General features: G+C 62.2%; 52 protein-coding genes, 1 tRNA gene and 1 pseudogene (2 of these 54 only partly in view). 25 read left to right on the top strand and 29 right to left on the bottom strand.

The annotated features are described in order from the left end of the window. From C482_RS08215 to C482_RS08195, 5 genes are all read right to left on the bottom strand, one after another. Positions 1-72: the beginning of an Lrp/AsnC family transcriptional regulator gene (locus C482_RS08215; protein WP_006167072.1), read on the bottom strand. It extends 723 nt beyond the left edge of the window; only the first 72 of its 795 coding nucleotides appear in the window; it begins with the start codon at positions 70-72; its stop codon lies off the left edge, out of view. A gap of 233 nt (positions 73-305) precedes the next feature. Then, the gene (locus tag C482_RS08210) at positions 306-737 is read right to left on the bottom strand and encodes a universal stress protein (RefSeq protein ID WP_006167071.1); all 432 of its coding nucleotides are present in this window, start codon (positions 735-737) and stop codon (positions 306-308) included. 213 nt (positions 738-950) lie between these two features. After that, positions 951-2,492: a TrkH family potassium uptake protein gene (locus tag C482_RS08205; RefSeq protein WP_006167070.1), complete on the bottom strand. Its 1,542-nt coding sequence runs from the start codon at positions 2,490-2,492 to the stop codon at positions 951-953. A gap of 5 nt (positions 2,493-2,497) precedes the next feature. Then, the gene (locus C482_RS08200) at positions 2,498-3,166 is read right to left on the bottom strand and encodes a potassium channel family protein (RefSeq protein WP_006167069.1); all 669 of its coding nucleotides are present in this window, start codon (positions 3,164-3,166) and stop codon (positions 2,498-2,500) included. 3 nt (positions 3,167-3,169) lie between these two features. After that, on the bottom strand, positions 3,170-3,637 hold the full coding sequence (locus C482_RS08195) for a universal stress protein (protein WP_006167068.1): 468 nt from the start codon (positions 3,635-3,637) through the stop codon (positions 3,170-3,172). Positions 3,638-4,063: 426 nt separating this feature from the next. Here C482_RS08195 and C482_RS08190 point away from each other — a divergent pair, with 426 nt between their 5' ends. The 3 genes and pseudogenes from C482_RS08190 (at position 4,064) to C482_RS08180 (ending at position 9,382) form a co-directional block, all read left to right on the top strand. Further along, positions 4,064-6,466: an amino acid permease gene (locus C482_RS08190; RefSeq protein ID WP_006167067.1), complete on the top strand. Its 2,403-nt coding sequence runs from the start codon at positions 4,064-4,066 to the stop codon at positions 6,464-6,466. 63 nt (positions 6,467-6,529) lie between these two features. After that, positions 6,530-7,864, top strand: coding sequence for a Trk system potassium transporter TrkA (gene trkA / locus C482_RS08185; RefSeq protein ID WP_006167066.1), 1,335 nt, complete (start codon positions 6,530-6,532; stop codon positions 7,862-7,864). Continuing rightward, positions 7,864-9,382 (top strand): annotated as a pseudogene (locus tag C482_RS08180) (TrkH family potassium uptake protein). Before trkA ends, C482_RS08180 begins: the two are co-directional and overlap by 1 nt. A gap of 61 nt (positions 9,383-9,443) precedes the next feature. On the opposite strand, the gene C482_RS08175 reads toward C482_RS08180, so the two are convergent. The 6 genes from C482_RS08175 to C482_RS08150 form a co-directional block, all read right to left on the bottom strand. Further along, a complete protein-coding gene (locus C482_RS08175) occupies positions 9,444-10,739 on the bottom strand; it encodes an outer membrane protein assembly factor BamB family protein (RefSeq protein ID WP_006167065.1) in 1,296 nt (431 codons plus the stop codon). A 130-nt stretch (positions 10,740-10,869) separates the two neighbouring features. After that, positions 10,870-11,517: a fibrillarin-like rRNA/tRNA 2'-O-methyltransferase gene (locus C482_RS08170; RefSeq protein ID WP_006167064.1), complete on the bottom strand. Its 648-nt coding sequence runs from the start codon at positions 11,515-11,517 to the stop codon at positions 10,870-10,872. Further along, positions 11,510-12,469: an NOP5/NOP56 family protein gene (locus tag C482_RS08165; RefSeq protein WP_006167063.1), complete on the bottom strand. Its 960-nt coding sequence runs from the start codon at positions 12,467-12,469 to the stop codon at positions 11,510-11,512. The genes C482_RS08170 and C482_RS08165 overlap by 8 nt, the downstream gene beginning before the upstream one ends. A 115-nt stretch (positions 12,470-12,584) precedes the next feature. Next, positions 12,585-14,996 (bottom strand): amino acid permease, encoded by a 2,412-nt coding sequence (locus C482_RS08160; RefSeq protein ID WP_006167062.1) that lies wholly within the window; start codon positions 14,994-14,996, stop codon positions 12,585-12,587. A gap of 301 nt (positions 14,997-15,297) precedes the next feature. Continuing rightward, positions 15,298-17,712, bottom strand: a complete 2,415-nt coding sequence (locus tag C482_RS08155) for an efflux RND transporter permease subunit (RefSeq protein WP_006167061.1) — start codon at positions 17,710-17,712, stop codon at positions 15,298-15,300. Positions 17,713-17,716: 4 nt separating this feature from the next. After that, entirely contained in the window at positions 17,717-19,606 is a 1,890-nt protein-coding gene (locus C482_RS08150) for a COG1361 S-layer family protein (protein WP_006167060.1), read from the bottom strand. A gap of 84 nt (positions 19,607-19,690) precedes the next feature. Between C482_RS08150 and C482_RS08145 the strand changes: the two genes are divergently transcribed. Further along, positions 19,691-20,512, top strand: coding sequence for a TrmB family transcriptional regulator (locus C482_RS08145; RefSeq protein ID WP_006167059.1), 822 nt, complete (start codon positions 19,691-19,693; stop codon positions 20,510-20,512). Positions 20,513-20,578: 66 nt separating this feature from the next. Here the strand turns inward: C482_RS08145 and C482_RS08140 are convergent, their stop codons facing one another. The 3 genes from C482_RS08140 to C482_RS08130 form a co-directional block, all read right to left on the bottom strand. Continuing rightward, a complete protein-coding gene (locus C482_RS08140) occupies positions 20,579-21,706 on the bottom strand; it encodes a DUF63 family protein (RefSeq protein ID WP_006167058.1) in 1,128 nt (375 codons plus the stop codon). 80 nt (positions 21,707-21,786) lie between these two features. Continuing rightward, positions 21,787-22,632, bottom strand: coding sequence for an inositol monophosphatase family protein (locus tag C482_RS08135; protein ID WP_006167057.1), 846 nt, complete (start codon positions 22,630-22,632; stop codon positions 21,787-21,789). 291 nt (positions 22,633-22,923) lie between these two features. Continuing rightward, positions 22,924-23,006: transfer RNA gene (locus C482_RS08130), tRNA-Leu, on the bottom strand. Positions 23,007-23,218: 212 nt separating this feature from the next. On the opposite strand from C482_RS08130, the gene C482_RS08125 reads away from it, so the two are divergent. Further along, positions 23,219-23,542 (top strand): peptidase associated/transthyretin-like domain-containing protein, encoded by a 324-nt coding sequence (locus C482_RS08125; RefSeq protein WP_006167056.1) that lies wholly within the window; start codon positions 23,219-23,221, stop codon positions 23,540-23,542. Positions 23,543-23,668: 126 nt separating this feature from the next. Here C482_RS08125 and C482_RS22320 read toward each other — a convergent pair whose 3' ends face one another. After that, positions 23,669-23,797, bottom strand: a complete 129-nt coding sequence (locus tag C482_RS22320; RefSeq protein ID WP_241431902.1) for a transposase — start codon at positions 23,795-23,797, stop codon at positions 23,669-23,671. Positions 23,798-24,028: 231 nt separating this feature from the next. On the opposite strand from C482_RS22320, the gene C482_RS08120 reads away from it, so the two are divergent. The 6 genes from C482_RS08120 (at position 24,029) to C482_RS08095 (ending at position 27,931) form a co-directional block, all read left to right on the top strand. Further along, positions 24,029-24,604 (top strand): DUF309 domain-containing protein, encoded by a 576-nt coding sequence (locus tag C482_RS08120; protein ID WP_006167055.1) that lies wholly within the window; start codon positions 24,029-24,031, stop codon positions 24,602-24,604. A 160-nt stretch (positions 24,605-24,764) separates the two neighbouring features. Then, entirely contained in the window at positions 24,765-25,562 is a 798-nt protein-coding gene (locus C482_RS08115) for a M14 family metallopeptidase (RefSeq protein ID WP_006167054.1), read from the top strand. 147 nt (positions 25,563-25,709) lie between these two features. Further along, positions 25,710-26,264 carry a YeeE/YedE family protein gene (locus C482_RS08110; protein WP_006167053.1) on the top strand — a complete coding sequence of 185 codons (555 nt, stop codon included), beginning with the start codon at positions 25,710-25,712 and terminating at the stop codon, positions 26,262-26,264. Next, the gene (locus tag C482_RS08105) at positions 26,264-26,731 is read left to right on the top strand and encodes a DUF6691 family protein (protein WP_006167052.1); all 468 of its coding nucleotides are present in this window, start codon (positions 26,264-26,266) and stop codon (positions 26,729-26,731) included. The genes C482_RS08110 and C482_RS08105 overlap by 1 nt, the downstream gene beginning before the upstream one ends. Before the next feature lie 122 nt (positions 26,732-26,853). Continuing rightward, positions 26,854-27,198: a glutaredoxin family protein gene (locus C482_RS08100; RefSeq protein WP_006167051.1), complete on the top strand. Its 345-nt coding sequence runs from the start codon at positions 26,854-26,856 to the stop codon at positions 27,196-27,198. 148 nt (positions 27,199-27,346) lie between these two features. Next, positions 27,347-27,931, top strand: a complete 585-nt coding sequence (locus C482_RS08095; protein WP_006167050.1) for a DUF7110 family protein — start codon at positions 27,347-27,349, stop codon at positions 27,929-27,931. Positions 27,932-28,034: 103 nt separating this feature from the next. On the opposite strand, the gene C482_RS08090 is transcribed toward C482_RS08095, so the two are convergent. Continuing rightward, positions 28,035-29,504, bottom strand: a complete 1,470-nt coding sequence (locus C482_RS08090; protein ID WP_006167049.1) for a hypothetical protein — start codon at positions 29,502-29,504, stop codon at positions 28,035-28,037. Between the two features lie 640 nt (positions 29,505-30,144). Between C482_RS08090 and C482_RS08085 the strand changes: the two genes are divergently transcribed. The 4 genes from C482_RS08085 (at position 30,145) to C482_RS22020 (ending at position 33,935) form a co-directional block, all read left to right on the top strand. Beyond that, positions 30,145-31,227, top strand: coding sequence for a DUF354 domain-containing protein (locus C482_RS08085; RefSeq protein ID WP_006167048.1), 1,083 nt, complete (start codon positions 30,145-30,147; stop codon positions 31,225-31,227). Next, positions 31,227-32,342: a non-hydrolyzing UDP-N-acetylglucosamine 2-epimerase gene (gene wecB / locus C482_RS08080; RefSeq protein ID WP_006167047.1), complete on the top strand. Its 1,116-nt coding sequence runs from the start codon at positions 31,227-31,229 to the stop codon at positions 32,340-32,342. The genes C482_RS08085 and wecB overlap by 1 nt, the downstream gene beginning before the upstream one ends. Before the next feature lie 74 nt (positions 32,343-32,416). Next, positions 32,417-33,388 carry a phosphoadenosine phosphosulfate reductase family protein gene (locus tag C482_RS08075; protein ID WP_006167046.1) on the top strand — a complete coding sequence of 324 codons (972 nt, stop codon included), beginning with the start codon at positions 32,417-32,419 and terminating at the stop codon, positions 33,386-33,388. Positions 33,389-33,485: 97 nt separating this feature from the next. Next, complete coding sequence (locus C482_RS22020) at positions 33,486-33,935, top strand: DUF5680 domain-containing protein (protein ID WP_006167045.1); 450 nt, start codon at positions 33,486-33,488, stop codon at positions 33,933-33,935. A 41-nt stretch (positions 33,936-33,976) separates the two neighbouring features. Here the strand turns inward: C482_RS22020 and C482_RS08065 are convergent, their stop codons facing one another. From C482_RS08065 to C482_RS08045, 5 genes are all read right to left on the bottom strand, one after another. Beyond that, positions 33,977-34,171: a DUF7333 family protein gene (locus tag C482_RS08065; RefSeq protein WP_006167044.1), complete on the bottom strand. Its 195-nt coding sequence runs from the start codon at positions 34,169-34,171 to the stop codon at positions 33,977-33,979. Positions 34,172-34,256: 85 nt separating this feature from the next. After that, complete coding sequence (locus C482_RS08060; RefSeq protein ID WP_006167043.1) at positions 34,257-35,006, bottom strand: hypothetical protein; 750 nt, start codon at positions 35,004-35,006, stop codon at positions 34,257-34,259. A 114-nt stretch (positions 35,007-35,120) separates the two neighbouring features. Beyond that, complete coding sequence (locus tag C482_RS08055) at positions 35,121-35,963, bottom strand: aldo/keto reductase (protein ID WP_006167042.1); 843 nt, start codon at positions 35,961-35,963, stop codon at positions 35,121-35,123. Positions 35,964-36,074: 111 nt separating this feature from the next. Further along, complete coding sequence (locus C482_RS08050) at positions 36,075-37,562, bottom strand: amidase (RefSeq protein WP_006167041.1); 1,488 nt, start codon at positions 37,560-37,562, stop codon at positions 36,075-36,077. 74 nt (positions 37,563-37,636) lie between these two features. Beyond that, positions 37,637-39,166, bottom strand: coding sequence for an amidase (locus C482_RS08045; RefSeq protein WP_006167040.1), 1,530 nt, complete (start codon positions 39,164-39,166; stop codon positions 37,637-37,639). A 222-nt stretch (positions 39,167-39,388) separates the two neighbouring features. Between C482_RS08045 and C482_RS08040 the strand changes: the two genes are divergently transcribed. Further along, entirely contained in the window at positions 39,389-39,589 is a 201-nt protein-coding gene (locus C482_RS08040; RefSeq protein WP_006167039.1) for a hypothetical protein, read from the top strand. 42 nt (positions 39,590-39,631) lie between these two features. Here C482_RS08040 and C482_RS08035 read toward each other — a convergent pair whose 3' ends face one another. Continuing rightward, on the bottom strand, positions 39,632-41,008 hold the full coding sequence (locus tag C482_RS08035) for a geranylgeranyl reductase family protein (protein ID WP_006167038.1): 1,377 nt from the start codon (positions 41,006-41,008) through the stop codon (positions 39,632-39,634). A gap of 111 nt (positions 41,009-41,119) precedes the next feature. Further along, a complete protein-coding gene (locus C482_RS08030; RefSeq protein WP_049896564.1) occupies positions 41,120-41,866 on the bottom strand; it encodes a proteasome assembly chaperone family protein in 747 nt (248 codons plus the stop codon). Between the two features lie 206 nt (positions 41,867-42,072). Between C482_RS08030 and C482_RS08025 the strand changes: the two genes are divergently transcribed. Together C482_RS08025 and C482_RS08020 are read left to right on the top strand one after the other, a co-directional pair. Beyond that, positions 42,073-42,981: an RsmB/NOP family class I SAM-dependent RNA methyltransferase gene (locus C482_RS08025; RefSeq protein ID WP_006167035.1), complete on the top strand. Its 909-nt coding sequence runs from the start codon at positions 42,073-42,075 to the stop codon at positions 42,979-42,981. Next, entirely contained in the window at positions 42,981-43,508 is a 528-nt protein-coding gene (locus C482_RS08020) for a DUF7122 family protein (RefSeq protein WP_006167034.1), read from the top strand. Before C482_RS08025 ends, C482_RS08020 begins: the two co-directional genes overlap by 1 nt. Before the next feature lie 108 nt (positions 43,509-43,616). Here C482_RS08020 and C482_RS08015 read toward each other — a convergent pair whose 3' ends face one another. The 3 genes from C482_RS08015 to C482_RS08005 all read right to left on the bottom strand — a co-directional run bounded on the left by C482_RS08015 (position 43,617) and on the right by C482_RS08005 (position 46,262). Next, the gene (locus C482_RS08015) at positions 43,617-43,796 is read right to left on the bottom strand and encodes a hypothetical protein (protein WP_006167031.1); all 180 of its coding nucleotides are present in this window, start codon (positions 43,794-43,796) and stop codon (positions 43,617-43,619) included. Positions 43,797-43,949: 153 nt separating this feature from the next. Beyond that, positions 43,950-44,657, bottom strand: a complete 708-nt coding sequence (locus C482_RS08010; protein WP_006167030.1) for a hypothetical protein — start codon at positions 44,655-44,657, stop codon at positions 43,950-43,952. A gap of 72 nt (positions 44,658-44,729) precedes the next feature. Beyond that, positions 44,730-46,262: a DUF790 family protein gene (locus tag C482_RS08005; RefSeq protein WP_006167029.1), complete on the bottom strand. Its 1,533-nt coding sequence runs from the start codon at positions 46,260-46,262 to the stop codon at positions 44,730-44,732. A gap of 108 nt (positions 46,263-46,370) precedes the next feature. Here C482_RS08005 and C482_RS08000 point away from each other — a divergent pair, with 108 nt between their 5' ends. Then, a complete protein-coding gene (locus C482_RS08000; RefSeq protein WP_049896563.1) occupies positions 46,371-47,258 on the top strand; it encodes a mechanosensitive ion channel family protein in 888 nt (295 codons plus the stop codon). 267 nt (positions 47,259-47,525) lie between these two features. Then, a complete protein-coding gene (locus C482_RS07995) occupies positions 47,526-47,798 on the top strand; it encodes a HalOD1 output domain-containing protein (RefSeq protein ID WP_006167027.1) in 273 nt (90 codons plus the stop codon). Positions 47,799-47,809: 11 nt separating this feature from the next. Here the strand turns inward: C482_RS07995 and C482_RS07990 are convergent, their stop codons facing one another. Next, positions 47,810-49,426, bottom strand: a complete 1,617-nt coding sequence (locus C482_RS07990) for a DEAD/DEAH box helicase family protein (RefSeq protein ID WP_006167026.1) — start codon at positions 49,424-49,426, stop codon at positions 47,810-47,812. Positions 49,427-49,587: 161 nt separating this feature from the next. On the opposite strand from C482_RS07990, the gene grpE reads away from it, so the two are divergent. The 3 genes from grpE (at position 49,588) to C482_RS07975 (ending at position 54,148) form a co-directional block, all read left to right on the top strand. Next, positions 49,588-50,814, top strand: coding sequence for a nucleotide exchange factor GrpE (gene grpE, locus C482_RS07985; RefSeq protein ID WP_006167025.1), 1,227 nt, complete (start codon positions 49,588-49,590; stop codon positions 50,812-50,814). 258 nt (positions 50,815-51,072) lie between these two features. Next, positions 51,073-52,233 carry an SPFH domain-containing protein gene (locus tag C482_RS07980; RefSeq protein ID WP_006167024.1) on the top strand — a complete coding sequence of 387 codons (1,161 nt, stop codon included), beginning with the start codon at positions 51,073-51,075 and terminating at the stop codon, positions 52,231-52,233. 70 nt (positions 52,234-52,303) lie between these two features. Then, a complete protein-coding gene (locus C482_RS07975) occupies positions 52,304-54,148 on the top strand; it encodes a YcaO-like family protein (protein WP_006167023.1) in 1,845 nt (614 codons plus the stop codon). Positions 54,149-54,277: 129 nt separating this feature from the next. On the opposite strand, the gene C482_RS07970 is transcribed toward C482_RS07975, so the two are convergent. Then, positions 54,278-54,805, bottom strand: coding sequence for a hypothetical protein (locus C482_RS07970; protein ID WP_006167022.1), 528 nt, complete (start codon positions 54,803-54,805; stop codon positions 54,278-54,280). 104 nt (positions 54,806-54,909) lie between these two features. Between C482_RS07970 and C482_RS07965 the strand changes: the two genes are divergently transcribed. Continuing rightward, positions 54,910-55,383 (top strand): cupin domain-containing protein, encoded by a 474-nt coding sequence (locus tag C482_RS07965; RefSeq protein ID WP_049896562.1) that lies wholly within the window; start codon positions 54,910-54,912, stop codon positions 55,381-55,383. Positions 55,384-55,475: 92 nt separating this feature from the next. Here the strand turns inward: C482_RS07965 and guaB are convergent, their stop codons facing one another. After that, positions 55,476-56,978: an IMP dehydrogenase gene (guaB, locus tag C482_RS07960; protein ID WP_006167020.1), complete on the bottom strand. Its 1,503-nt coding sequence runs from the start codon at positions 56,976-56,978 to the stop codon at positions 55,476-55,478. Between the two features lie 520 nt (positions 56,979-57,498). Between guaB and C482_RS07955 the strand changes: the two genes are divergently transcribed. After that, a protein-coding gene (locus C482_RS07955) for a DUF5794 domain-containing protein (RefSeq protein ID WP_006167019.1) crosses the window boundary here: on the top strand, positions 57,499-57,671 show its 5' portion. Its footprint extends 1,048 nt past the window's final position; 173 of the gene's 1,221 nt are visible here — the first part of the coding sequence; its start codon is at positions 57,499-57,501; its stop codon lies beyond the right edge, outside the window.

Here is a 57,671-nt window from a genome sequence, read left to right as displayed (position 1 = left end):
GGACATCAACGCGTAAATGATTCGCCGATCGATTTCGTCAAGGCGATAGCTGCCTCCGGACCCATCTCCCATGTCCCTTTCTGCGTGACGACAGAATATATATCTACGGTACTTTCTATCGCCTAATTTGAAGTCGGTTGGTTTACGCATCGAAAATGGTCAATGTAGTGACTGACGGATCGTGAACACCGCTATATCTGTCAGTTTTTCTCGAGGCAGGTGGGTTACTTCGAGAGGACGGTTCACCGGACACAGAGCGTGGAGACGACGGTCACCCACCGGCTCCGGCGAACTGCTGTCGCCCGTCACGATGTGTCCTCCGGGAGGACGAGTACTGGAACATCCCCCACTGTCGCGAGTCGTCGCGTCTTGTCGCCGGTGAGTACTCGGTGAAGACGGCTGCTCTCCCGAGGCACGAACGCGATGACGGCACCATCGTGTTCATCGACGACAGTCCGGATTTCGTCAATTATGTCCCGCCCGTACCTGAGTTCGGTTTCAACTTTGTATCCAATCGGCTCGAGTGTCTCGAGCGCTTGCTCGAAAACCGTTTCCGCCTGGCGCTGACGCGCACCGAGTGGCGCTTTGTCAGGTGCACCACCCGCTTTCTCGATCACGTGAACGACGTGGATCAACACGTCTGGTGCGACGTGCTGTCGTATCGATTCGTACGTTTGTCGTGCATCCGTCTCGTTTGCGACCGGGACGACTACACGACGGAGTTGTTGTACTGTCATCAATCCATCCGCTCAGCGCGGTTCTCCCCCTGGTGTTGCGATGGCAGATTGAGACGACTTCACTACGTGAGTGGCTATCATCTATCGCTTACTGTTCTCAGTCGATGCTGACGATACGAAGATATATTAGTTTCTAGGTTACGGTTCCGAATTCTCCACTCGATATTTTATTGTTTCAAAATATACGACAGCAGTGTGAATTCACTACCGCTCTCACTCATAGAGTCCAGCGGTCCGGAAGAGCGCACCGAACAACACCGCAATCGGAATGATTTCGAGTCGGCCAATCCACATGTTGAAGAACAACATCGCTTTGGCCGTCTCGGGCATCTCTGGACCGGTGATTCCTGCATCGAGACCGACGTTGCTCTGTGCACTCATCACGTCGAAGATGACGTACTCGACCGGGTGGTCCGGCGAGAGTGTCCAGAGGAGGACGGCGACGCCGACGATGAGGAACACGATCCAGAGAAGGAAGACGACGGCGGCTTCGGTGTACTCCCGCTGGGCCTGTGCTTCCGAGAGCGTCCGTTTGCCGAGGCGGAGCTTTCTGATCGCCGTGTCCGGTGAGAAAACGCTCCGAATCTGCCAGAGCGTGCCTTTGAGCAGCGTGGCGACGCGGATGAGCTTGAGACCGCCGACGGTCGAGCCAGCGGCGGCACCGGTGAGCATGCCGAGACAGACGAGCAACGTTGCACCGGCTGTCCAGGCCTGTTCTGTGCCGTTGCCGATCGTCGCAGTACCGAAGCCAGTGTTCGAGGTGGCGGAGACGAACTGGAAGAGCGCGATGCGGAAGGTCTCTTCGACGGTTTCGTACTGATCGGTCAGCAACAGGACGGCAGTCAGTGTGATCGAGCCGATGCTGAACCAGATGAAGACCCATCTGGTCTGAATATCGGCGTAGATGTTTCGAAGTTCGCCTTTGAGGATGAGATAGTGGATCGGGAACGCAATGCTGCCGGCGACCATCACCGGGATGACGGCGTACTCGATCAGCGGACTCCCATAGTGACCGATCGAGTCGGCGTGAATCGAGAAACCGCCGGTGGCGATGGCGGTCATCGCATGGTTGATCGCGCCCCAGAGTGGCATCCCGACGGCGAGAAACAGCGCGATGGCTGCAGCCGTAAAGCCGAGGTAGAGCTTCCAGATTTCCCGAACCGTCGAGACAATGCTGGGGTGAATCTTTTCCGATCGAGCTTCGCTCTGGTAGAGCGTCAACGAACCACTCCCGGGTCGTGCGAGAATGGCGACGGTGAGGACAATGACACCAACGCCGCCGACCCACTCTGTGAACGAGCGCCACCAGTGCAGCGACCGTGGGAGGTCGTCCTCGACGGGTGCCATTGTCAGCCCAGTGCTGGTGAAACCGCTCATACTTTCGAACATCGCGTTGAGCGGCGCTTGAAAGACAGCCGTCGTTTCGTTGATCGCTGGCGTGTTCATCCACGCTGGAAGTGGGTCTACAGTGATCGTCCATGCGATCAGGAGGAACGGTACGCCGCCGAGGACACCGACGACACCCCACGCGCTCGCCGCGATGAGCATCCCGTGAAGCGTTCCGGGGTCCGGCGCGTTCGCGAAGCCACGTGCGAGGGCCGTCCCGATAGCGAGCATGAACACACCCGAGACGACGAACGCCGGCACCGCGAAGTACTCGCCGTTGAGCACAGCGACTGGAACGGAGAGAAATGTCATGAGCGAGACGACCTGTACGATACGGCCGACGCCTCGCCCGACGGTACTGAACTGCATCGGAATCAGTGCTCACCGGTGAACGCCGCGACCGCATCTACAAGCGAGACATCGTCCGTGAACACTGTCACCTGGTCTCCCGCCCGAATCGACGTATCGCCTTTTGGTGGTCGGATCTCCGAACCGCGCTTGAGCGCAACGACAAGACAGCCGTCCGGGAGCTGCCCTGACTCGGTGGCCGCTCGGAGTCGCTTCCCACTCATCGGTGCGTCTTCAGTAACGGTCAACTCGACCAGTTCCGTGTCGTCCTCGAGGTCGATAAAGTCACTGACGCCGGGGTACCGAACCGAGTGATAGAGATAATCGGCGATCAGCCGCTGTGGATTCTCGATGAGTGTAACGCCGATCTTCTCGAACACCGGTAGATTTTCAGGGTCGTGAACCACGCTGACGAGGTTCGCGACATCGTGTTCCTGTGCGAGCAACATGACCATGATGTTGACCGCGTCGACGTTCGTCGTCGTAATGACGGCATCAGCACGGCCGATTTCGGCATCCTTGAGCGTGCTATTCGTCGTCGCGTCCGCGTTGAGGACGAGACAGTCGTGCTCGCTCGCGATCTCGTTTGCACGTTCCTCATCGTCTTCGATGACGACAACATCGTTGCCGTCCGCAACTGCGAGGTCGATCAGATTCGAGCCAATACTTCCTGCGCCAACAATAACGATATACATCTCTTATACCTCCGAATCAGTCTGCGTTTCGTCCGAATCGGCCGATTCGACTCGTGAAAACACGAGGACGGGCTGTTCACTCTCGGTGATCAGGCGATACGACTCCGTGTTCGACAGCAGTCGCTTCAGCCGGCTCTCCGGCTGATGCGCAAATCCGATAGCAGATGCGTCGACCGCTTCCGCTGTCGCGATAATTTCGTCGACAACATCGATCCCGTACCGCAGTTCACGGTGTATCTCCGGCCCGTCCTGAAACCACGTCTCGACGGTCTCGAAGATCGACTTGGCCGCTGTTGCTCGCGCCTCGACCGGCGCTTTGTCGGGATAACCGCTGGTCTGTTCGAGTACATGGACCACGGTAAGCGTCTCAACCCCGTCGTCGATGACCGAGTCGAGTGCCACACACGTCGCGCGTGCATCCCGTTCGTTTGCGATCGGGACCACGAGCTGTGCGATCAGGGAGTTAGTCATCGTCTCCCCCTGGTGTGCCGGTCGTGTACTCGTTGCCGCTATCGTCTGTCGTCAGTGGCCTCATATTCGACACTGATGACACCATTTTCGATTCAAGAATATAACTCTACCTAGTTTCGGAATCAAAAATGAGTCCCAACCAAAGTGGCCATCACGAAATAGGCTGTCGGTTGTAGCGGAGAGATCACCAAAACGTAGTCCAGTTTTTCAGCATGTGAGCGAAAGTAGGTGAGCGTCTCACCACCGTCATCGAGCAAAACCGCTGATAGCAGTCCAAACCCTTTGATTCGAATCGGTCGGCCTGCTCAGTCAATACACTTAACAAAGAGTGGGGTCCAGTACCCCAGTATATGAGTCGACTTTCGATCCACAAATATCTGGGGTGTCTTTTCTCCCCACTCGGTATCCGCGGGGGTGTCAGTGTCTATGTCTGACCAGGAACTCGCACGCGACCTCGGCTTCCTCGAAGCCTACACGCTCGGCCTCGGTACCATGATCGGTGCCGGTATTTTCGTCCTGCCGGGCATCGTCGCCGAAAGCGCCGGTCCCGCGAGCATGATCTCGTTCGCGGTCGGCGGACTCGTCGCACTGTTTGCGGCACTTTCACTTTCAGAACTGGCAACTGGTATGCCGAAAGCCGGCGGTAGCTACTACTACGTCAACCACGCGCTTGGCAGTTTCTTCGGTACGATCGTCGGCTGGGGCATGTGGGCCGGGCTGATGTTCGCGACCGCATTCTACATGCTCGGCTTCGGCCAGTATCTACTCCAACAGTCCGCAGGTGCACCTGCTGTCGTCATCGCGGCACTCGGCATGGCCGCACTCCTGATCGCGGTCAACTACCGCGGCGTCAAGGAAACCGGCTCGCTCCAGAACGTCATCGTCATCTTGCTCGTCCTCCTGATCCTCGTCTTCATCACCGTCGGACTCGCGCGTATCGATACGACGCTGCTCGATCCGTTCGCACCGGATGGCTGGAGTGCCGTCGGAGCCACCGTCGGCACGGTGTTCGTCGCGTTTATCGGCTTCGAGGTGGTCGCCACCAGCGCCGAGGAGATCAAAGATCCGGGACGGAACCTCCCACTGTCGATGATCGCGGCCGTCCTCACACCAACGGCGCTGTACGTCCTCGTCATGCTCGTCAGCACCGGTCTCCTCCCGGTTCCAGATCTCGAAGCCTCCGACATCCCCGTCGCAGATGTCGCCGGGACCGCCGCAGGCATGTTCGGCTCGCTCACCGTCGGCGGCTACACGCTGGGACCCATGGCGCTCGGCGAGTACACACTCGAGTTCGCCACCGTTGGTTCGGTCATGATGATCGCCGGTGCGGTCCTGGCGACGATCTCCTCGGCGAACGCGTCGGTCCTCTCAGCTGCGCGGGTCAACTACGCGATGGGGCGAGATCAGATTCTGACGAATTGGCTCAACGACATTCACAACCAGTATCGGACGCCGTACCGCGCCATTCTTGCGACGGGTGTGATCATCCTTGCACTGATCGCAAGCCCGCTCCCGATCGACACGCTCGCGGACGTGGCGAGTTTCATGTTCCTCATCACGTACGCGCTCGTTCACATCGCGGTCGTCGTCCTGCGGCGTGCGGAGCCGAATGAGTACGATCCGGACTTCCGGATTCCATCGTGGCTGTATCCGCTCGTTCCAGTGCTTGGCTTCATCGCGTGTCTCGCCGTACTGGTCCAGATGTCGCTCACTGTCCAGTTGATCGGCGTTGGCATCGTTGTCGTCAGTATCGGCTGGTACGTCTTCTACGCGCAAGAACAGGCGATTTCAACGACGCTAATCGGTGAGGCCGTCGCGCCGGCAGACGAGGAGCGCCCGGAGAACGACATCTATCGCGTCGTCGTCCCTGTTTCGAACCCCGAAACGCAGCGGCCATTGATCAGATATGCTGCTGCGAGCGCTGCGAGTCAGGACAAGGATGCCGAACTCGTTGCCGTCAACGTCATCGAGGTCCCGCCACAGACCTCGCCGTCACAGATCGAGTTCGAAGAAGAGCGCGTCGAGAACCAGCACAAACTCCTCGAACGAACCATCGAGGCCGCCGACGATCTGGACGTGCATATCAGAACTCGCGCGATCGTCGGCCGAAACGCAGGCGAAACGCTGCTCTCGGTACTTGAGGAAGAGGAGGCGGCTCACATCGTCCTCGGCTGGGCCGGTGAGCGCCGTCGCCGGGACGTGCTCTTTGGCTCGACGATCGATCCGATACTCGAGCGGGCCCCGTGTGATGTGACGCTCGTCCGAGATCCCACGGAGGAACCGGGAGACATTGTTGCGCTGGCCGGGAACGGACCCCAGGCACCCGTTGCTGCGCGCCGGGCGGGCGAGCTTCGGCGAGCATTCCCCGAGAGTTCGCTGACGCTGTTGAACGTGCAGCCGCCGGTGGAACAGGACGGTGGGATCGGGGTAATAGAAGCAGACGATACTGCGGCGGAAGGTACAGCTGAGGGCGAAGACGACGATTCGGATGCGGATGCAGACGCAACAGACGACACCGCGCTCGACCCGACTGCGATTGGCCGCGAAACGATCACGGATGTCGCAGCATCGGCCGATTTCACGGCTGACGAGTACGACCCCCGCGTTGTCGTCGGCGAGGATGTTCGGGACACACTCCTCGAATCGGTACTCACCTACGACACGATCTGCGTCGGTGCGACGGGGACGAGCACGGTCGCACAGGCACTGTACGGGTCGATCCCGCAGCAACTCGAAGAGGAACACGACGGAACAGTCCTCATGGCCCGAGGGGAGACCAGAACGCCCCGAACGTTCCGGCAAGCACTGATCCAGCGACTCGAACGCTAATTAATCGATGGGTACACTATTATCCATGAGAGACAATGTTGGCATGGTAGAGGTGAGTGCGGGATGCGCGTAATCGTCGTGGGTGCTGGTGAGGTCGGCCGATCGATCGCCGCCAATCTTGAGTCCTCACACGATGTCGTCGTGGTTGACCGCGATGGCGAGACTGTCGAGGAGCTCACGTACGCTCTCGACGTGCTCGCGATTCAGGGGGATGGAACCAAACTCGAGACGCTTCGTCAGGCCGGTCTCGACGACGCTGGGTTGATGATCGCCTGCACCGACGACGACGAGTCAAACGTCGTCATCTGCGGTGCTGCGAAGGCGAACGGTGACACTTTCACGATCGCTCGGGTGAGACGACGGACCCTTCTCGAGACGTGGACCGGTTCGGAAGGGGCCTTCGGCGTCGACTTCATGGTCTGTACGGACCTGCTGACCGCCCAGACGATTTTCCGGATTTCGGGCTTACCGGCCGCACACGACGTCAACATGTTCGCCGGCGGGCTCGTCCGGATGGCCGAGTTCGAGATCGGACCGAACAGCCCCGTCGCCGGTTCGACGGTCAGGGAGGCAGACCAGTACGATTCGCTGACGTTCGCCGCTATCTTCCGCGGCGAGGAGATGATCGTCGCAACCGGTGAGACGAGCATTCAGGCGGGCGATCGAATCGTCGTCATCGGCAGTCCCGAGTCCGTGACCGGGTTCGCCGACGACATCGTCTGTACCCACGACACCGACGCTGACGAGGTCGTTATCGTCGGTGCGAGCGAGATTGGTTTCCAGACCGCTCGCGAGTTCGAAGAGCACGGTTTCAGTCCGCGTCTGATCGAACAGGACCATGACCGCGCACGCGAGTGCGCAGAGGCCCTGCCGAACACGATGGTGATGGAAAACGACGCCACGGACGCCGAGTTCCTCGCGCGCGAACACGTTGACGAGGCGGATATCGTCGTTGCGGCGCTCGATGGCGACGAGAAGAATTTACTCGTCTCCTTGCTTGCGCGCCGACTCGGCGTCGACCGGACCGTCGCAGTGATCGAGAATCTTGAGTACGCGGAACTCTTCGAGACGGTCGGCATCGATGTCGCGATCAACCCGCGCGAGGAAACCGCCGAAGAGATCGTTCGGTTCACCCGGACGGATCATACGGAAAAGATCGCGATGCTCGAACACGACCGGGCAGAGGTGATCGAGATCGAAGCCGGCCAGAACAGCGTTCTGACGGGTCGAGAGATTGCCGACGCGACCGCGGATCTCCCTGACGGCGTCGTGATCGGTGCGATCTCGAGAGGCGGTCGTCTCGTCACACCCCGCGGGACGACGGTCGTTCAACCCGGCGACCACGTCGTCGTTTTCGTTGATTCCGCGGTGTTAGATGAGGTTTCGCAGGTGATCTGATGCGGCGGCGTCTCCACGTCGATTTGCGGCAGGGCTAGCGCTCGTTGGAACGCTACTCGCCTTACTCTCGATTACGTTCGTCGTGCCGATCGTCACCGCCCTGCTGTATGGCGGTGAGGATCTGTGGGTATTCATCGTCTCGATGGTGGTCACCGCCGGATTCGGCCTCCTCCTGCGCCGACTCGATCCGGACCCGACACCCGGTGCGCGGGAAGCGTTCTTCGTCGTGGCGTTCACCTGGCTGTTCGCGTCGATATTTGGCGCGTTACCGTACATCCTCGCGGGAACTGGGGCAATTGCCCACCCGATCAACGCGCTCTTCGAGAGCATGAGCGGCTTCACGACGACCGGTGCGACAGTGATGGAGACAATCTCCGTCGAGGAACATTCCCACGCGATCATGCTGTGCGACAGCTCACACAGTGGCTCGGCGGGATGGGAATCATTGTCCTCGCCGTCGCAATCCTCTCACAGCTTGCCGTCGGTGGCGCGCAACTGATGGAAGCCGAGACGCCGGGTCCCGGCGTCTCGAAGCTCACGCCACACATCGCCGAGACGGCTCGCGTGCTCTGGCTCGCGTACATTGGCTTTACACTGCTGTACATCGCGCTACTGTACGGTCTCCACCAGACGGGCTACGCGCCGGAGATGGACGCGTACAACGCCATCGCACACGGCTTTACGACGCTACCGACCGGCGGCTTCTCCCCCGAGGCCGATAGCGTGGCTGCCTTCTCGCCGGCCGTGCAGTGGCTCGTGATCCTGTTCATGTTCATCGCAGGCGTCAACTTCGTCCTCTGGTGGCACATGCTCGCAGGAGACCGCACGGCACTCATCAACGATACCGAGTTCCGATTCTACCTCGGCGTTGTCACCGGCATGACGCTGCTGCTGACCGCCGTGCTCGCAGTCACGGCCAGTGACGTCGGCCCTGATCCAGGACTCGAGTCCAGCCTGCGCCATGCGGCGTTCCAGATCGTGTCGTTGACGAACTCGACGGGGTACGCGAGCATCGATTTCGACGCGTGGAGCGGCCCGGCAAAGGCGCTCTTGCTGTTCGTGATGTTTCTGGGCGGCAGTACAGGGTCGACGGGTGGCGGGATCAAGATGCTTCGCTGGCTGGTGATTCTCAAATCACTTCGTCGGGAGGTGTTCACGTCGATCCACCCGGAGGCGGTGCGTCCAGTTCGCATGAACGGGCAGGTGCTCGATGAGGAAGCGATTCGCGGAATCTACGCGTTTACGCTGCTGTAGGTCGCGATATTTTTGGTCGGCATCGTGCTCCTCGCGGTCGACACCGCACGCATCGGCTACGATATCGAAACGCTCGACCTCGTCAGTGCGTCTATTGCGACGCTCGGAAATATCGGTCCCGGGTTCGGTGCCGTGGGGCCAATGGCGGGCTACGGTGACTTCCCTGAGTCGTCAAAGCTGCTCATGATCCTCTACATGTGGATCGGGCGACTTGAGTTGTTCCCGGTGCTCGTGTTATTGACGCGGGCGTACTGGCGGTCGTAAGCGGATTCGGTCTCAGGTGCTTCTCTGGTTCCGCCGTGTTCTGGCTTCCTGATTCGCTGGATCAGACCTCTTCGAGTGCGTACACCGATCCGTCACCGCTCCCGATGTAAACCACACCGTCGACGACTGCCGGACTACTTGCAACCCAGCCCTCGGTCGTGAACTGCCAGTTCGTCTCGCCCGTCTCCGCCGACAGCGAGCGCACGGTGCCGTGCTCGTTGCCGACGTAGAGTGCGTCACCGACGACGACCGGGCTGCTCCGGACTCCCTGGAAGCCGCTCTCGGCCCAGAAGTACGTCTCTGGGCTCGCAGTCTCGTCATCGTCGTCTGGTTCCGGTCCCGCAGCTGGTGACAGAGCGTGGACGTAATTGTCAAAGCTCGCGGCGTAGACTGCGTGTTCCGTGACGGCTGGACTCGCCGTCACTGAGCCGCTAGTCTGGAACGTCCACCGGATGTCACCCGAGTTAGCCTCGACTGCGTACAGCAGATCGTCGTTGCTCCCGACATAGACAACGCCGTCCGCGACAGTCGGTCTGCTCTGGATTCGGTTGCCCGTTTCGACGCGCCAGCGCTCGTCGATCGGATTGTCTGCCTCGCCATCGTCACTGTCTTCGTCAGCACCCTCGCGCCACTGGTCCGCTGCCGTATCGATGTCGACCGCGTAGAGTGAGTAGTCCGTGCTCCCAAAATAGACGGTTCCGTCTGCGACCGCGGGCGCGCGCATTATGGACTCCTCAGCCGGGAACGCCCACAGCAGGTCGCCGTCGGTCGCGTCGAGCGCGTAGAGGTGGCCATCGTTGCTGCCGATGTAGACGACACTGTCCGCGACGGTCGGACTCGCGGCGACGCCCTCGCCAGTGTCGAACGTCCACGTGGGCTCCGGCTGCGTTCCGTCGCCGTCCGCCGGCAGGGCATACACCGTCCCGTCCATACTGCCGACGTAGACCGTCCCGTCGACCACTGCCGGACTGCTCGTGATCGAGTCGTCGGTTGCGAACGACCAGCGCTCGTCGCCGTCGTCTGCTCCAATGGCGTACAGCGAGCCGTCCATGCTGGCGACGTACACTGTTCCGTCGACGACGGCGGGGCTGCTGTAGACACTATCGTCTGTCGGGAAGTCCCAAAGCATCTCTACGTCAGCCGTCGGGCCGACACCCGGCGCGTGACCGGTGTTCGTCGCGTCGTACTGGAACGACTCCCAGGAAACGTCTGCATCCGGATCGGCCGACGGAACCGACGGCGTCACATCGTCGGTACTCACCTGTTCAGCATCGCCGGAGAGACAGCCCGCCAGTCCGAGCATGCTCCCCGTCGCTGCACTCGCCAGAAACGCTCGTCGGTCGCACAGTCCGTTCATTCGTCTCTTGGTGAGTGTCGGACATCACTATATATGGGCTTTCTGCAACACGAACGAAACTGCTGTTGTCGCCGGCACTCCCAGACCACCACTGCCACCGCCAGTAACATCACCACCCCCTGCCCGACAGCTACAGCGGCCGTGCCACAATACCCAGATGATCCGCGTGATACCGCTCTAAGGACTTTGTCTCGAGTACCTCGTATTCTGCTTCCAGTTCTTCGCGCACGTCGTCGAACACCGCCGACGGGTCACGAGTCACGTCCTCGCTCCGGGCCTTGACCGCGAGCAGGAGTCGGCCGTCGTCTGCGAGGAACCGACGGTTCTCGAGTGCAACTCGCGCCTGTCCGCGCGTGGCGACGTCCTGTACGATAATGTCGACATCCGATTCGACGACGTGGGCGTAGGTGTCGGGCTTGCGGGCGTCCGCGAGCAGCGGGAACAACTGCGAGCGCGAGGCCGCCGCCTCAAGAAGGTCTCTGGCTGGCCGGGCCGCGAACTCGACGGCGTAGGTTGGGCCGGCGAAGTCCGCAACGTGGCTCACCGTCGTTCCGCTCGCTGCGCCGAGATAGAGGACGGTGTCGTCGCCCGCCAGATCCGTCTGCATCTCGAGTTCGAGCATCGCGCCGAGTTTCGAGCGGCTGGGGTCCCAGGCGCGCCACTCATCGTCGGTGGGTTCGCCGTAGACGGGCTCGCCGCGGGTGGCGAGTCGGTCGGTGCCATCACCATCGCCGCCGAACGCGTGGCGCTCGACACCATCAGGGAGGTGCTCACTCATCGGTACCGCCTCCGTTGTCAGCGCCGTTGCCGGCAGTGTCGTCGCCCCCTCCACCCTCGTTCGTCCGCGCCTGAATTGTCTCAACGCGCTCCTCGAGTTCCGCCTTCAGCTCCGGCTTGCGCTCACCCGAGTAGTGATCAACTCGCGCGGCAATAGCGATCTTTCCAGCGACGGCCCGGGCGGCAGAACCCCGCTCGTCCGGATGCGTCCCACGAACTGCGTCGTGCATGTAGAGAATCCCGTGCTTGGGCGAACTCGCGTGCCCGCGCAGGTGGGCGAACAGCGCGTCCTCCGCACCCAGCACCTGAATTGTCCCGCTTGGCTTCTTCGCGAGGGACTCGAGTCCACCCGTCAGCGAGAGTAGTCGGGCACCGAGCACCGGCCCGGCGAGGGCGGCGAGATTCGGCGCGACGGTTGGCGTCTGGCGTTCGACGAACTCCCGGAGGTCGTCGGCTTCGTCCGCGAGGTCGACGACGCGCTCGGCCAGCGAGGCGATCGGTTCGTGACTGGACTCGAGTGTGTGTTCGCCGCTCGTGATGTCGCGGGCAAACGAGATGCCGGTGCCGGCGTCGGGATCGACGGTGCCGGCCCATTCGGCGAGGCGTTCGGCGAGTTCGTTGGCGGTGCGTTCGCAGTCGTCCATGGCGCGGACGGCGTGGACGAGTTGGCGGTCGTCGGCGGCTTCGCGCTCGGTGACGGTGGCGCGGGTGGTTGCCATCGTCGCCGCGTGCAGTAGGCTGTAGTATTCGTCCTTGTCGTCAGCGATTCCGGCTTCGACGGCCAGTGACGGCCAATCCTTGGGTCTGTCGGCGGTTCCGTCGCGGATTGCAGTGACGGCGGTGGAGTCGCGGGCATCGGCATCGTCGAGAGAGTCGAGCGTCTTGAGGTTCTCGAAGTCGTCGGCATCGACGGCCGCGAACCAGGCCGACTCCGCGGCGGCGCTGTCAGTCATACTGCTATCGTAGTGACCGGGCTCGTATATGCGTTCCCGAACGGTACAGGAAACGGTGTGGTAGAACGGGCGGTGTGGCAGAACGTGCAGTGGGCAGAACGGGAGTTGTCTGTGGTTAGGTGTCGCTCTCGATTTTCATTTCGCTATCGGCGTCAGTGTCGCCAGCTCCCTCGTGTTTCCGGCCAAATAACCGATCACGAAGCGACCGTGAGGTCGGTCGTTCGGCGAGCAAGACCGAACAGTCGACTTCATTGACCACGTCGTAGGCCAGCGAGCCGCGGAACAGCCGCGAGAGCAGTCCGCGTTCGGTCGCACCGATAACGACCAGTGAGTGGTCGCTCGCGGCCGTTGAAATCGCGGCTTCGACATCACCGGAGGTGTCGATGCGGATCGCCGCATCGTCAAGGTCGTGTTCGGCTGCCCACTCGCGTAGGAACGTTTCGCCCTCCTGTTGGCTCGTTCCTTCATCGACGACGTGCAGGAGGGTGATCTCCGCATCGACCTGGTCACGGAGATTTCGTGCGACTTCCGCGCTCAGCTCGGAGTCCGGACCGCCGGCGGTCGGCACCAGCACGCGGTCGGAATCGAAGCCACGGTCGTTGAGCACGAGGAAATCACACGGTAGATCGTGCGTGAGCTCATCGAGCGGCCGCTCGGCGCGACCCGCAGACCACGGCCGGTCGCGACCCCAGCCCATGACGACGGTGTCCGCCTGTCCGCGCTCGGCCACGTTAAACACTTCCTCGAACGAGCGGTGTGATGCGACGGTCCGAACGTCGACGGGCACGTCGAGCATCTCTGTGCTCTGCTCGACGTTCGTCATCAGTTCCTGGGACTCTGCGTCGATGCGCTGCATGTGTTCTGAGCCTTCCTCGAGTGGCGTCTGGTCTGGCACCTCGACGATGTGGACAGCTTGGACGCGACCACCGTTTGCCTTCGCGAGGACGCTCGCCACCGAGAGCAGTTCTGATTCGGTGCGTGGGTTTGAGACGGGAACGACGACAGTGTAGTCGTCGTTTCCGGTCGGTTGCACGGCACTCGCCGCGGTCACGGCCGCGTCCGGCATCTCGGAGGATCGATCGAGAATGTACGTGCCGAGTAGTCCCTCGAGATCAGTCTCCGTTCGCGCGTACGCGAAGTACCACACGATTGCGAAGACGACGAACGCGCCGGCGATCAGGGTCGCCGTGTTGTCCATGTAGTAGATCAACCCGAGCGAGAGGATGAAGCCGGAAATCGGCAGGTACGGGTAGAACGGCACCTCGAAGTCCGGATCGTACTCCGGCGGGTTCGTCTCGCGGAAGACGATCAGCGAGACGTTGATCAGCGCGTAGACGACCAGGTGGAGCACACTGGCTGCACTCGAGAGGATCTCGACTGTCTCACCGAGGCCGATGATGAAGATGATGATCAGGCCACCGGTGATAGCGATCGAGCGGTACGGTGTCGCGAATCGCGGGTGAATCTCGTTGAGCGAGTCAGAGACGATCTTGTCACGTCCCATCGCGAAGTTGATACGCGCGGACGCGAGGATCGAGGCGTTCGCACTCGAGGCGGTCGCGAGTAGTGCTGCGAGCGTGATCGACGTCACACCGATACCGAGGATCGGGATTTCGAAGCCGGCGACCGGAAGCTGGTAGTCGAAGACGATTTCGGCCGCGTAGGACATCGGTGCGTTCTCGACTTCATCGAGGAAGAACTCCTGGTGTGGAATCAGCCCCATCAGGAGGCCGACGAGGATCGCGTAGATGACCATCACAATACCGACGCTACCGATGATCGCAATCGGAAGGTTCCGGCCGGGGTTCTTGAGTTCCTCGCCGATAGTTGCGATCTTCGCATAGCCGAGGTAGGAGACGAACACGAGCGCTGCACCGGGGAGCATCGCACCGACACCCTCGGGAGCGTAGCTACCGTCGGCGGTGACGGTACCCCAGTCGAACGAGAAGAAGCCGACGATGGCGAAGATCGTGAGGAGACCAAGGAGGAGCGTCACGATGGCGGTCTGAATGCCGCCTGTTTCCTTTGCGCCGATGTAATTGACACCGACGAACACGACACCGGCGATAACCGCACCGATCTGAATTTCGGTGAGAACGAGCGGCCCGATGGCAATCGTCGGGAGGAGCGCAAGCTCCCCCACACCGGGGATCGGGACAACGACACCATCGAGTAAGTCGGCGAGGTAGCCGCCAAACCCGATGCTGTAGAACGCGCTCGCGAAGGCGAGTCCGATCCAATCACCCATCCCCGAGATAGACCCGAACAGCGGGCCAAGTGCCCGATTGATGTAGTAGTACGCTCCGCCAGCTTTTGGCATCGCCGTTCCCAACTCACTCACGGAGAAGGCGTTGATCATCGCGATCATACCGCCGATAATAAACGAGATCACGACAAGTGGACCGGCCTCCTTGGCAGCTATACCCGGAAGGACGAAGATCCCAGCCCCGATCATGGTCCCGATACCGATTGCGAGCGCCGAGACCAGTCCGAGGTCTTTTGCGAGTTCCTCGTCGCTGCCGGTCATCGAACTGCCCTCCGCGGTCGACGACAATCAAAAATCGAGAATGAGTGTGGTTGTGTTGGTCGTGTCATTGTTGTGGTTGTCTCGTGGCGTGATACTCCGCGAGTTATCCTTCTCCAATGCTGTATCCGGACGCGATGTGAATCCGGCGCGGCATCGAGAGTTGCGTCTGGCCGGACACGTTTCCCCACAGTCCAAACATACTCGACCGAAGTGGGACTTTCCTCTTAACTGGTTCGTTTGTCGTCGGGAAGGTGTGGGAACGAACCACACAATCCCTGTGGTTGAACTCACGTCGTCACTCCTACCCACAAACGCGCTCCCAGACCAGCAGCGTCGGCGGCAGAACGATAACTGCCATCAGATACGAGTAGATCACACTGATCACCATCACCAGGCCGAACTGGCCCAAAATTGGCGTAATTGCGAGTACGAGCGAGCCCGCACCACCGAGGGTCGTCAGCATCGATCCCGTCAGCGCGCCACCGGTCCCCTGCATCGTCGTCACCAGTGCCGTGTAGCCGTCGCCGCACTCGTTGAACTCGTCGATGAACCGGTGGGTGACGTGGACCGAATAGGCGACGCCAATCCCGATCGTGATCGACAGCGCCGTCCCCGTCAGCGCGTTCAGCGGCAGATCCAGTAGCGGCATCGTTCCGCCGAGCACCGCAACGGTGACTACAATCGGCACGAGATTTGCGATTCCAAGCGAGGCCCGTCCCTCCAGTACGTGATAGATCACCATCAGGAACACCGCCGTCAATACGAGCGCCAGCGTAAGACTAAGCATCGACGACTCGAAGATCAGGTCCGAAATCTCATGGAAGACGACGATGTCACCCGTCGGCGTCGTCTCGAGTCGGAAGTCCGCAGCTAACTCCTCGGCGTCGGCCGACACCTCCTCCTGCGTTGCGCCCGCCTCGACCGTGTAGATCACGCGCATGCTGCGCTGGTCCTCCGTGATGTACTCGAGTGCGGCATCGCGCGAGTCAGACTGGAGCAACTGGTCGATGACGTGGCCGACGTTGCGGTCGGGGACGCCGTTGTTGCTCATGTCGTTGGCTGCGAGGAGGTGGGCGAACTCGTCGTCCCGTTCGGCGTGGTCGTGCATGACGTCGACGATGCTCTCGGAGTCGGCGGTCGAGCCGTCAGTAACGATGGTCGAGGGTGGGTCCTCGCCGGCACGGTGGACGGATTCTAGGGCGTGATCTTCGGCGATTGGTCCCTCGACATAGATTGTTACCTGGTCGTCTTCGCCGCTTTCGAAGGTGTCATCGAGGTAGTTGATCGTCTGGGTCACAGTGTACTCCGAGGGAGCGAGTGGCTCTGGTGTGGCCTCGATGTAACCGGGAAGTTCCTCGGGTGGCAGGAAGTCTTCCTCTTCGAAGGTCGTGTCCACGGTGGTCGCGTACGCGCCTGCGCCGCCGGTCACGAGGAGGGCAACGAGCAACATTGCGATCGGTGCGCGTTTGCCGAGGTGTGCGCCAGCGGGGAGGTACTGGCCCAGTGCCGAGTCCTCGGAGCCAAGCGGGGACGTGCTGAACGATGGCAGGTCGTGGCGTCGGCGCAGCCGGTCGAGCCAGACTTTCACCGCGGGCAGGAAGATGCCGAAGATGAGGAAGGTGAAGGTGATCCCGACGCTCGCGACAAAGCCGAACTCGCGGATGGGTTCGAGGTCGCTCGTCACGTTCGCCCCGAATCCGATGACGGTCGTCCCCGTGACGATGAAGAAGGCGATGAGCAGTTGCTCTGCGGCGTTTTCCATGCTGGTCTTGATGCTCGTCCCCGCAATTCGCTCTTCGCGGTAGCGATTGACCGCGTGAATGCCAAAGTCGATCCCGACCGCGAGCAACAGCGGCGGAATCGCGATCATCATAATCGTGAACGGAATCCCCGCATAGCCGGTGAAGCCGAACGTCCAGATGACGGCCATCACGAGCGCCACCAGTCCGAGCACGAGATCGAACGGATCCCGGTAGGCCGCGATCAGAAAGACCAGGATGAGCACGATCACGACCGGGACAATGATATTGAGCGAGTCCTCGATCACGTTCTCGAACTCCGAATCGAAGACACCACCGCCGAAGATGACAATCTCACCGTCGGCCGAGTCGGCCGCGTCCTGCAACTGGTGCTGAACGTCCTGTGCGTTGGTATCGCTCTCGTGGGTCGCCGTCGCGACCGTTGCCGACGCCGAGGGATCTTCCGGATTGAAGTCATCACTCAACGAGGCCGCAAACGACGGCTCTGCCGCCAGGTCGCGAACCCTCTCCCGGACGGTCCCATCGTCCGTGCGCTCGAGTACTTGGATCTGTTCGTCGAGCGTGGTCGCCGTCGGATCGATCGACTGGGCGACCGCCTGTGCAGTGCTTGCCGTTTCGGTGACGCGGAACTCGTCTTGGTGTTCAATATGCTGCTGGAACTCGAGTAGCCGGAGCAACGCGTCCCGCGTGAGAACGTTCTCGCCGCGCTGGATGAGCTGCGTTGTTGGAGCGTCAGATTCGAACGGCGGTTCGAACTCCTCATCGATGGCGTCGTTGGCTTCCTGTGCTGGGACACCGTCAGAGAACGTGTCGATGTCTGCGTCCATCTCGATAGTGCCCAGACCGCCGGCAAACAGCGCCGTGACGAGCAGGAAGGAGATGATCACCGCCTTCGGCCGGTCGGTAATCCAGTAGGTGAGCACGCCGAGGGTCCGCTGGAGGAGTCCGTTGTCCATCGTCTCAGTGGTCGGTTTCAGCGGGGTCTGATTCGGCCTCCTTCTGTGCGGCCGTCCGGTCGTCGAGCACGTCGGTGTCGTCGCTTACGGATTCGCTTTCGCCGTCGGGCTCGCTGAACCGCGTTTCGACGGTGGAGTCGTCGCCGCTGCTCTCTGCTTCCGAACCCTGCAGCCGTGCGAGTGGGTTCGGAATCGAGCGTTCGGCGAGCCGGCCGAGCACGGGAACTCCCTCAACGGCAGCTGCGAGCTGGTCGCGGAACCACCAGACGGCAGCGCCGACGCCGCCAACGACGCCGAGGATGAGCAGCAGTGCCTGGGTCGAGAGGCCGTCATCCACGGGTTCAACAACATCGATCGGTACTCGATAGGTATCCGTCAGCTGCGAGTTCGACCGCGCGTCGTCATACCGGAAGTCGAGTCGAAGCGGGTACGACTGGGTCATTGCGCTATCGTCGACAGACATGTCGAACACCACGGTTTCAGATTCCTCGGGTCCGAGTGCCGGGATGAACGCCTCGTCCTCGCTGCTGTCGAGCGGATCGTTCGTGAACAGCTTCGCCTCGATATCCGTCACCGTTTCGTCGAGTTGGTTCGTCACTGTGAGCTCGACGTCGCCGCCGGTGCCGCGCTCGAACGTCGCGTTCAGCGCTTCGAGGTCAAACTCGTCGCGCTCGGGGGCGACATCAACCATGGCGTCGAGCGGTTCGGTCGTCGTGCGGACCTCGTCTGCAGCGTTCCGGTAGCGAACGTCAGTCTCGATCACGCGGGGACCGGGTTCAGCCTCGCTGCCGACGCCGATACGGAACTCGAACGGCGCAGACTCGCCGGGTTCAAGCTTGCCGACCGCGTACTGTCCCTCCCGCGGATAGACGTTCGAGCCGCTACCAAGGCTCTCGTCGAGGTCAGGGACGATGCCGTTGTCACCGCTGTCGTCGACGACGATGACCGCACCGTCGACGGGGTTTGGACCCTTGTTGACGACTTCGCCCGAAACTGTGCCGTCCTCGCCGACGACGAGGTCGCTGGTGACGTTTTCGAGGTCGAACGACTGCTGGTCCTTCGTCGGCGCACCGACGCGGAGTTCACGTGAGGTCTGGTCAACGCCTTCCTCGTCACGGAACTCGATGGTGGCGGTGACTGGATACGTCCGCGCAACGGCGTCATCCACGAGTTCCATGTTCGCGGTCGCCGTCACGGTCTCGTTGATCTCCCAGTCGCCGATGTACTCCTCCGTCCCGGCGGAGAGCTCTGACTCCTCGGTCGTTGGCGTGATCGTCTGGAGGTTCTGGTCGGCTGCACCGAACTGAACGACAGCATCGCTCGCGTTCTCGACACCAGTATTGGTCAACTCGAGTTGGACCGTCCCGCGGTCGCCGACGATGAGTTCCGACTTCATGAGATCAGCGTCAAAGCGTGCGCGGTCGTCGACGACGATTTCGACGGTTTCGGTGTCCGTGCTGGTGCGCTCCGAGCCGCCGGAGGTCGTGTAGGTGTAGTCGATTTCGACATCGAGTTCGTAGCTGCCAGCCGAGGCGTTCTCGTCGACGACGATATCGAACGTCTCGGAGAGCAGCATCTGGCTCGACATGGTCGGCATCGGCGTCGTCTCCGTCTGTACGGAGACTGGTGTGTCGTCGTCCGCTGCGCTGACATCGACGGTGACATCGCGAGCGTCGCCGGGCGGCGTGTCGCCGACCTCGGTGTCGTCCTCGGCGGATGCGCCGTTTCTGATCTCGAGTTCAATCGTGGTCTCTTCACCTGGCTCAACGATGTTCTCGGGGAGGTAGACATCAAAGTCGGGATTGTCAGAGGCTGTAACGATCAGCGGCGAACCAGCCACGAGTCCGACTGAGAGCAAAACCAAAAGCAAGCCGACGAGGTGCGTCCGTCTCATTACCAGACTGTTTCGTCACCTCACCTATCAAGCTTTCTATTGCAAACCACAAGCTTGTTGTTTCTAAGCATTGTGACATGGAGTATGGACGACAATCATATCGAATTGCTCGCCGAACTCGGCCTTTCAAGCTACGAAGCACGGGCATATCTCGCGCTCGCTCGCCACGGCTCGCTCACCGCTGACGAGGTCGCGACCGAATCAGACATCCCACAGGGTCGGATCTATGACGTGTTGAACTCGCTGGTCGACCGTTCGCTCGTCCGGGCGGACGATGGGCGACCGCGCACGTACGTCCACGTCGAATCCACTGAGGCGGTCGACCAACTACTTGAGAATCGCGTCGACGAACTCAAGGACAAACAGTCAGCGTACGAACGCACCGCCTCGGCAGCGGCCGACGCACTCACAGAGCTCTCGAGTTCGGGTGGTGCTACCGGTGAGGGCTTCGCAACGAGCGCGCTCCACGATCAGGCGGCCCAGGACCTGCTTCTTGAGCGCTTTGCCGCCGCGGATGACTCAATCCGGATCACCGTCGACGCGGTCGATATCGGCCCCGAGTGGCGGGACGTTTTCTCGACGCGGCTCGCCGAACTCCTCGAAACCGGGCTCACAGTCCGACTGCTTGCGAGCGACCTCTCGAGTGCGTCGGATACACTCGACGCACTCGTCGAGGCAGGGCTACAGGTTCGTGAGGTTGACCGCGTTCCCCAACAGCGGTTCATCGTCATCGACGGCGTCGAGGTCTGTTTGGAGGTCGTCAATCCCGTCCACGATGAGGAACTACTCGCAGTCGTTAACTTCCGGGACAACGAGACGGCGCGCGAGTTGGCGGAGAGTTTCGACGAGCTCTGGTCTGAGGCAGTGTCCTGGGACGAGTTTACCGACGGCGAAAATGAGACGTGAGAAGTGCGGCGGGAGTGTGTGGGGTCGGGGAAGGTGTACTGGCGTCGAGAACGCAAGCAGACGTCTTTAGACGCCAAACGTCGCCCGGAGCATGTCACGCGTACCGGGACCGAGACCGACCGCGACGACCGTGATGAGTAGGAGAATCGTATAGCGCGGACTCTCCTCGAAGACCGTCTCGTCGAAGATCCAGATTACGAACACCGCAGCAGCGAGTTTGACGAAAAGGAACGGCCACGCTGCACCGGTAACCGTGACGACACTCTCGGGAAGCATCGAGCGAGTTGTCTCGACGATCGCTTCGTTCACCGGGTGTTTCGGAAGCAGGTTGTGGTCGTGTCCGAACACCGTTGCCCAGTCGAGGCCGATGACGTTCGCGACGCCGTCGACGGCATGCGCCCAGATGACAACCGCTCCCATGAACATCGTTCCGCGGTGGATGCCTGGGATGAACGCATGGGTTGCCTTCCAAGTGAGCCACGTTGCGACTGTCGCACCAACGAGTGTCACGATAAGGAGCCACGGATAGAACGTGGCGTAGGGCTCTGCCCAGGCGAGATAGCTGAGGTAGCCGACCGTGCCGGTGAGCAACACCGTGCCGATCGCCCCTAGCGGGTACTCATAGCCCGGGACGTAGTCGTTGCGCTCGAGCCAAACCGAGACGACGACGGCGACGAACGCAACGAAGAAGACCACGAAGTAGATGAGCGGACTGATCAGCAGGCCGGACCACGGTAGCTGGATGGCGAGCTCACCGGTTTCGCGGTAGGCGGCGACGTTCGCGTCCTCGACGACACGCAGAGCTCCGCCAAAGAGCATGAACGGGAAGAGTCCGTAGAAGCCGGCGCGATAGCGCTCGATCTCGAGGCGCTCGATCAGGAAGACGATCCCAATGACACCCAGGATGAGCGTCGGGATGTAGCCGGCGTAGGAGACGAACGTGTACCCCGGTGATGCAGTCGGGCCGGCGTCAGGGCCGGCTTCGCTGGCGGGAATCTGTTCGCCGCCAGCCCAGGCGACCTCGCTCCAGCCGTGGGCGTCGGCGACCACTGGACCCCAGTAGTACTGCCAGATGATATCGACGTACACCCGCTCCGGGAACGCGGTCGCGGCGAATATCACCGCGGCAGCGAGTGCGACGACGGTGAGGGCCCAGACCTTGAGCGGGCCGTACCGTTCGACGGTCTCGTACATATCCGATATGCATGCAGGCGTGCGCTTACCGTTTCCGGTTTTCCTCGTTTTCTGCTACGGCACCAACACGGGGACAGCGGTCAGTTCTCTTCGCCCTCGATCGCTTGTGCAGCCGCAAGCACCTCCTCGTGAATCGTGCCGTTCGACGCGACCAATCCATCGCTGTCGTGTCGCCAGCGCTCGCCCTCGAGATCCGTCACGACACCACCCGCCGCACGGATCATGCCAACGCCCGCAACCGTGTCCCAGGCGTTCGCCTGCCTATTCGTCACGACGCCCTCGAGTGCCCCCGCTGCGACCATGGCCAACTCGAGTTGGGCGCAGCCAAAGCGGCGGATGTCACCGAAGCGGGTGACGAGTTCGCGTGCGGCGGCGGTGTACTCGCCACGCTGGTCGAAGTCCCACCAGTAGGTCGGACAGACGGTGCTGGCTTCGGGATCGGTACGATCGCTGACCGACAGCGCCTTGCCGTTGCGGAAGACGCCGTCGGGGCCGAACTGATAGGTATCTTCGAGCGCGGGGCAGACGGTCGTCGCGGCGACTGGCTCGCCGTCGACGACGGCGGCGACGGCGGTGCCGAACGCGCGGATTTCGTTGACATAGTTGTTGGTGCCGTCGATGGGGTCGATGATCCAGGCGGGGCCATCTTCGGGGACGGCTTTCAGCGCGTCGTTTTCCTCGCCGACGATGGGGTCGTCTGGAAATGAGTCCTGAATGACGTCGATGACGGCGTCCTGGGCGTCGCGGTCGGACTGTGTGACGACGTCCGTTTTCCCGTCCTTGTACTCGACGTCGAGATCGGTTCGGAATGCGTTGTAGGCGATGTCGGCACCGGCGACGGCCGCCTGGGTGGCGACGGTTGCCCGGCGTGGCGCGGCGTTGCCCTCGCTCTGTACTGCCGACTCGTCGCGATCGCGATCACTCATTAGGACTCATCGGGGTTCCGCCGTGAAAAGAGGTGGCGATTGCTCCACTTCGAGCCACGGGTTGACCTGTTTGACGGCGCTCTCGCTATTGACATCGGTTTGCGGAGAATTTGCGAGGGAAGATCACTTCGTGTTGATCTTCTGCATCTCGCTCCGTGCGTCTTTGCACGTCGCTACGATGCGAGGGGAGGGAATCGAACCACCTCCGGGAACCTGCGCAACGCGCAGAACCCCGGCGTCATTCGATCCCTCCGTGCATTTTCGTTCGGCGTGGAATGCGCCTCACTGCAATGCGAGGGGAGGGAATCGAACCCACGAACGTCTACACGAGCGGATCTTGAGTCCGCCGCCGTTGGCCGCTTGGCTACCCTCGCACGCACGCCATACTTGATCGGTCGATGGGTTAAACGGTCCGGTTTTACTCTCACGACCGATCGCACTGTCTCGCCTGCGTCTGGTTTCACACTCCAGCCTCGTTCAGAACTACCCACGGTACAACTCTGTTGGCGCAACACTCCACTCACGCTCAGAACAGCCTTAACCAGCAGGTACCGCCTTTTTTGACAGGCTCTGTGTGGCCACACACATGGCGACCAGTAGACAACTCACCGTCGACCTCGCGGACACCGAGGCCATCATCGGACGCCCACTCACCATCCGCGTTCGCGACTCGAGTTGCCGTCCGGTCGAGGGGGCGACAGTCAGCACCGCAACAGGGTCGAAAACAGCGCGCACAAACGCCGACGGCTACTGTCAGCTCACCTTTCACTCACCCGGGTTCTGGCAGCTCTTCGTCACCCGCGAATCGGCCGAGCGCCACACGTACCGCCCCACCACGACGCTCATCCGCGCGATTACGGCCGGTGCGGCGACACAGCGCACGCGGCGTGCGATCGCGTGTCGGGGATAGCGTAAATTGACTTCGATGCGCAGGGCTTGAGACGCGCCCACTCGAGTCCCCCATCTCATCCACACACCATCGCACCACACCCCATCGCACCACACCACCACCCAACCCAATCAGCTCACACCGACGCTACGGCAGCCGGGACTCGAGGACATCGGCTGCGTAGTCTGTCCGGCAGTTTGGACAGCGATAGCCGCCGCTGACGTTCTCGTAAAGTCGCTCACCACAGCACTGACACCGTCCGTAGGGATGAATCATTGATCCTGACGTTGGACGCAATCGAAATAAACACTTCGCTTACCTGTGTCTGACAGCGTCTCTGGAGTGGCTGTCGGATGCGCTGTATCCGGGTTTTCGTGGCTTTCGGCACGGAGATCGGTGGCTCGTCTCGGTGGTGAATAACCATTCACTGACGTATCAACTGATGGGATCGAACTGCATCGAGAGACACCACTAACTCGCTCGAACTCGGAGGGGTACTCGAGACCCATGGACGAGCACACGAACGATCCGTCGGTCGGGCCGCCGGCGAATGAGCCGACTGGATGGGTGCCGGCTGCGAGTGGGTCTGGCAGTGGTTCTGTCAGTGGTGACAGCAACGGCAGCAGTAGAGCTGACAGCAACGGCGACAACACGGCTACCACTAGAGACGGCCACTGGGAACACGCCACGCTCCGCCGCGCCACCCTCCACGGCGTCCGACTCTTCAACGACGGCGCGTACCACGAGAGTCACGACTGCTTCGAACTCGAGTGGTACAACTACGGCCGCGGCTCCACAGAGAGCCAGTTCTGCCACGGCATGGTGCAGGTCGCCGCTGGCGTCTACAAGCGGATCGACTTCGACAACGACGACGGGCTGCGCTCGCTCTTTCGCACCGCACTCCAGTACCTTCAGGGCGTCCCGCGAGACTTCTACGGCGTCGACCTGCTCGAGGTCCGGACCGTGCTCACGAACGCACTCGAGAACCCGGCGCGAGTCGACGATTGGCACATTCCGATCGACGGCAAGCGACCGGTTGCGGGACCGGCAGACTACGAGTACGTGGCTGCACTCGAAGACTGACCGACCCTTCAATTGGGGTAAAACGACGGCTGAAACGACGCTCTCTCGCCAACTTTGCTCTTGCTCGATCAGCCGCTGCGGGTGGAACAGTGTGTCAACGCGCCAAAAGAGTGTTCGAAGACCGAACGTCCTTTGGGGGCGAAGAACCAATACGTCTGTAATGAAAGTTGCACAGCTCGGGTCGGGGACGCCGGAGGTTGCGGTTGTTGCCGGCGTACACGGCGACGAACCCTGTGGCGTTCGGGCAGTCGAACGATTACTCGATGAGCGACCCGCAGTCACGCGGCCGGTCAAACTGATCGTCGCGAACGAGAAAGCACTCGAACGACAGGTTCGCTTCGTCGACGAGGACCTGAATCGTGCCTTCCCCGGCGATCCCAACGCGAAGACCCACGAGGGACGACTCGCGAGCGAACTGGTGGAGGAACTCGGAGACTGCCTGACGTTCTCGATGCACTCGACCCAGAGCCACGCGGAACCGTTCGCGATCGTGAATGAGGTTACGGAGACGGCGACAGAGCTGTGTCCCGAGTTGCCGGTCGCTGCGATGGTCGAGACGAGCATGTTTGCAGAGGGACGACTCTTCTCCTCTGTTGAGACGATCGAAGTCGAGTGTGGACTGCAGGGCTCGGAGACGGCTGCCGAGAACGCAGACCGTCTCACGCGCGCGTTTCTGACGGCTGTAGGTGCGCTGCCGGGCGACACCGTCCGTCGCGATCTGCCCGTATTCCGACTCACCGACGTCATCCAGAAGGGGCGAGCGGACACGTACGAAGTTTTTGTCGACAACTTCGTCGAAGTTTCGGCGGGCGACCCCTTTGCGGCTGCAGATGGCGAGAAACAGATCGCCGAAGAAGCGTTCTACCCGATTCTTATGTCCTCGAACGGCTACGAAGACGTCTTTGGCTATACGGCAGAGAAACTCGACGTCTTGACCGCAGAGACGATCGCCGACTGATTCCGTCGTCGCTCGCTGTTCGTTGCTCGTTCCTCGTCACCACAACGGACGCCAGCATTCAGAGCGCACCACTCTCGGTGTCACCGACGCCTACAATTTTCCCTGCGTCTGTAGCATTTATACGCAGCGACCCCCTTCCCGCGAGTGATGAGTCTCTCACTCCTCGCACTCGCGTTCGGCGACCTGTTCCCGAACGGGATCGAACACTACGCGCTTGGCGGCCTCTTCGTCGGGCTCGGTGTCGCCGTGATCTACCTCGGCACTGCGATTCCGGCTGGCGCGAGCACGTTCCTCGAATCGACGCTGTCGTACGCCTCGTCGCTCTCGCGCTTCCAGCAGTACCATCCGTCGCGCGACTGGCGCGTTGTCTTCACCCTCGGCATCGTCGCCGGTGCCTTCGTCTACGCCGCGACGTTCCAATCCGGATTCGTCTCGAGTTCGCTTCACCAGCCCGCGACCACGGGTGAGTTCCTGGAGGTCGGTGGCCTGACGCTATGGCTCACCGAGGTCCAGCCCTGGCGGCTGTTCCTCGGCGGGGTGCTCATCGGCATCGGAACCCGGCTGGGGAAGGGCTGTACCTCCGGCCACGGCGTCTGTGGCGTCGGATCCGCCTCGGGTGCCTCGTTCGTCGGCGTCGCGACGTTCCTGCTGATCGCGATCGGCGTCGCACAGCTCGTTGCGGCGCTGGGGGTGAGCCTGTAATGAGCGCCGAACACGAACAGCATCCACTGTTTCTGCCGCTCGTCTTCGTCGGCGGGCTGATCTTCGGCTTCGGCCTCGGCTTCAGCCACATGGCCCAGCCGGAAGTCGTCCTCAACTTCCTCCAGTTCGACGACTTCGGGCTCCTGTTCGTGATGTTCGGTGCCGCCGCCGTCACCGGCATCACGTTCTTTGGCATCAAGCAGTTCCGAAGCACAGCCCCGCTGACGGGTGCTGTCTATGGCCGCCGACTGAAGACCCTCGACAAGAACGTCGTCGTCGGTGGCGGCATCTTCGGTGTCGGATGGGGCCTCTCAGGAATCTGTCCCGGCGCAGCCTACGCGAGTCTCGGCGTTGGCAATATCACCATCCTCTACGGCATCGCAGGCATGTTCGTCGGCGCGTACCTACAGGGCTACTGGCGCTCTACGAGCGCAGAAAGCGACGCACCGGCGGCGGCCGCGGACTAAGCCGCTGAGTCTGATTGTGAGGTGGAACCAGCTACACCTCTCACCCACAGACACTCACTCGGGGCGAATGCCGGCCGCGGACGCAAGGTCTATCCCCATCACGATCATACTTCTACTCGACAATGGACTTTCCACCAAACCAGGGTCTCGATCAGGAGGAAGTCACCGAACAGGTTGAGGAAACCATCGCCGACAACGAGGTCGTCCTCTTCATGAAGGGCACCGAGCTCATGCCCCAGTGTGGCTACTCCCGCCGCGCGCTCGGCCTCATCTCCGAGCACCGCGAGGACTTCGAAACCGTCGACGTACTCGAGTCCCTCGACGAGTACCGCGTCGCACTCAACGAGCACAGTGGCTGGGAGACCATCCCGCAGACGTACGTCGACGGTGAGTTCGTCGGCGGCTCGGACATTCTCGCGGAACTCGAGGAGCGCGGCGAGCTTGCAGAGACGCTGGACACGGCGTGATCGCGGGTCCGTTGTGCAGCCTTCGGCTGGTCACTCGGCTGGCTGACGACCGGTTAGGCGGATCTGTCACTCACGGTCGCAATGGCAGACCATATAAGCCCCGCGCCCGTAGTATCACCCAACGACTGTCGCTTCACACCTTCCCACTATGTCAACAGAGGAATCCAGACACGTTTATCGGCTCCACTCGACGCTCGAACTGCCACTCGAAGATCTCCGCGACCACATCGACGAGGCCGCCTACCCGGACGGCATTGACGATGTAGAGATCACGCGACGAAACAATACGCTGATCCTCAAGGCGGTCGCTGAGGATCAGTCGGTAAGCAAGTACACGCCGACGGCCCAGCTGAAAGCGAGCGTCACGGAAAACCGGGTGTACGAGGAGGATCCGGACGAGCGCCGCCAGAAGTCCTTTAGCTGGGACGAGGAGGAAGAAGAGGAGATCGAGTCCGAACTTGTCGAGTACGCCGCGTTCAAGGGCGACCGCGAGACGGTGCTCCAGAACTCGCTGTTGCAGTACGAGATGTTCCTCGTCCTCTGTGAGATCGCATCGGCGGCCGAGAAGGGGACGCTGACGGCGATCTCGGAGCGCGACGGCGACCTCGAGGCGACCCGAATCGTCGACGGGGAGACGCGACCCGCGGACATCGAAGTCGTCGAAGGGCCACGCGATCACGGCTCCGGCGAGTCCGGTGTCAACTGGCGCGATAACAAGTTCATCAGCGACTAACGGGTCGAAGACACTTCTCCCGCTGGTTTCGCGTCACGAGTGGCGACGCTCTCTCGTCGCTCACACCTGTAGCAGTCGGCCATCTGTCGCTCGCACTTTGTGCTCACTCACCGCCGACGAGTCGATCGTATCGATCAGGATACTCGCGCAGCCTCGCTCGTCCCAGAAGCGCGTGCAGGTAGTTCTGTACGCGCTCGTTCCAGGGCGTCCACGCCCCCTCTTCATCCTCGTATCCCTCCCACGAACTCCGACTCACGTCTGTCACTCGGAGGTCCCCAATCCCCTGCTCGGAGAGGACAACCAGAAACGGCGTCTGATTTGCTTCGATGGTTGACTCGTACGTCGACCGCGCACGGCGTTGTTCGTCCAGCAGATGACCGGGATCGAAATCGTCGTCGTCGGGTTCAATAACGAGGTTCTCGACTGCGAATTCGTGGGCTCGCCAGTCGGCCAGGCCTCGGCTCAGCCCGAGTACCTGCAACAACAGAAAGTCGTCATCGACCGATCTGCGCCACGGAACGGACATCCCGGCTGGAAACACCCATCTGGCGAGACGGTCGTGTGCGAACTCGTAGGGGCCGTAGCGCTCTCCATCATCGTCGATATACGACGGCTGCACCTCGTCGCGTGAGGGCATGGACTCGAGTTCATTGGTCACCTCATCGCGAACGGTTTCGAGGTGGTCGGCATGCGGGCGAGCCTCGGCGGCGTCGCCGCCATCGACGCCAACGTCGTCCCACAGACGGTCGCGGTAGCGTTCAGCAGTTTCAACGTGGATTTCGGCCTGCAGGAGGCCGGCGGTTATGTCACCGACATCGCGGGGATCGTAGTCGTCGATGTCAGGTCTGGTGTCGTTGGCTGTGTTGTCGGTCCCATCAGAATCAGATGTATCATCATCCTCACCATCACCCCCATCCTGGCCCTCATCGCCATCGTCACCCTCCCCAGCAGACTCCTCGAACGCCTCGAGGTCAGACCATCCCGCCCGTCCTCGACCGACCTGCAGTTCGGACTCGATCTGAGTGTACCAGGCCAGATCGCGCTCCGGATCGAGGACCGGATAGCCGCTGATATCCGCGATGACTGCATCGATGCGATCGAGTAGTTCGAACGCCCTCCCGGCAAGTTCCTCGAGTGTAACAGCATCCTGTTTCGCCTGCGCCTCTCCCAAGTGTTCCCCGGCGAACTGCATTCCATACAAGGCGTTGGACAGTGCCTCGTTGTACTCGCCGTCCGCGAGTGAGTCCTCGGCAGTACCGAGCCAGCCACCTGAACTGCGCATCCGTCGATCGTCGGCATCGATCTCGTCCCAGCGCTCGAGTGACTCCGCTTCGGTCTCCGCGAGCAACTCGACCGCCATACGTGCGTGCGCCTCGGTTACCGTCGGCTGCCAGAGTTCACTCGATGCAGGGGGCTTCGGGTAGTAGTTCGTCGCGACGTCGACCAGACTGTTCGGCAGCGCTGTCGGCCGCGTTGCGCCGAGGGCGACGACCGCGCTCCCGGTGAGTCCGACACCGCCAGCGGCTCCTGCGAGGAGCTGTCGACGGGTAAGCGAGGGAGGGTTGGGGACCATATTATTCGGTGATGACTGCTAGCGTGCTAAAATAACTTTTCGTCTGGCGTCCAAGATGCGATCCCTTCGTGCTTCGTCATCATCAACTCTCATCTGCTGGCCAGTTCGCTACTCACCTGCTACTCGAGTGCCCTCCCTCGTCAGCGGACCGGAGGCACGAGACTGGGTGGACTCAAGCATCGGGGTGGGTCGATTCGTCCGAGCCGGGGATAAGACCGGACCGACGCTTGCAGTCGGGGCCGACGAATAGCAGCGCTGCCGTTGAACGCGACCGGGAAGTGAGTGCCGGTAGTCGCCGTTTTCCGTCTGTAAGCACGCCGTATCACTGCGTCGGCCAGAAGCAAGCAGTCGACTACCAGTCGCGTTTTTCGAAACGGACGTATGTATCACGGTGACGGTTCGCTGTTTTAGTCGGTTACGCATCCTGAACAGTCGGGTCGAACGCGGTAGTCAGTTCTTTCGAACCGTTTGCTCCCACACACGGTGAGCGACTGGTCACGATCATTGTCGTCATATTTTGACTCGACGTATTCGAAAACAAGACTTTCAGGCAAGTAACGTGCTTCTTTTCGGTAGCGCGCTGATAACGATAGGGGCCTTTCGAGAAGCCGAGAGTGCATGATTCACGAGGTGATCCGTCGTGCGCTGTCTCTTCTTTAACAACACGCCGGCACACGTCCACCTGTACAAACACACCGTGTCACGGCTCGAGGACGCGGGTCACGAGGTGCTCGTGCTCGCGCGCAGCGACGAGTGCACCGAGGCGCTACTCTCGTACCACGACGTGCCCTACGAAACCTACGGGGATCGCAGCGACTCGCTCCAGTCGCTCCTGTGGGAGGTGCCGGCGCACCTCTCGACGATCGCTCGGCAGGCACGTCAGTTCGATCCCGATGTCGTCTTCGGAATTGGACCCTACGCCGCCTACACGGGTACGATTACGCGCGCACCAGCGGTCGCCGTGCTCGACTCCGAACCCTCGCTCGACCACGTGGTCTCGAAGCCCTTCGTGCGCGCGATTCTAACACCCGAGGCGTTCCGGAAGGACCTCGGCACGAAGCACTACCGGTTCCGGGGCTTCAAGGAATCGGCGTACCTCCATCCCGATGTCTTCGAGGCGGACGAATCGGTCAGAGCGGATCTCGGCGTCGACGCGGACGAACCGTACGTCATCGTCAGACTCAACGCGTTCAACGGCCACCACGATGTCGGCAAGCGCGGGTTCTCGGTCGACCAGCGCCGGCAGTTGCTGTCAGCACTCGCCGACCACGCAACCGTCTTTGTCTCGGATGAGGGCGGCGACATGGCTCTCGATGAACTCGATGTGCGTCCATACGATCTCCATCCAGCACGAATCCATGACGCGCTGGCGGAGGCTGAGCTACTCGTCGCCGACACACAGACCATGGTCACCGAGTCCGCGCTACTCGGGACGCCCGCGATCCGCTCCAACTCCTTCGTCGGCGAGGACGACATGGGGAACTTCCTCGAACTCGAGGAGCACGGACTCATCGACAACTGCAGCGAGTTCGAGACCGTCCTCGCCCGCGCACAGCAGTTGCTTTCGGACGAGTCAACAGCCGAGACGTGGGCGAAGCGACGTGACAGCTACACGGCGGACATGGTCAACCTGACCGAGATCATCACGTCCGTCGCCCAGTCCTACAGCGAGCCGAGTACACAACCGGCTACGGTCGACGTAACGGGGGTGCGTGCGGACTGATGCGCGTCTGTTCCATCGTCGGGGCCAGACCCCAGTTCATCAAGGCCGCCGTCGTCTCCCGAACGCTTCGCGAGGTCGCAGAGGAGGTTCTCGTCCATACCGGCCAGCACTACGACGAGGAGATGTCCGACGTTTTCTTCGACGAACTCGAGATTCCCAAACCGGAGTACAATCTCGGCATCGAGTCGGACACCCACGGTCGACAAACTGCACGGATGGTCGCAGCAATCGAGCCCGTCATCGAGGAGGCCGAGCCGGACGTGATCCTGCTCTACGGCGACACGAACTCGACACTCGCGGGTGCAATCGTCGGCTCGAAACGCGATGTCGCCGTGGCACACGTCGAAGCCGGTCTCCGGAGCGACAACCGGTCGATGCCCGAGGAGATCAACCGCATCCTGACGGATCACGCTTCGGACCTCTGTTTCGCCCCGAGCAGGGACGCGATTCGAAACCTGACGGACGAGGGGATCACCGACGACGTCTACTGGACCGGCGACGTGATGTACGACGCTATCCTCGACGCCCGCGAGCGCTCGGCCGGCCAATCGACGATTCTCGACGACCTCAGCGCACGACCCGGCGAGTTCATCCTTGCTACCGTTCACCGTGCGAGCAACACGGACGATCCCGAGAACCTCGCGGCAATACTCGACGGCCTCGCCGACGCACCCCTGCCGGTCGTCTTCCCCGCCCACCCGCGCACCGTCAATCGACTGCAAGAACACGGTCTCTGGGAGCGTGCGAAAAGCAAACTCGAGTTGATCGAGCCACTCGGCTATCTCGATTTCGTCCGACTGCTCGACACCGCAGAACGAGTGGCGACGGACTCCGGCGGCGTCCAGAAGGAGGCGTTCTTCCTCGAAACGCGCTGCGTGACGCTGCGCGAGGAAACTGAGTGGGTCGAGACGGTCGAGTGTGGTTGGAATCGGCTCGTCGGTGCGGAGACGGCCGCGATTCGCGAGGCGCTCACGTCGGACTGGGTACCGCGGTCGACCCCACGGCCCTACGGCGACGGGCTCGCCGGCCAGCGGATTATCAGTCTACTCCAGCAGCACCTCGACGACGGCGAAACGGAGCCCCAGCTCGAAGCACCACCGTTAACCAGCGCGTAGGATGGTCCGAGATTCCGACAGAGGTTTCCGGTCCCCCAAAGCGTTTTACCGTGGTAATTATATCTAATTACGAGATGACCGAGAACTTCCCCGACTACGTCAGCGTCGACTACGACGACGGCTCCGGCGAGGATCCCGTCGACTATCCACACATCAACGACAAGATCGAGAAGGCGATCGAGGTCACCCGCCAGGGACTCGAACAGTACGAAAACCCCGCGGTCATGTGGACCGGTGGCAAAGACTCCACGCTCGTCCTCTACTTCGTCAGCCAGGTCGCAGAGCGCTACGACCTCGACGTCCCGTCCGCAATTTTCATCGACCACTACCAGCACTTCGACGAGATTCACGACTTCGTCGACCACTGGGCCGACGAGTGGGACCTCGATGTCATCTACGCCCGCAACGAGGACGTCGGCGAGTACGTCGACGAGCACGGCCTCGAACCCGGCGACGACATCGACATCTCGGGCCTCTCCGAGCACAACCAGCACCACGTCGAGAACATACTCGAGTACGAAGAGGACACGTTCCCGTTCCTGCTCGATACCTACGTGGGCAACCACCTGTTGAAGACGGTGGCGCTGAACAACGCGCTGGAGGAGCACGACGTCGACGGCGTCATCTCGGGCGTCCGTTGGGACGAACAGGAGGCTCGCGCCGACGAGACGTTCTTCTCGCCGCGTCACGATCCGGACATCTACCCGCCACACGACCGCGTACAGCCCATCCTGCAGTTCGACGAAGCCGCGGTGTGGGAAGCCTTCTGGGACTTCGTCGTGCCGGATACGGTGCCGGAGTTCCCGGACGACGGGTACGTGCCACAGAGCGATACGGACCTGCCGAACGACCTCACGCAGGACGACATTCCGGTGTCACCCAAGTACTTCGCCGGCTTCCGCTCGCTTGGCAGCGAAGTGAGTACAGAAAAGAGTGAAGAGGAACCAGCCTGGTTGCAGGATCTGGAGGGAACGACCGAGCGTGCGGGCCGCGCCCAGGATAAAGAGGACCTGATGGAGCGCCTGCGAGATCTCGGCTATATGTAACAGATACCGCGTAAACCGAGCCCAGAACGGCGAGTTCGGGAACGAGCAATCGAACTGTCAGAGCAGTGTTTTTAGAGCCAGTGTGAGACATCACCGTATGGATCAACGAGCGTTACGAGAGTTCGTCGTCGACGCCCATCGAAACGGCTACGCGGCCGGCAATGGCGATCCGACGGGTGACGGCGGAACGGTTGTCGAGTACGTGACTGGGAACTGGCGATACGTAGATCGCTACTACGGTTCGACGGCGTTCCTCGGCTCCGAAATCGTGTTCTTCGATGAGACACCCGTCTGGGGGATGCACTATGCCGGCGAACCGACTGGTTACGACGGCGACGACGAACACATCTACAAATTCCTCCGCGAAGCGCTTGAGCAGGCCCCCGTCGAAATGCCCTACAGAGGGCCACGGCGATACGCCGCCGATTCATTCGTCTATCGAACAGTCAGTGACGGGACAATCACACGGTTCTCGGGAACCGAGCGCATCGACTGCGAGGGAGTTCCCGTGTATCGCGGCAGGTTCGGCGGCGGCCGAATCGAATAACGAGGTCGATTTTCGGTATCCGTCTGGTGTCGACGTACTTCTCAGTTCGTCGCACGGTACTCCCCGTGCTTGACACCGAGTGCGAGCATGATCGCACCAAAGATCGCCATCGAGGGCACGACCATCATCAGAATCGTGTCCGTGCCCATCCCCATCGGCATCGTCATCAGCCCGACCGTTCCGAGCGCGATGATCAGGGCGAACACAGCGATCGTTTTCGGCAGGTCGAGTTCCATATCCAATGCTCGGAACTGAATCGGCCTAACGTTATCGAAACTGACCGTTCGTTGAACGGGAAGAAACCGCAAGCGCTTGCATCGATTACTCGGACGGTCGCACCAGATTCGCCAGTGCGACAACCGTTCCGAGGAACCAGCCAAGCGGGAAGGAGATCCCCACCCACATCGCCGCGTAGGCAGCCCCTTCGAGTTCGTAGTTCGAGCGCAGGAACTCGTTGAGTCCGCCAACGTGGAGGATGTTATCGAGCGCCCAGGCCGCGAAGTCGTAGCTCGGCTCGAGCACGACGCCTTCGAGTGACGGCGTGACGAGCGCCGCGACGACCGGCGGGAGGAACAGCGCTGTCATCGCGAACGGGTAGGCGAACAGTACGGAGACGGGTCGACCGCCGACCTTGGACGTGCCGGCCGCGAGCGCAGTCGAGATCGTCGCGACGGCACTTGCGGCACCGATCGCGATGGTCTCCTCGACCGGCAACTGGAAGTGTGCAATCACCGTCAACGTCCCCCAGACGAGCAGCGCGATGGCTGTCACGCCGACGATGCCGAGGCGGGTTCGCGTCGAGTCGAGTTTCGCCGCATAGTAGCGGGTAGCAAAGCCAATGACGGTAAGCGGGTACAGGATCAACAACCCGAGCGTGCCGAAGACGCTCCAGGCGTAGTAGGCAATCTTTTGTGGCAGCGTCTCGGGACGCCACTTCCCCATGACTGAGTGGCCGCGGCCGCGCTGTCGCGGAAAGACGAGTTCCATCCAGGCACCGTGTAACTGATTGAGGTCAGCTCTGATCGCACCGATGATCCCGCCACCACCACCACGTTGCGTGCGGGTGGACATACCTGAGCCAAAAAACTGACGTACCGTAAACTTTCCTCCTTTCTTGTTTTTCCACTCCACAAATGAGTCAGCATAGTAATATGTAATGTCTATACTGGTTGGCCACCCGATGACTCAGTTCCAGGGGCCAAACTCTGGATCGACCTTCCGGTCTATCTCCTCGATCGCGTCGATCGTCTCGATATCCTCCTGGGCTAACTCGAGTGCAAGCGACTCCCAGTTGTCCCGGATGTGGTCCTCGCCCGTTGCCTTTGGGATGGCGGTGACGCCCATCTCGCGCAGCCAGGCCAGACTGACCTGCGCCTCGCTGACGTCGTGTTTGTCGGCTACCTCCTGGATTTCGGGTTGATCGAAGACATCACCGCGAGCGATCGGCGAGTAGGCGACCACTTCGATATCGTGTGCCGCGCAGGCGTCGCGGATCTCCTCCTGGGGCAACAGTGGGTGCAGTTCCACCTGGTTCGCGAGAATCGGCGCGTCACAGCGTTCGACGGCCTCCTCGAGTTGCTCGGGCAGGAAGTTACTCACGCCGACGTTCTCGATGACCCCCTCCTCGTAGAGTTCCGAAAACGCGTCCAGCGTCTCCGCCGGGTCGTACGTCCGGGCCGGCCAGTGGACGTACAGCAGGTCGACGTACTCGACGCCGAGACGATCGATGCTTTCGCGAGCCGTCTCGAGTACGTCCTCGGAGGCGAGGTTCGAGATCCAGACTTTGGTCGCGAGGAAGACGTCCTCGCGGTCGACGTTGGACGTGGCGATTTCCTCGCCGACGGCCTCCTCGTTGTCGTAGGCCTGTGCGGTGTCGATGTGGCGATAGCCAGCCTCGAGTGCGGTGCGGACGCTCTCGGCGCACTCCTCCGGCGAGTCGTTCTGCCAGGTTCCCAGGCCGAGCATCGGCATGCCGGCTGCGGTCGGACACGTCTCAGGTGCGATTTGTTCGGCGTTGTCGGCTGCCATATCCGGCGAGAGGTCCGGAATGCGAAAATGGGTTTGGGTTGCGGCGGTGTGCGAAGGGAGGTCGTGAACGCGTGCCAGCGACCACCTCATACAGGAAGGTCGTGCCAGTGGTCACTCGTACAGGTGGTCCCAGGGACGCTGGGACTCGAGTACCGCGCTCCCGGCGAGCACGGTGTCGTCACCGAAGCGAGGGCCGACGAGCTGGAGCCCGACGGGGTATCCCGCGTCCGTGAGCCCAGCGGGCGCGGAGGCGGCGGGGTGGCCAGTCCAGTTGAACGGCCAGGTGAGCGGCCACTCCCAGGCCTCTGCGTCGAGGTCTTCGTGAAGTCCGACGTCGACGCGCGAGAGGGTTGGCGTCGCGAGCAGGTCGTACTCGGACAGCACCTCTTGCACGGCGTCGAAGATGGCCGTCCGGGCGATATCCGAGCGGGCGATATCGGCGGGACCGTACTGTTCGCCCAGTTCGAGCATCTGGGACAGACTGTCGGTGACTGTTTCGGGATGCTCACGTAGATCGACGCCGTGGGACTCCGCGGTAACGATAGCGCTCTCGAGCATTGAGGTCGTGAACGTCGGGATCACCGCCTCGATGAGGTCGTCCATCGTGTAGCCGTGATCGACGGAGACTTCCTCGACGGTAGCACCTGCGTCCTCGAACGACGCCACCGCGTCGTCGACGACCGTGCGAACCGTGTCCGTGACTGGGAACACATCGAGATCTGGGCTGTAGGCGATCCGCAGGTCGGTGGACGGCTCCTGTACAGCGTCCCGAAACGCAATATCGACGGGAACGCTCTCGGGATCACCGGGATGGTGGCCAGCCATCGCTGAGAGGAGCGCGGCCGAGTCGGCGACGGTGCGCGAGAGCGGCCCTTTCGTTACGTGGTGGCGCGCCCGGCCGAAGCCGTTGGGCCTGCTGGCCGAGGGCACGAGGCCGAACGTCGGTTTGAAGCCGTAGACGCCGCAGGCGGCCGCTGGAATGCGAAGCGAGCCGCCCGCGTCGCTGCCAGTCGCGACAGGCGTCATTCCTGCCGCAACCGCCGCCGCGGAGCCGCCGGAGGAGCCGCCCGCGTTCAGTTCGGTGTCGATCGGTGATGCCGTCGCCCCAATTACGTCGTTGGTCGTCGTCCCTTTGTGGCCGAACTCGGGTGTGTTCGTCGTCCCGAGCACAATCGCGCCGGCGTCCTCGAGTCGCGCGACGGTGACGGCCGTTTTGGGTGCCACGAAGTCAGTGAATAGCGCCGAGCCGAAGGTGTAGGGCAGTCCCTCCTTCAGCGAGCCGAGATCCTTGAGCGCGATTGGGACACCGTGGAGGGGGCCGATATGTTCGTCGTCGACAGTAGAATCGGCGATGTCGTTAGCCTTGGTGGACTCGAGTACCCGGTCCGCCTCGGCGGCGGCCTCGCGCGCCTCGTCAGCGCAGACGGTAACGAAGGCGTTGATTTCGTCGTCGCGCGCGTCGATTCGGTTAAGGTGTGCCTCGACCGCTTCGGTGGCGGTTACCTCACCATCTCTGATTCGACTCGCGAGTTCGGTAGCCGACAGCCGCGTGAGTGCTGACTCGCCAAGACGATCCGTTTCGTGGCGCTCGCGTGACATACCCGTACTGTCTCACGGAGTGAAATATACGTTTGCTCGGTTGGCGCGCTCGTCGGGTTCGTCGAACGGATCGCCTACTCGATTTCGAGTGCCCCGAACTGCGCTGGCGACACCCGATTATCTGTCGTCTGCTCGAACGCGTACGCGAGTTCGAACAGCCGCGGCTCGGCAAATGTGCGACCGAGTAACTCGAGTCCGACCGGGAGCCCGTCGTCGGTGAATCCGGCGGGGGTGACGATCGCGGGCAGACCAGTGTGTGCCGAGAGCTCGCAGTTCATCTCCTCGAACGGCTGGTGGTCGTCGACGGTGACCGGCGGAACCGTCGAGGGTGGGTACAGCAGGGCGTCGAGATCGTGGTCGGCCAGCGTCGCTAGCACGCTGTCGCGAAGCTCTCTGCGGCGTTCGAGCCGACGCAGGTAGCCTGTGTTGTCGTCGAGTGAGTCCTGATCAGTTCCGAGGATCTCACCGCCCTCGAATCGGGCCTCGATCGACGGCGCGAGTTCGCCCGAGTCCACGACGGCTGCGAGTGATTCCTGCGGGGCATCGTCGCCGAGCGTCTCGAGATACGCGTCGAAGTCTCGCGCGAACTCGTATGCGAGCACGCGAGCGCTCAGGAGCCAGTTCGTGTCGACGACATCGACCGGATCGACGATCGTCGCGCCGGCCGCCTCGAGGTCGTCGATAGCGTCCTCGAGGACGCTCGTCACGGCTGCGGCGTCGTCTTCGGAGACAGCCTCGTACTCGTCGGCATCGCCCTGGAGCCCGAAGAACTGCCGGGCGATCCCGATTCTGGCACCGTCGAGGCCGTCCGCATCGAGGTGGGCGGTGTAACCGTCGTCGGGAACCTGCCCGACGCCCCTGGCCGTGACCGGGTCCTCGGGATCGTAGCCGGCCATGACCTCGAGCAGTCGCGCGGCGTCTTCGACGGTTCGCGCGATGGGGCCCGGCGTGTCCTGCGTTTCGCTCAGAGGGACAAGCCCGGTTCGGCTGCACAGGCCTCTGGTCGGTCGAACGCCGACGAGATCGTTGAACGCGGGTGGCGAGCGATTCGACGAGCAGGTGTCGGTGCCGGTGCCGATGAGGCCCAGGTTCGCGGCGATAGCCGCGGCGGTGCCGCCACTCGAGCCGGACGGCCGGTGCTCGAGATCGTAGGCGTTCCGCGTCGCGCCGCCGAGCGAACTGATCGTGTCGACGCCGAAGGAGAGTTCCTGCAAGTTCGCCTTCGCGATGATGATCGCGCCAGCCTCCCGAAGCTGGTCGACGATGAACGCGTCCCGCGAGGGCTGTGAATCCGCGAGCGTCGTCGATCCCGCGGTGGTCGGCATGTCGTGGGTGTCGTGGTTGTCCTTGATGATCGTCGGGACGCCGTGGAGCGGCCCGACGAACCCGTCCTGTTCGAACTTCGCGTCGAGATCACGGGCGCGGTCGTGAGCCCGGTCGTTCACTGTCAGGATCGCGTTCAGCTCGTCGTCGTAGGCGTCGATCCGCGCCAGATAGCGCTCGACGAGTTCTTCGGCGGTGACCGCGCCGTCGGTCATCGCGTCGTGAACGGCTGCGACGCTCGTCTCGAGAACGTTGAACGAGTCTGTGTGGTGTGTGGGCATCTGTGAGTGGTGTCTATCGGGTGGTCTCGGAGAAGGAACCTGAATCTATCGTCCGCAGGGAGACATGCCGCGGCGCGGTCTGGCTGTCGGGTTGCAGTGACAGCAATGAGGTGGTTACAATGACAGTAGCGGGGTGTTTCGACCGTTGGAGCGAACCAGCAGACCCCTACTCGGCACGTGCAGGCTACTCGCGTTTGGCCGCGGAGCCCGTTCGCTGAACCGATGACAACGACAAACACTCGAGTCGATGCGCTCTCGAAGGCGAGCACAGCGACGACGGTAATCGATGCGGTGATGGAGTTCGTACGCGGGAGGCGAGCGAGCGGGCTCTTCCTCCTCGGGGCTGCAGCCCTCTCGTCGCGGATTCCGGGCGTCGGGACGGCTGCCTCGGTGCTGTTGCGTGCGTACCGGCGGCTCCGATAACGAGGATTGTACGTCGAGAGAAGCAGTCTCGCGCTAGTCCGGTTAGTACTTCGGCTCAGCACCGCTGATATCGTACACTCGGTTCAGCACGCTATCGCGCTCCGAGCGCCAAGCGTCGAAGTGGTCGGGGCTGTCCGGATAGCTGTCGTAGACGCCCTTGAGCGAGCCGGCGGCCTGCTGGACTTTATAGAGGTCGTAGAGCGTATCCCAGTGGCCGAAGGTCTTGATCAGCGTCTTGAGCTTGAGACCAAGGCTCATCTTCGCAGTCCCCTTCTTGCCGATCGCATCGACGAGCTGTTGACCCGGCATCGCCGTGAGGATCGAGACGAGGTCGTCCAGTTCCTGTGCGGTGCCGAAGATGTTGTAGAGGTCCATCGCCGCGAAGCGCTTGCCAAAGTCCGTCTGGACGCGCTGGTTGTACTCCCAGAGGGCCGCCTCGCTCACGTCCCCATCGGAAATCGCGTCGACGGCGATTTTGGCTGCCCAGTGGCCACCCTTTGCAGCACCCGGAATACCGCCGCCGGTGCAGGGGTTGACATGTCCCGCCGCGTCGCCAACGGCCACGTAACCGGGGTGGACCGCCGAGTCGTACGGCCGGCGTGTTGGCAGTGCAGCACCGAGCTTGTTCTTCACCGTTGCATCCTGGAACTCTGCCCGGTTGGCGATATCGTCTTTGAGCGCGTCGACCAGTTCCATCGGCTCCTGACTCATCTGGAAGCCCAGGCCGGCGTTGATCTCCGTCGCCGAGCGCGGGAAGTACCAGAGGTAGCCTAACTCCTCGGTCGGCTTGAAGACGAGCGCGTCGTCCCACTCGACCGGCTCGGAGACCTCGAGCACCTCGCGATACGCCGAACAGAACTGCGAGTAGTTGACGTTCGTGTCGAACGACGACGCCGAAAGATCCGCCTTATCCTGGAGCACCGAGAGCGCACCCGCGCCGTCGATGACGATTTCGGACCGGTACTCGAGTGCCTCACCGTCCCGAATCGCAGTCACACCCTCGACGGTGCCGTTTGGCTGGATGACGTCGTTGACGACGGTGTTGTAGTGGATGTCGACGCCGGCGCGGTCGGTCTCCTCTAAGAGGATCTGGCCGTATTTCCAGCGGTCGACGACGCCGCCGGTTTCGTTGAACGGGATCTCGAGGCGCGCACCGTTCTGTGGGTTCTCGAAGATGGCGCGCTCGATTCCCTGGTTGGTGAACGCCTCGTCTTTGAGTCGCTCGCGATCGAGCACGTTCGGGAAGGAACTCTTTCCCTTGATGCCATCCCCACAGGCGATGTATCCCCCTTCCTCCTCGGTTTTACGCTCGAGGAGAACGACGTCGAGCCCCTCCTTGGCGGCGGTCGTCGCAGCGAAGCAGCCGGCAGTCCCCCCGCCGACGACCACGATATCGTAGGCCTCGGTAGCCGAAGTCATCTCTATTCCCGTCGAAGGGTGTCGGGAATTAAAAATACGTGGAAACTGTTCTGATGCCGCTGGGACGACGGAATTGCGCGGATCATCGCCTTCTCCGGAGACGAAATCGGCTTACTGATACATCCGAAGCGGCTGTGCCTGCGTGCTCTGTTCCTGACCGACCGCCTGCATCTGTTGTGCGAGCTGCTCTCGCTTCTCACGGATCTCCTCGGCGTGGTCGATGAGTTCCTGCACGTCGACCGAGAGGTCAGCCAGCGGCGCGATAGCATCCTCGAGAAGCACACTCGCTGCCTCCGGGTCGGGGAACTGCGGGTTGCACTCGACGACGAGTCCGAGACTGTCGTAGCCGGCCTGTGCCGCGTGGTTGATGAGCGCACCGGTGGGACCGGTGACGACGCCGTCTTCCGGTGGAACGTCGATCTCGCACTCGTCGAGGAGGGCAGTCGCATCGCCCGTTCCGACGCCGTAGATATCTGGCCGCTCGCCGGTGTCTCGATCGGCTGGCAGCCCACTCAGGTACAGCGGTGTCGTGTCGTAATCGATGAGCCAGCTCGTTACGCACTCGGCGACGTTGTCGAGCGCTTCCGGTCGGATCGGTGCGTCACTCTGCAATGCGAGCAAGTCGTGCTCCTCACTGACGTAGAGTCGTACGGGCGGCCGAACGGTTCGGTCACCACTTCGATAGACGCCGATTCGAGGCAACCCCTGGCAATGGACGCTCGCGTAGTAACGCATGTCGAACTCGTCGACGAGATGGTCGGTGGCGATCTTGCCGACGAGCCCGATGCCGGGGAAGCCTTCGACGAACGTTGGGTTATCGAGATTGGCCTCTGGTCCCTGCAGGCTTATTCGTGCCATATGTTGGCAGACTTCGCGAATGGGCATAAAAACGACGACGCTGACAGGAACCGTAACGGACGGTTCGGCACGAGGCATGACGGGCCAGGTGGGGAGTGGGAGCAGGGACATGGACGGGGAGTGGGGTCGTGGACATAGACGGGACAGGAGACGGAACGGCCCGGCCTTCGAAACCCACAAACACCGGGCAATCAAATCGGTGGCTAATGGAGCCATTCGAGCGGTACCGACCGATCATCGACGACTTCGAGGCCTTTCTCGCGGCCTGCGAGCGCCCGCTCGGCAACGCGGTGCGCGTGAACACGATCAAGTCCTCCCCCGAGCGCGCGACCGCCACACTCGAGGAGGACGACGTCGCGTACGAGCAGGCCGAGTGGAACCCGCGCGTGCTACGCCTCGAGACGGACTCACCGGGGTCGACGTGGACCTCCTTCCACGGCTTCACGCACGGCCAGGAGGAGGTCTCGGCGGTCCCGCCGGTCGTCCTCGATCCTCAGCCCGGCGAGCGCGTCTGGGACTGCTGTGCGGCCCCCGGCGGGAAGGCAACCCAGCTCGCTGCGCTGATGGACGACCGAGGAACGGTCGTCGCGAACGACAACAACCTCGGGCGTATCTCGGCGCTGCGGTTCAACGCCGAGCGCCTCGGTGCGACCAGCCTCGCGGTGACGAACGACGACGCGCGCAACTACTCCATGAAGCGATTCCCGTTCGACGAGTTCGACCGGACGCTCGTGGACGCGCCCTGTTCCTGCGAGGGAACGATTCGGAAGAATCCCGACGCGCTCGACAACTGGTCGGAGGGTCACATCGACACGATCGCAGGCATCCAAAAGGGCATCCTCCGCCGAGCGATCCAGACGACCCGCGAGGGTGGCACCGTCGTCTACTCGACGTGTACCTTCGCGCCGGAGGAAAACGAGGCCGTCGTTCAGCACGCCATCGACGAGGAGGACTGTCGCGTCGTGGACTTCGACCTCGAGATGGAGCACGCACCCGGTCTCACTGAGTGGCGAGACGAGGCGTTCGATTCCACACTCGAGCAGGCCGCGCGGATCTACCCACACCACAACGATACCGGCGGCTTCTTCGTGGCGAAACTGGAGGTGACCGCCTAATGAGCGACGACTCAAGTACCGACCTGCGCAAAAACGACGGCCAGCAGTTCGGCCGTCTCCCCGAAACCGACGCGGACCGAACCGTCGAGGGCCGCGTCAGCCGCGTTGCCGTCGTCGACTACTTCGAGGACCGCTTTGCGATCCCGCCCGAGACCTTCGACGGCTACACCTTCTGGGAGAAGGGCGCGGGCAAGATCTGGCTCTACAGCGGCGAGGCCGACTCCCCGCTCGAAATCGAGGCCATCGGGATGACCTGTCTGCGAACCCGCCAGGAGCACTGGAAACCCACGACGGATTTCGTCCAGCGCTTTGGCGCACACGCCAGCGAGTGCGTGATCGACCTCGACCGCGAGGCCGCTCGCCGATTTGCCGCCGGCGAGGACCAAGAACTCGAGTGGGACGGCGATTGGGGATACCTGATCGCGGCCCACACCGTTGCGGGCGAGCGGGAACCGCTTGGGATTGGCCTCTACGTGCACGGCGAACTGCGATCGATGGTGCCGAAGGGGCGACAGCGAGTGTTGTAGTCCCCGTTCGAGTCGGTCGCTGTATCCGGACAGCCGTTTTCAGTTTGACATCCTCCCCGCCCTGAAGGGCGGGGCTTTCTTCTTGGTTCCCAGTACTTCTGATCAGTTTCAGGCCAGATCGAACTGCGCGTAGTGTCGTACCAACTCGAACAGCCCATAGCAGGCGATCAGAAGGCCGAGGGCCAGCAGGAATGCCCGCGCAGATCGAACAAAGAGGTAGAGCTCCGGCAGAAATCCAACGAGTGCAACGGCCGTGCCGGCAGCGACGAACTGGAATTCTCGTCTCATCCGTTACAGCCATTCTCACAGTGGATTGAAATATTACTTTTGGTGATCGTATCGAGTCTTCGACCCTGACAGAATCCTTGAGATGGTCGTCGATGGCTCACTTGTACGCTGGGCATGCTTCGGAGGAATGGCGAACACGTACCCGTCGCACCGCTACCGGAGCGCGCCCACCAGCAACCGCGCCGTCCCCGGCCCGTTCTCGAGTACCGCCCGCGGAAACCGACGCCGAGCGCCAGCCAGGGCGTACTCGAGTGCCTGCGTCGCATCGTCGAGGATGCCGGTTCCGTGGCCGACGACGACGCGGTTGGGTTCGTACTCGCGAAGCCAGTGTGGCGGGTCGAGTCGGAAGAAGAGTTCGAGGCCGAGGCGTTCGTCGTCGACGAGGTAGGGTGCCGCCGTGCCGATCGATTCGGGGGTGTATAGCGTTTCGTGGCTATCCCAGTAGAGAATCGCCTCGTCCCAGAGTGGGATCGGCTGACGGCGGACGATCTCGACGGCAGGGTCGAAGGAGTCCGCGTAGCGCTCGATCGGGGCCGTCGTTCGGTCGTCGACGCGGCCCATCCACTCGGGAATGACAATGGGAACGTCGTACCGCCGCGCGAACCGATCGGCGTCACGGGTGTGCCAGCACGAACAGACCGCGACGCCGGCGACGGCTGTGTCGTACTCCTCGGTGAGGTCGTCAATCAGTTCGTCGACGCCGGGTGCCCAGAGCGGATCGAGTAGCCAGACGCCGGATTCGCCAACGACGGCATGACTCGCTCGCTGACCGAGTTCGTCGGGATGGGCAAGCCAACCGACCCCGTCCTCCCAGCGGTCGATTTCCTGAAAGCCGCTGGCTGCCTGTCGCTCGTATGCCATATTTGTGGGTGCATGCGAACGGTAATAGCAGTTTGCGTCAGCGACAACAGTCAGACGGGGAATTGACGCACCTCAACGCTCGACGACCGTTCCACCGCTCAGTCCCTCCCACTCCACGCGGTAGCCGAGTGCAGACAACACGGCACTCGCATCCGTCAGGTCGTACTCCCCCAGCACCGATTCAGCATCCTGAAGCGCCATTCCGGCCTCGATTTCGTCACCGACGGACTCGAGTACCCGCGGTCGAACCAGCGTGCGTCCGATGCGGTCGTGCTCGGGAAACGTCGTCTCTGCGAGAGCATCCGTGCTCACCCCGTGGCGAGACGCGAGTGTCTCGAGTGTCACGACATCGTCGTCGGGCGCGAGTTCGGCCGGCAACTCGGCTGCGCTCTCCGCAATCAGGTCGGCCTCGTACTCTCGGAGCACGTCGACGACGGCTTTGACCCGGACGGTGTTGGTGTAGGGAATTGCGCGGTGGTCTCGCGTCTCGATCGCCTCACCGACGCCGAGCGAGTCGTCGACTGCGACGAGGAGGTCGACGTCTTCGAGGGACTCGAGTTGCTCGAGTTTTTTCTCCACGTACTCGGGTGTCCAGAAGCCCATGATTTCGAAGTAGAGCCGGTACTCTCCGTGAGCGTATTCGAACGCGAAGTCGGGAATCATCACCCGCGTGCCCGTTGTGAGCGGTTCGGGTTCGCGCACGAGATTCCAGTCGAGATCGAGTTGTGTGAAGCGGGCGGCGAAGTCGGATTCGACGCCGCTGTCGAAGGTCACCTCGGCCACCGGCGCGGCGTCGGGGACCGTGACCGGGTCGTCGTGGGAGAGCGAGAGCGTCCGCTCACTGGCGCGGTCGTCGATGGTCGCCTCGAGGTGCCAGGCCTCGGCGCTCGCGACCGTCCGCAGGAGGCGCGCAAAGCGGGTGCCATACCGTCGCGTCGCCCGGAAGAGGTGTGTCGGTCCGGTGACGACGATCTCGCGGTCGCTCGCGAGACTGGCGGTCGCGCCGGCCGCCGCGTCCGGGTTCCGTATGTCGTACATCAATCGCAGTCGTTTGATCGCCGAGACGAGCGCTTTCGGATCGCTTGAACGAACTCGCAGTTCGGTCGCGTCGAACAGCGCAGTCTGAGCCAGCGAGAGGTTGTACTGCGCGAGCAGGTTGTCGGGGTCCCAGCGCGAGGCGACCTCGGTGAGGACCTGACGCTCGTCGAGGTCTGCGTAGAGGCTGGAGTCGAGTGCGTCCGCCGACACGCCGAGCGATTCGCCGGCCCGAATGAGCGCCATGGCGCGCTCGTCGTCGGTCACGACACCGACGGCGTCTGCGGCCTCGAATACGGCGCGGCGAGCGCGTTCTGGGTCGATTTCGGCGTCGGTTTCGAAGGTAGATTCGCGCTCGAGCAGTGCTGAGAGGCCACGAACGAGTTTGAAGTCGTCCGCGTCCCGTTCGAGGTCGGTGAGGGCGTCCTCGAGGTCACCGCGCTGCTGGCCGACGTGTCCCTGGTAGGTACCGATGACGCGGGCAGCGAGCGGGCGGTGCTCGCGCGCGGCGAACTGTGGGTGGAAGCCACCGCCGGCACGGGAGACGCGCAGCAGGTCCTTCGTCAGCATTTCTGGCTATTCGGTACTGGGAGCGACGGGGGCAAAAGTCACGCGACCGGTCCATCGTGTTTCGTCGGCTCAAAAAGAGTCTTTTAGGTGACCTTCCATTGGCGAAACGTGATAGCACAGCAGCTGCCAGTCGGTTCGGTGAACAGTGTGCCGTCGGTCGACGAGTACGCGCCGGCGATCATTGACGTAGTGACGACTGCCGCGATATTCATCGTCTCGTTCGTGGTGCTCTACTGGGTCGGAAAGGCACTCTTGCTCAGTCTCACCGAGCGGTCACTCGAGAGACAGGGGTTCAACGAGGGGCTGATCTCGCTCGCCCGAAGTATCGTCACCGCGCTCATCCTGCTCGGGTCGGTCGCAATCGCAGCAACGGTCGCCGGCTTCGGCACGATTCTCGTGGCGCTGTCCGCGCTCGGCGGTGCCGTCGTATTGGCAGTCGGCTTCGCCGCACAGGACCTCATCGCCAACTTCGTTGCCGGGATCTTCATCGTCAAGGACGAGCCGTTCACGATCGGTGACATCGTGGAGTGGGACGACAATCAGGGCGTTGTCCGTGACATCCAGCTCCGGGTGACCCGGCTCGAGACGTACGACAACGAGCTAGTTACTGTGCCGAACTCCGAACTCGCCGACTCGGTCGTCGTCAACCCATCCAGAAACGGGCTGCTCAGGGTGTCCTACGACTTCGGCATCGGCTACGACGACGACATCGACCAGGCGAGGGCAGCACTCATCGAGGAAGCCGAACAGGTGCCGGGGGCACTCGAAGAGCCCAAGCCGTCGGTCGCCGTCACCGACCTTGGAGACTCTGCGGTCGTTCTCACTGGCCGGTTTTGGATCGACACCGCAGAACACCGCCCTGCCGCCGCACGAACGGCATACATCGAGGCTGGAAAGAAGCGTCTCGATGCAGAAGGCGTCGACATGCCGTACCCGCATTCCCAGCTGACGGGGTCGGTGACGGTCGAGGAGCGGGCTGAGGTGACGACAGCGTAACTGGATAGTCCGGTGCTTCGGAGGCTCAGGGTGGCGGGTTCCAGGATTCAGGGCTGCAAGGCCCCAGGACTCTCCGACCTCAGGACGACCACTCCCCCAGTCATCGACCCGCCCCACCCAGTCATCGGTGGGGTCCGTGCCACCCTGTCCGTTCTGACGATAAACGACGACTGTGTACGACGATACGCCGACCGTTCAGTAATCGGGCGAATCTGGCGTGTATCCGACCAATACCTATACACCACGTTCACATCAGCCCATGTCACGATGACAGACCGAGCCGAGAGAGAAATCATCCGCCGAACGCTGGACGAAAGTCGCGACAATCCAGCGGTCCAGATCGCAGAAATCGTCGCTGAACTCGAGAACACCGAACCCACGCGCCTCCCACCGATGTACGACTGCGTGGATGGCATGCTCGACAACCTCTTCTCACAGCCCCCGTCACCGGAAGCACAGATGGCAGTCGATTTCAGTTACAAATCCTACCGTATCACGATCGAACAGGACGCCACCGCGACGTTCGTTAAAACGGGATAACGGAACCATCGTCAGTATCGGCGATCAGCGGCGTTCTCCTCTGCTGTGTTCGCACTGACGACCTCATAGAGAATCGCGCGGCCGGCGCGGGTCGCCGAAATTTCGTCCGGCGACTGGTCCGTACTCGAGTCCAGTCCGCTGTCAGTGCTACCAGAACCTCCTGCATCACCAGTTTTCGGCCGCAAAATCCGCCCGAGTCGTTGAGTAAACTCACGTTCGCTACCGCTGCCCGAAAGGACGACCGCGACGTTGGCGTCGGGGACGTCGACGCCTTCGTCGAGGACGTTCGAGGTCGCGATGCGTGCGTAGGTTCCGTCCCGGAAGGACTCGAGTAGCGATCGGCGCTCGGCGGCCCCGGTCTGGTGGGTGATCGTGGGGATCAGGAAGCGCTCGCTCACGTCGTACGCGAGATCATTGGACGCGGTGAAGACGATGATCCGGTCCTCGCGGTGGCGGTCAAGAATATTCTGCAGGGCGTCGAGTTTCGCCTCACTGCCGCGGGCGATTTCGCGGGCGCGCTGGCGGGCGAGCAGCGCCTCGCGAGCCGCGGGATCGTTCCCGGAGCGCTTGACGAGTTCCTGGTAGTCAGAGCCACTTTGCATACGGATGTTCGAGCGGGCGAGGTAGCCCGAGAACACGCCCTGCTTCGTCTCGTACTCCTCGCGCTCGGCGGACGTGAGCGACACCTCGAGTCGCTTGACGTCGTAGGCTGCGAGGTGGTCGCCCGCCAGTTCGTCGACCTCGACGCGGTGGACGAGCGGGCCGACGATTTTCTCGATGATCTCGTGGGCGTCGTCCGGTCGTTCGAACGTCGCAGTCAGTCCGAGGCGGGCGGGTGCAGCGAGCAGGCGGGCAATCTCGCGGTAGCTCTCGCCGCCGAGGTGGTGGACCTCGTCGAAAACGACGAGCCCGAACCGGTCGCCGACGGAATCGGCCTTCAGGTATGCCGAGTCGTACGTCGAGACCGTGATTGGCTCACGGCGCTGCTCGCCGCCGCCGAAGCGACCGACCACGCAGTCAAACTCGGACTCGAGTTCGCGCTGCCACTGCTCGAGCAGGTCGATGGTGGGGACGACAATGAGCGTCGGGACGGCGAGACGTTCGATGGCTTTCAGCGCAATGACTGTCTTGCCGCTGCCGGTGGGAAGTTCGAGAACGCCGGCAGGTGCGCGCTCCACAGCAGGAGTCGGCTCTTTGAGGTCGATGTCAGCCCACCGGCCCGTCTCCTGCCAGGACTCGAGTGCCTCCCGCTGATACGTCCGGAGTTCGTACGCCGAGTGGAGGGAAGCGGGGAGTTCCGGGAGGTCGAGTACCTGGTCGTTGACGTCGACTCCAGTATCGGAATTGTCCTCGACATCGACAGCAGCGGAACGGTGCTCAGTCGAAACTGCACGCAGCGCCCGCCGGATCGCGGCGTACCGAAACGCCGGCGAACGGTGGACGTCCGATCGCTGATCATGCTCGAGTTCGAGGTCCGATTTGAGCGCGCGCTTTGAAGCGTCTCGAAGTGACTCGATGCTCGTCTTCTCGCGTGCGTCGAGCCGAATCGTTCCGTCCTCGTACTGGAGTGCGATCGGCCTGGTGTCCGAGGTCCGACTCACGGACGGTGTTCGGGGAGAGAGATACATATACTGTTGGATGGTGAGAGGCCGCTCGCGCGGCTGATCGAGGGCTGATCAAGCGCTGTGCGGACGTGTGCGGCGGCGGCCACATCAAGTCACAACGCAATAACCTATCGAGTCAGGCGGCGACCTCAACCCTTTTAGTATCGCTGTTCGTTGACCCGAATATGAGTGACGACGAGGGCACGAACACGCCAGCCCAGGGTGTCCCGTCCGAGAACGAATCCGCCGAGACGGCTGCTGACGCCGACGTCGCGTCGGCCGTCGCGGAAGCTAAAGCCGACACTGAATCGGCAGATGCAGAGGCGGAGACGGACTCGGAGTTGGAATCAGAGCCGGAATCGAAGTCGGAATCTGAACCTGAACCTGAACCCGAACCTGAACAGCAATCAGAATCAGACGGCGAGCCCGACGCCCCATCCGATGAATCCGAACCGACGGAGTCGGCCGCGGATGCGGAGACAGGAGCCGCCGACTCGGATCCAGACACAGCAACGCCACAGGACACAGCCCCGGCAGACGAAGCGGATTCCGGGACAGAGCCAGCGCCAGCGCCAGAGCCAGAGGAAGCAGAGCCAGAGACGGATTCTGAGCCGGAGTCCGAAACCAAGTCTGAAACCACACCAGACGCCGACTCAGACCAGGGCCCACCCTCTGACGCCCAGCAACTCGTCGACCGCCTCGCCGAATACGATGAGGATCTCGCACAGACAATCGACACCGTCGTCAGCCAGGCACGGGAACTCTCGAGTACCGTCGAGCATCAGCGCGCCGAACTCGAGGACCTGACCGAGCGCGTCGAGGCCCAGGCCGAGACGATCGGTGACTTACAGGAGGAACTCGACGCCCGCGAGGAAGAACTCGCGGCGAAAGAGGACGAGGTTGAGGATCTAAAGAGCCGCCTCAAGCGCAAACAGGCGGACTTCCAGAACTACAAGAAGCGCGCGAAAAAGCGCCAGGACCAGATCAAAGACCGTGCAACGGAGGATCTCGTTGAGCGCCTCATTGGCGTCCGAGATAATCTAAAGCGCGCGCTGGAGGAGGGCAGCGACGACGTCGACGGTCTCCGAGACGGCGTCGAGATGACGCTGCGCGAGTTCGACCGTATTCTCGAGGACGAGAACGTGACCGAGATCGATCCCGAACCCGGGACGGAGACGGACCCACAGCGCCACGAAGTGATGATGCAGGTCGACAGCGACCAGCCGGAAGGAACGATCGCAGACGTCTACACGCCTGGCTACGAGATGGGCGAGAAGGTCATCCAGAACGCGCAGGTGACGGTCTCAAACGGCGAACTGGCAACTGACGAGGGCGGAGGAGCCGACGCCGACTCTGCAGACGACGCGGCCGCTGACAACGGTGACGACGCAGCTGACGACCAGTCCGCGTAGTCTCGGATAACGAAGCGACTGATCGATACGTCTTCGCCCACGCCGTGGTGGGTGAGTGGGTGGTCCGTTTCGTTTTCCCGTTTCGTGGTCACTGACTCGGGCGAGCACCGAAGCGCCTGCAGCATGCACTCCAACCACTTCGTGACGACGACCGCAACATACCCGGCCATCGCTTTCTGCTCCCGACTACAGCGTCGATTCGGCTCCATCACCACGCCAAGAGTTATTCAACCAGCGTCCCTAGGATGACCACTAGTCATGTTGTCAATCGGTAACACAATCCAAGCCGCGACGGCTGCCGCGCCGCTCCAGATGCAACTCGAGGACCCACTGGTGTTGGCAGGGGCGCTCGTGCTCGTCCTCGTCGTGGTCACCGTCTGGTCAATGGTCGAGATCGTCGACGCCTACGACAGAGGGGCGCTCACGATCTTCGGCGAGTACCGCAAACTCCTGGAACCGGGGCTGAACATCGTTCCACCGTTCGTCTCCCGGGTATACACGTTCGACATGCGAACGCAAACGATCGACGTGCCGAGTCAGGAGGCGATCACCCGCGACAACTCACCCGTCACGGCCGACGCTGTGATCTATATCAGGGTGATGGACGCCACGCGCGCGTTCCTCGAGGTTGACGACTACAAGCGCGCCGTCTCGAACCTCGCCCAGACCACGCTCCGGGCGGTCATCGGCGATATGGAACTGGACGACACGCTCAGCCGCCGCGAAATGATCAACGAGCGAATTCGCCAGGAACTCGACGAACCGACCGACGAGTGGGGAATCCGCGTTGAGAGCGTCGAGGTCCGCGAAGTTAACCCATCGCCGGATGTCCAGCGCGCGATGGAGCAACAGACCTCCGCAGAGCGCAAGCGCCGTGCCATGATCCTTGAGGCACAGGGTGAACGCCGCAGCGCCGTCGAGAAAGCAGAGGGAGACAAACAGTCGAACATCATCCGTGCACAGGGTGAAAAGCAGAGCCAGATCCTCGAAGCGCAGGGTGACGCGATTTCGACCGTCCTGCGCGCTCGCTCCGCCGAATCGATGGGCGAACGCGCTGTCATCGACAAAGGGATGCAAACGCTCTCCGAGATCGGCCAGGGTGAGTCGACGACGTTCGTCCTGCCACAAGAACTCTCCTCGATGGTCGGACGCTACGGCAAGCACCTCTCGGGAAGCGATGTCGAGCAACAGGACGGCCAACTCGAGAGCCTCTCGTTCGACGACGAGACCCGCGAGCTGATCGGTCTCGACGACATCAGCGAGATCATCGGCGAGATCGACGAGGAGGCCGAGATGGACATCGAGGCGATGGAGCAGGAGGCCCAGGCGATCAAAGAGGGGGAGGATATGGGCGCTGAGACGGGTGAGACGATCGACATTGCGGAGACGCGTCAGGATAGCGACGCCGACTCGGAGTAGGGTGTCAGCGCGCCCACTCACAAACGGCATCGAGCACGACACTTTTGCCCGCTGCCTGTGAGATTCAGGTATGCACGTACACGTCGTCGCCGACGACCCGGTCCGCGCGGCGCTTGTCGCCGCGCTCGGAGACGTCGACATTACCGTCGAGGACGCCGAGCCCGCAGACCTCGACGACGCCAGATTCGCCGTCGTCAGCGACGTTGCCGGCGCACAGACGTTCGAGCAGGCCAACGAGGCAGCCCTCGCTGGCAACACGCCCTGGGTCGCCGTCGAAATCGGCGGCGTTGGCGGCCATCCCCTCCCCACCGTGGACGCCGCAATCGCCGGCTTTGCCCCCGCATCCGGCCCCGGCGTCGGCTGCTACGACTGTCTTCGGACCCGTGTCGCAGCCGGGCTCGAGTCCGACGCCGACACGAACGCGACCGAAACAGCCGGCGGCCGCCCAAGCACCGACCGCTCCACTGCCCGCCTCGCCGGCGCGCTCGCCGGCCGGGAGTGCATCCGCATCTTCTCGGGTGACGAGCAGTCCGTGATCGGCCACGTACTCGAGTTGCCCCACGTCCGCCGGCGGGTGCTGCCGGTCCCGGGCTGTGCGTGTGCGTCGGGCGAGCGCGACCGGACGCTCTCGTGGGACGACGACGCGCTCGGACTCGATGCGGCGGTCGAGCACGCAGAGCAGGCGATCGACGATCGAGTTGGGATCGTCAAATCGATCGGCGAGATCGAATCGTTCCCCGTTCCCTACTACCTCGCGACGAGCGCGGAGACGCGTGGCTTTAGCGACGCGAGTGCGCCAGCGCAGGCTGCGGGTGTGGCAGACGACTGGAACGCGGCGCTGATGAAGGCCGTTGGTGAGGGGCTCGAACGGTACTGCGCTGGGGTTTACCGGGACGACGAGTTCGTCCACGCGAGCGAGGAGGACCTCGACGACGCAGTAGTGCCGACGGAACTTGTGCGGCCGGACGACGCGCCCGCCTACGACTCGTCGGTTGCGCATCGCTGGGTGCCCGGCGAGAACCTCGGGACCGGCGAACAGGTCCATCTCCCAGCCGCCGCAGTCCAGTTCCCACAGCCCGGTGAGTCGCTGGTTCCAGGCATTACGACTGGACTGGGGTTCGGTTCCTCGACCGTCGACGCGCTCCTCTCCGGCCTGACAGAGGTCATCGAGCGCGACGCGACGATGCTCGCGTGGTACTCGACGTTCGACCCGCTCGGGCTCTCCGTCGACGACCCGGCGTTCGATGTCCTCAAGCGCCGCGCGCGAAGCGAGGGGCTTACCGTGACACCGCTGCTCGTCACCCAAGACATTGACGTGCCAGTCGTTGCAGTTGCGGTGCATCGAGACGACGTGGGCGACGACTCGGCGGCTGACGCCTGGCCCGTCTTCGCTACCGGCTCCGCCGCTGGCCTCGATGCGAGCGCCGCTGCCGTCTCGGCACTCGAGGAGGCCCTCCAGAACTGGATGGAGTTGCGGAACATCGGTCCCGACGAGGCAGCCACGGCGTCCGGTGCGATCGGCGAGTACGCCACCGCGCCACTCTCGGACGCCGCGCGCTCGTTTATCGATGTCGAACAGACGGTGCCTGCAGCCAGTGTCGGGCTGATTGACGGTGGCGTGGACGAGGGCGAGGACGAAGACGAAGACGAAGGCGAGGCCAAGGCACTGCCCAGCGGACGCGACCAACTCGAGTTAGTCGTCGACCGCGTACAGGATTCGGGGCTGACGCCGTATGCCGCGCGGCTCACGACGCGAGACGTGGCTGCGGCGGGCTTCGAGGGGGTTCGTGTTGTGGTTCCGGGGGCACAGCCGCTGTTTACCGGTGAGCCGTTCTTCAGTGAACGAGCCCGGCGTGTTCCGGAGGAGATGGGATTCGAACCGCGACTGGAACGGGCGTATCATCCGTACCCCTGACTACGCGAGTCGTCTGACACAGACTCTGTCACGGTCGCTGTCGACCTGAGCAGCGCACTCGGGATCGAGACTGCGATGCCGAGGAGGGTCCTGCAAGTACTACGTGACTAGTTAGGTTTGCGAGGACAGTTACGAGTCGGAGTCAGAACTGGAGTCAGGATCGGACTCCTCCGGATCATCCGGTAGTTCCGACTCGTCCTCGAGTTCCCCTGCAGTTTCGTTGTCGATCGTTTCGTTCTCTGTTTGCTCTCCGTCGGCATCGCCGCGTTGAACCTCAATCACGAGATCGTCATCGTAGATTCGAACGGAGACGAGCATCGTCTCTGGGGTAACAGAGACCTCTCTGACATCCGCCTGTTCTTCGTCTGTCCCGTCGTATCGGACGAACCGAACGCTCTGTGTGGTCGCCTCGAGGTGGGGCGGGCTCACTCTCTGGTCCGGCGTGACGGTGTAGCTCTCGTCGTAGGTCTGGCGACCTGCCTGTTGGTCGTATGCTTCGATCGCAATGTTATGCGACCGTTCAGCCTCGCTGTGAATTTCGATGGGGATGATTCCCTGGAACCGTCCCTGAAAGTGCTCCTCGACGGCATCGACACAGCCCGCGAGACCGACGGTGGCGAGGACGCCTGCGGATCGGAGTGCCGTACGGCGGTTCACACACGCGATTCGGGACCGAGCGAACGTATGTGTTACCTTTCGTCGCCTTCATCCGCGTGCCATTCTCTCTCAATCGTTTTATTGCCGAGCACGAATGACGAGCTCTGGAAAGAGTCTCAATTGACGAGGTTGTCAACGAAACAAATCCGATGGGTGTCCACTCGGTTCGGCGACCGATCTCAGCAGCACTCGGCTTTACCGATTTCGCGATGAACTACTTCGAACTCAAGCCCGGCGAATCCGTTTCAGGCGGCTACCACACCCACCACGATCAGGAGGAGGTCTTCTATGTGGAGGACGGGACAGCACAGTTCGATACCGAAGATGGAGCCGTGACGGTCGATTCGGGCGAGGTGATCCGCTTCGCACCGGGAAAGTTCCAACAGGAATACAATCCCGAAGACGCCGATGAGCAGGTCGTGGGTTTCGCGTTCGGTTCACCGGGCGCACAGCACGAGTGGGTCCAGATTGAGTCACTGGTTCACTGTCGAATCTGCGAGGCCACGAGCTCACGATTACGGATGGGGGCGTTCGAACTCACCTGTACGGACTGCGAAAACTCGTTCGTGCTCGGATGAGTGGTACTCGAGACGAGATAACGGAGAGACTGAAGACGGGATACGGGAGAGCGCGGAGCCGATAGAGAGGAGAGGCCGGGGACGGTGGCGGATTAGCTGTCGTTCGGCGAGTAGTTCGGCGCTTCGTCCGTAATAACCACGTCGTGTGCGTGACTCTCGGCCTGGCCGGCCGAGGAGACGCGGACGAACTCGGAGCGCTCCTTGAACGCCGGAATCGTCTCTGCACCGACGTAGCCCATGCCGGACTGCATTCCGCCAGCGAGCTGGTGGAGTTCAGACTGGAGCGAGCCCTTGTACGGCGTCGCTGCTTCGACGCCTTCCGGAACGTAGTCTTCCTCCTCGTCTGGCTCTTCTTTGAGATACCGGTCGCTGTCGCCCGATTTCATCGCGCCGACGCTGCCCATACCGCGGTACTGCTTGTACTTCTTGCCGTTCATCGTGACGACGCGGCCGGGCGCTTCGTCGGTGCCGGCGAAGTAGGAGCCGAGCATGACGGCGTCTGCACCCGCGGCGACTGCCTTGATCGCGTCGCCGGAGTACCGAATACCACCGTCTGCGATGACGGGAACGTCGTGCTCGTTCGCGACATCTGCGACCTGCGCCACGGCCGTGATCTGGGGCATTCCCGATCCCGAGACGACGCGGGTCGTACAGATCGATCCAGGTCCAATACCGACCTTGAGGCCGTCTGCGAACTCGACAAGCTCTTCGGCCGCCTCACGGGTCCCGATGTTGCCCACCACGACGTCGGCGTCGACGCTCTCTTTGATCTCGCGAGCGCCGTCGATGACGTTCAGGTTGTGTGCGTGTGCGGTGTCGATGAAGAGTACGTCCGCGCCGGCTTCGTCCGCGGCTTCGGCGCGCTCCTGTTCGAACGGGCTGACTGCAACCCCACAGCGCAGGCGGTCGTCCTCGTCGCGAACGGCTTCCTTGTACTCGCGGCGCTGGAGAATCCCCTGCATCGTCACCAGGCCAACGAGGAGGTTCTCGTCGTCGACGACCGGAATACGCTCGATCTTGTGCTCGTACATCAGATCGAACGCCTCGCGGGCGTTGATGTCTTCTGGTGCCGTGATGACCTCGTCGGTCATCGCTTCCGTCACCGGGTCATCCTCGTTGACCTCGAGGTGCGGCCGGATGTCGGTACTCGAGATGATGCCGAGCACTTCGCCGTTGGTGTTGACGACGGGTGCGCCGCCGACGCCCTGTCGAGCCATCAGGTCGTCGACTTCGCGGACGGACATCTCGGGATCTGCGGTGACGACGGAGTCGAAGGGGATGACGAGCTCGTCTGCGCGCTTGACGCGCTCGATTTCCTCGACCATCTCGTCGATGTTCATGTTGCGATGGAGGACGCCGAGGCCGCCGTGGCGGGCCATCGCGATTGCCATGTCGCTCTCGGTGACGGTGTCCATCGCGGCGGAGAGAATCGGGACTGAGAGCTTGACAGAGGTCGATACGTTCGATGTGAGGTCTGCATCGTCCGGTTCGACACGACTCTCCTTGGGTCGAAGGAGGACGTCGTCGAACGTAAGCGCCTCTGGTACAGTGAGTTTCGAAGAGTACGGCTCGTGCTCAGGAACGTCGTTCGCCATGTAAACTGTCCGAACGCCCGAGCAAAAAGCGTTGCGAGATACATACTGAATGCGAACTGCTGACGGATGTGGTGAGTTCAGACAACGAGAGAAACAACCGAGGAGTACAACACGTGCATAGAACGACCGTACAAGCGCCCAGCGGTTTGATTTGCTGTCCACCGTTTGTACAGTTCGGGTTGAGGGATCCCACCTGTCGGGCAAATAAGTGCACCTTCGTCAGGATCTGCGCGTTGACGGCGAAAATATGCCGAGTTGTGTAACCGTATCTCACGCAACGTTTATTGATAGCCCGGTGTTCCACTCGTGTATGAACGCTGTGAGTTCCAGCGAGACCCGAACCGTTGGCCGGACGAACGCCGTCTCCGTCGCCAAAAATATGTTCGGGAAATTTACAATTCCTCTTACACTCACAGCACGAGGCCGTATCCGGACAAACTGGCGGGTATCGAGCCTGTCCGTGCGTGACCGGTTATCATATCACCCATCGGCCTCGGGTCATGGCCATCGTTCCTAATCGATGAGCGCATCTCAGCATCCGGTCGCACTCCGTCTTGAGCGATTAGTCGGTGGTGACGCCAAGCTGTTGGCACTCGTGATGATGCTCCCGCTGATCGATGGCGTCTTCCCGGCGCTGATCATGGCGGGTGCGATCGACGATCCGTGGAGCGCCATTCAGGTTGGCCTCCTCAT

It is taken from the genome of Natrialba chahannaoensis JCM 10990 (assembly GCF_000337135.1).
Lineage (GTDB): Archaea > Halobacteriota > Halobacteria > Halobacteriales > Natrialbaceae > Natrialba > Natrialba chahannaoensis.
This window is presented reverse-complemented; position numbering and strand designations above follow the sequence as displayed.

Excerpts from the sequence above, each read along its gene's own strand:
- C482_RS08165 (WP_006167063.1), bottom strand. The coding sequence starts at position 12,469 with ATGACTGACAGCGCCGCCGCGGAGTCGGCCTGGTTCGCGGCCGTCGAT.
- C482_RS08035 (WP_006167038.1), bottom strand. The coding sequence starts at position 41,008 with ATGACTTCGGCTACCGAGGCCTACGATATCGTGGTCGTCGGCGGGGGG.
- C482_RS08020 (WP_006167034.1), top strand. The coding sequence starts at position 42,981 with ATGAGCGACGACTCAAGTACCGACCTGCGCAAAAACGACGGCCAGCAG.
- grpE (WP_006167025.1), top strand. The coding sequence starts at position 49,588 with ATGAGTGACGACGAGGGCACGAACACGCCAGCCCAGGGTGTCCCGTCC.
- C482_RS08010 (WP_006167030.1), bottom strand. The coding sequence starts at position 44,657 with ATGGCATACGAGCGACAGGCAGCCAGCGGCTTTCAGGAAATCGACCGC.
- C482_RS08160 (WP_006167062.1), bottom strand. The coding sequence starts at position 14,996 with ATGACCGGCAGCGACGAGGAACTCGCAAAAGACCTCGGACTGGTCTCG.
- C482_RS07990 (WP_006167026.1), bottom strand. The coding sequence starts at position 49,426 with ATGTATCTCTCTCCCCGAACACCGTCCGTGAGTCGGACCTCGGACACC.
- C482_RS08155 (WP_006167061.1), bottom strand. The coding sequence starts at position 17,712 with ATGGACAACGGACTCCTCCAGCGGACCCTCGGCGTGCTCACCTACTGG.
- C482_RS08145 (WP_006167059.1), top strand. The coding sequence starts at position 19,691 with ATGGACGACAATCATATCGAATTGCTCGCCGAACTCGGCCTTTCAAGC.
- C482_RS08015 (WP_006167031.1), bottom strand. The coding sequence starts at position 43,796 with ATGAGACGAGAATTCCAGTTCGTCGCTGCCGGCACGGCCGTTGCACTC.
- C482_RS08025 (WP_006167035.1), top strand. The coding sequence starts at position 42,073 with ATGGAGCCATTCGAGCGGTACCGACCGATCATCGACGACTTCGAGGCC.
- C482_RS08105 (WP_006167052.1), top strand. The coding sequence starts at position 26,264 with ATGAGCGCCGAACACGAACAGCATCCACTGTTTCTGCCGCTCGTCTTC.
- C482_RS08060 (WP_006167043.1), bottom strand. The coding sequence starts at position 35,006 with ATGTCCACCCGCACGCAACGTGGTGGTGGTGGCGGGATCATCGGTGCG.
- wecB (WP_006167047.1), top strand. The coding sequence starts at position 31,227 with ATGCGCGTCTGTTCCATCGTCGGGGCCAGACCCCAGTTCATCAAGGCC.
- C482_RS08050 (WP_006167041.1), bottom strand. The coding sequence starts at position 37,562 with ATGTCACGCGAGCGCCACGAAACGGATCGTCTTGGCGAGTCAGCACTC.
- C482_RS08065 (WP_006167044.1), bottom strand. The coding sequence starts at position 34,171 with ATGGAACTCGACCTGCCGAAAACGATCGCTGTGTTCGCCCTGATCATC.
- C482_RS07995 (WP_006167027.1), top strand. The coding sequence starts at position 47,526 with ATGACAGACCGAGCCGAGAGAGAAATCATCCGCCGAACGCTGGACGAA.
- C482_RS07980 (WP_006167024.1), top strand. The coding sequence starts at position 51,073 with ATGTTGTCAATCGGTAACACAATCCAAGCCGCGACGGCTGCCGCGCCG.
- C482_RS08195 (WP_006167068.1), bottom strand. The coding sequence starts at position 3,637 with ATGACTAACTCCCTGATCGCACAGCTCGTGGTCCCGATCGCAAACGAA.
- C482_RS08170 (WP_006167064.1), bottom strand. The coding sequence starts at position 11,517 with ATGAGTGAGCACCTCCCTGATGGTGTCGAGCGCCACGCGTTCGGCGGC.
- C482_RS08205 (WP_006167070.1), bottom strand. The coding sequence starts at position 2,492 with ATGCAGTTCAGTACCGTCGGGCGAGGCGTCGGCCGTATCGTACAGGTC.
- trkA (WP_006167066.1), top strand. The coding sequence starts at position 6,530 with ATGCGCGTAATCGTCGTGGGTGCTGGTGAGGTCGGCCGATCGATCGCC.
- C482_RS08100 (WP_006167051.1), top strand. The coding sequence starts at position 26,854 with ATGGACTTTCCACCAAACCAGGGTCTCGATCAGGAGGAAGTCACCGAA.
- C482_RS08200 (WP_006167069.1), bottom strand. The coding sequence starts at position 3,166 with ATGTATATCGTTATTGTTGGCGCAGGAAGTATTGGCTCGAATCTGATC.
- C482_RS08040 (WP_006167039.1), top strand. The coding sequence starts at position 39,389 with ATGACAACGACAAACACTCGAGTCGATGCGCTCTCGAAGGCGAGCACA.
- C482_RS08135 (WP_006167057.1), bottom strand. The coding sequence starts at position 22,632 with ATGAGTGATCGCGATCGCGACGAGTCGGCAGTACAGAGCGAGGGCAAC.
- C482_RS08115 (WP_006167054.1), top strand. The coding sequence starts at position 24,765 with ATGAAAGTTGCACAGCTCGGGTCGGGGACGCCGGAGGTTGCGGTTGTT.
- C482_RS08075 (WP_006167046.1), top strand. The coding sequence starts at position 32,417 with ATGACCGAGAACTTCCCCGACTACGTCAGCGTCGACTACGACGACGGC.
- C482_RS08175 (WP_006167065.1), bottom strand. The coding sequence starts at position 10,739 with ATGAACGGACTGTGCGACCGACGAGCGTTTCTGGCGAGTGCAGCGACG.
- C482_RS08095 (WP_006167050.1), top strand. The coding sequence starts at position 27,347 with ATGTCAACAGAGGAATCCAGACACGTTTATCGGCTCCACTCGACGCTC.
- C482_RS08125 (WP_006167056.1), top strand. The coding sequence starts at position 23,219 with ATGGCGACCAGTAGACAACTCACCGTCGACCTCGCGGACACCGAGGCC.
- C482_RS08030 (WP_049896564.1), bottom strand. The coding sequence starts at position 41,866 with ATGGCACGAATAAGCCTGCAGGGACCAGAGGCCAATCTCGATAACCCA.
- C482_RS22020 (WP_006167045.1), top strand. The coding sequence starts at position 33,486 with ATGGATCAACGAGCGTTACGAGAGTTCGTCGTCGACGCCCATCGAAAC.
- guaB (WP_006167020.1), bottom strand. The coding sequence starts at position 56,978 with ATGGCGAACGACGTTCCTGAGCACGAGCCGTACTCTTCGAAACTCACT.
- C482_RS08150 (WP_006167060.1), bottom strand. The coding sequence starts at position 19,606 with ATGAGACGGACGCACCTCGTCGGCTTGCTTTTGGTTTTGCTCTCAGTC.
- C482_RS08005 (WP_006167029.1), bottom strand. The coding sequence starts at position 46,262 with ATGCTGACGAAGGACCTGCTGCGCGTCTCCCGTGCCGGCGGTGGCTTC.
- C482_RS22320 (WP_241431902.1), bottom strand. The coding sequence starts at position 23,797 with ATGATTCATCCCTACGGACGGTGTCAGTGCTGTGGTGAGCGACTTTAC.
- C482_RS08110 (WP_006167053.1), top strand. The coding sequence starts at position 25,710 with ATGAGTCTCTCACTCCTCGCACTCGCGTTCGGCGACCTGTTCCCGAAC.
- C482_RS08045 (WP_006167040.1), bottom strand. The coding sequence starts at position 39,166 with ATGCCCACACACCACACAGACTCGTTCAACGTTCTCGAGACGAGCGTC.
- C482_RS08120 (WP_006167055.1), top strand. The coding sequence starts at position 24,029 with ATGGACGAGCACACGAACGATCCGTCGGTCGGGCCGCCGGCGAATGAG.
- C482_RS08090 (WP_006167049.1), bottom strand. The coding sequence starts at position 29,504 with ATGGTCCCCAACCCTCCCTCGCTTACCCGTCGACAGCTCCTCGCAGGA.
- C482_RS07975 (WP_006167023.1), top strand. The coding sequence starts at position 52,304 with ATGCACGTACACGTCGTCGCCGACGACCCGGTCCGCGCGGCGCTTGTC.
- C482_RS08190 (WP_006167067.1), top strand. The coding sequence starts at position 4,064 with ATGTCTGACCAGGAACTCGCACGCGACCTCGGCTTCCTCGAAGCCTAC.
- C482_RS08055 (WP_006167042.1), bottom strand. The coding sequence starts at position 35,963 with ATGGCAGCCGACAACGCCGAACAAATCGCACCTGAGACGTGTCCGACC.
- C482_RS08210 (WP_006167071.1), bottom strand. The coding sequence starts at position 737 with ATGACAGTACAACAACTCCGTCGTGTAGTCGTCCCGGTCGCAAACGAG.
- C482_RS08140 (WP_006167058.1), bottom strand. The coding sequence starts at position 21,706 with ATGTACGAGACCGTCGAACGGTACGGCCCGCTCAAGGTCTGGGCCCTC.